Genomic DNA, 57,671 nt, shown 5'->3' with positions numbered 1-57,671 from the left:
ACAGGATTAATTGTAAGTGCCACTTCTCCATATTTATTTTTCAAACTTGCATATGCAGTTTCCCAATTTGAATATTTTGTATTGAAGATAGTAGGCCACATTTTTTCAATTGTATATTTTCTGTAGAAAATATTCATTATGACCTTTTGTGGATATTCTGAGGCAGAATACCTTGTCTTCCAAGTGTTGGTTAGTTGTCTAGCATCTTTAAATGTGCTTGTTAAATCAATGTTCATTTTTTCTTTTTTTTAATGGTTAATGAAATTTTATTTCTGTCCTATTTGATTGTCTGTTTGTTGATTCGTTGTCTTTGTAGAATGAGGCATAACGAGTGGATAGACGCCACTCCATCGTTTTCAAACGCTTATAAGTATTTGTTGTCGGTTAGTATGGCTACGCAAAATGATTCAACTTTTGGGGCTAATTTCACTTACGCGCTGCCGTTTGCACCTTTATCAAGTACATTGCATACAATTACCCCCAAAAGTAAAAAACAAGTGCTTAATTACTCATCTAGTTCAACGAATATTTTATTTGGGAAAATCGAAGATGGGTTATGGTGCAAAAAGCTGGGAAATTCCACTGAGTGCAGGTAAGTGGAAAGGTCAACAGAAGAAAAGGCTGGAAGCCTTCTAAGCTAGGGGAGGAGGACAGCTTTATAGGGTGGAAAGCCTACTTTTCAGTCAGTTGGCGTTGTACAGATTTAACAAAGCCCACAGTAACACCAGCAATTTCTGCAATTTGTTCAAGAGTCAAAGACATTTTAGAAAGTAAGTTTCTTACAATTCGTTCTTCGGTTTTTTCTTGTCCAATGAGAAATGCTACATCTCTTTTTTCGTCAATATATTTTGCGATGCTGTCCATTACAATATTCTTTAATTTTTGTTCTAATTTACGCAGTTGAGCTAAGATACGCAACTGTTTGAAATACCTTTTTAACGCCAAATCTCCGCTAGTAGTTTCTTCAAGTCGTAAAATGATGTCTTTCAGGGCATTTTCGGAAGTTTCTTGGCCAAAGTTAGCTAAAACAGATAGAACAATTTCCTCTGGGCGGTTTGATTTTAGGAATATTTTGTAATCTACCGAATTGATAGAAAGCAAATTGTACTCGAAAGTCAAACCCACATCGGTCAAATGTGTCTCCATTTTGGGTTGTCCTTTACCCAGGAAAATCACATACTGATAAATGGGAAGTCGGTACTTTCGTATGAGCATGGCCTTGTAATCAAGCATACGATGTACCATTTCATCATCATTTGCTACTTGAAATTCAATCTGAAGCACAAATGTGTCACCTTGGTTGTCAGTTACTTTTTTGAGTACATCAGGTTTTCGTTCTTTAGTGTGTTGAATGTCATCGGGCAGTTCTTCCACAGAAACAGCCGTAATTTCAAGGATGTTTTGCATGATACTTGAAATCACAGCTTCAAGATTCTCTTTAAAAATCTTATCATATTGTGAAGATTGCTGCCCAATAGGTGGGCGTTTTTTCTTTTTGGCTTCCATGAAGCAAAGTTATAAAGATATTCTCTATTATATCTGTATAGAATTCTTTTTAAGTGAAGTCAAAAGCCGCCATTTAGGCAAAAGAAGAGACAAAAAAAACAGCACGAGCCTATTGCCCGTGCTGCTTGGTTGGTACTTTATAATAATCTACTGTTTGGTCAATGACGCCTTGATTTGGGTATAATAAAGGGTGGTTAGTCCCTCAAAACCCGAATCCGTGCCTACGATGAGCCAAAGCTCGCCTTTGTCGTTGGCCTTGGCCGAGAAAGGCGTTTGGCTATTGGTACGTTTGATGAGTTGGTATTTGACGTCCTCACCTTCAATGCCAATCGTGCCAAGGAGCACGGCATCTTTTCCGCCTTCACTTTGTGCGCCCTTGTCCCAGTTGAGCTTCCACTGTCCCGTGTTGTCTTTGGCGCGTTGAGGCTCAGTTCCCGCGGCTCCCGCTTTCAAATACACGGAGCCACCAGGCGAACCGCCAATGCCAACGCTGTTTTGAGGGTATTTGGAGGCCAATTCTACCTCAAACCCGATTTTATAGGTTTGGTTGGGCGTCAATCCTGTCAACTTACGGGTCAAATACATAAAGGCATCGTCGCTGCGGTTGTGACTCTGAATCATCATTGATTTTTTGAGGGTGTCCGTCGGCAATGCCGCAATCTTAGAACTAAATTCCATGATTCCCTCTTGCTGTTCGTTGTAATCGACCAAACCAGCCGTCCAACTATCCGCTCCTTTGTTGAAGTCGGTGGTGAAAGTTGGGTTCGGGTCAGGCGTTTCGTTTTCGGTGTTACAACTGCTCAATCCCATGGCGAGAACGGTTCCAAAGGCCCAAATAACGTTTTTGACGGGGGCTACTGATGCTACTTTCATTGCTGTTTTTTTTCGTTTTTTAAATGAATAATGGTGAATCCAAGGCCTCGGAAATCAGTGAAATGACGTGGATGGTGAATGGAAGGTTGGAATGGAGGCGAAAAAAAAGCATTGTTTTTTCGGCTTGGGTAGGGCAAGTGGCGGTAGCTCTGAGGGTTGGGAATCGGCTTATTTGTTCTTATTTAGATTTTTTTTAAATATATTTGCGCCCAAAATAGAACATTACTCTGCCGTTTTTTGTTGGAAATTTAGAATAAACGCATATCTATACGCGATGAGCAAAGAAGTTGAATTGTTAGAAGAAATAACCAATTCGGAATACAAATATGGTTTCGTGACGGACATTGAAGCCGAAGAAGCGGAACCAGGACTTTCCGAAGACACAGTTCGTTGGATTTCAGCAAAAAAAGAAGAACCCGAATGGATGACCGAATGGCGTTTGAAGGCGTTCCGCGCGTGGCAAACCATGGTAGAACCCACATGGCCAAACGTTCATTACGCGCCCATCGACTTCCAAGTCATTAAATATTACTCGGCCCCAAAACAGAAAAAAACGGTTAATTCGCTCGACGAAATCGACCCTGAGTTGCGTCGTACTTTTGAGCGTTTGGGCATCTCGCTCAACGAGCAAAAACGTCTGTCGGGAGTGGCTGTCGATGCCGTTATTGACTCAATTTCGGTCACTACAACTTTTAAAGGTGAGCTAAAAAAACAAGGAATTATTTTCTGTTCTATCAGCGAAGCCATCAAAGAGCACCCTGACTTGGTTCGTAAATACCTAGGCTCGGTAGTACCTGCCAAAGATAACTTTTATTCAGCGCTCAACTCAGCCGTTTTCTCGGATGGCTCGTTTTGCTATATCCCCAAAGGCGTACGTTGTCCGATGGAGCTTTCGACCTATTTCCGTATCAACGCGGCGGGAACGGGGCAGTTTGAACGTACGCTTATCATTGCCGACGAAGGTTCGTACGTGAGCTATTTGGAAGGCTGTACGGCACCCATGCGCGACGAAAATCAGTTGCATGCGGCGGTGGTAGAAATCGTTGCACACGAAAAAGCCGAAGTAAAATACAGCACCGTTCAGAACTGGTATCCAGGAGATAAAGACGGCAAAGGAGGGATTTATAACTTCGTAACAAAGCGTGGTCTTTGCGAAGGCGCTAACTCTAAAATCTCTTGGACGCAGGTAGAAACAGGCTCGGCCATTACGTGGAAATACCCTTCGGTTATCTTAAAAGGGGATAACTCGATTGGGGAGTTTTACTCGGTGGCGGTGACCAACAACATGCAAGAAGCTGATACGGGTACCAAAATGATACACATTGGAAAAAATACCAAAAGCCGTATTGTATCAAAAGGTATATCAGCAGGGAAAAGCCAAAACTCCTACCGTGGACTTGTAGAGGTATTTAAACGTGCCGAAAACGCGCGTAACTTCTCACAGTGCGACTCGTTGTTGTTGGGTGATACGTGCGGAGCGCATACCTTCCCGTACATCGAGGTGAAAAACTCAAGTGCGACGGTAGAGCACGAAGCAACTACCTCAAAAATTGGCGAAGACCAGTTGTTTTATTGCAACCAACGCGGTATTCCAACCGAACAAGCCGTGGCGTTGATTGTCAATGGCTATGTGAAAGAGGTCTTAAACCAACTTCCAATGGAATTTGCGGTAGAAGCTCAGAAATTGTTAGAAATCAGCTTGGAAGGTTCGGTAGGATAATTTTCTACAGAATTTACCGCTTTAGATAAAGTAACCAACTACGACGGTATGGCTTTTTAAGGAAAGTCATACCGTTTTTTATTGGCAAAAAGATGAAAAAAACGCCCCATTCCACCGAACTTACCCCCGAAAAACTAACGGGACTTTCGCTCGAAGCACCCAAAGAAGTGGCCGTCGGACTTCCTGCCGTAACAAGCGCAATGCGTCATGTGTTTGGCGCAATGGACGTGGGGCGGGGCGTAAAAGCCTTGTTGAACCTCAATCAAAAAGACGGATTTGATTGCCCAAGTTGCGCTTGGCCCGACCCCGACGATGAGCGTTCGCGGATAGGGGAGTACTGCGAAAATGGCGCAAAAGCCGTTGCGGACGAAGCAACAACCAAACGGTTGACGGCCGATTTTTTTTCCAAACATTCGATTGAAGAACTAGGAACGTGGACCGACTACGAATTAGGTCAACAAGGCCGTTTGGCCGAACCCCTGTTTAAGCCCAAAGGAGCAACCCATTATCAAGCCATTTCGTGGGACGAGCTTTTTTTGAAAATTGGCACGCACCTAAAAAGCCTTGCTTCTCCCGATGATGCTGTTTTTTATACGTCAGGGCGAACGAGCAATGAAGCAGCGTTTTTGTACCAACTTTTTGTAAGGGAATTTGGAACCAACAACTTTCCAGATTGCTCCAACATGTGCCACGAGTCGAGTGGGGTAGCTCTCAACGAAACTTTAGGGATAGGAAAAGGGTCGGTCAAATTAGATGATTTTTACAAAGCAGATTTAATAATCATTGCGGGTCAAAACCCAGGCACAAATCACCCACGGATGCTGTCGGCGCTGGAAAAAGCGAAGAAAAATGGGGCAAAAATTTTGGCGATTAATCCATTGAAAGAAACGGGGTTGGTGGCGTTTAGTAATCCGCAAACGGTAGGAGGCTTATTGGGTGCAAAAACGGCCTTGGCCGACCAGTACCTACAAGTACGCATCAACGGCGATGTACCGTTGTTTAAGGCGCTTTTAAAGTACTTGTACAAAGCCGAAAAAACGACGGGAGGGGTGTTTGATTGGTCATTTATTAAGGAAAAAACGCAGGGCATTGAAGCACTGCTGGAAGACCTTGAACAACATGATTTTGAGCAACTGATACGTGATAGTGGCTTACAGCTAAAGGAGGTGGAAGAGGCGGCGGAATTGATAAAATCGTCTCAAAACATCATTGGCTGCTGGGCAATGGGGCTGACGCAGCATAAAAACGCCGTAGATACCATTCGCGAACTAGTAAATATACTTTTAGTAAAAGGGTCGATTGGAAAGCCTGGCGCAGGAACTTGCCCTGTTCGGGGCCATAGCAATGTGCAGGGCGACCGAACGATGGGGATTTGGGAAGCTCCTCCGCAAGCATTTTTAGATAAAATACAAGCGCAATTTGGGTTTGATCCTCCTCGCAAACACGGCTATAATACCGTGGAGGCTATTAAGGCAATGCACGAAGGTAAAGTTGGGCTGTTTTTTGCCATGGGAGGAAATTTCCTTTCGGCAACCCCCGATACGTCTTTTACCGCTCAAGCCCTCCGAAAGTGTCAGCTAACAGCGCACGTATCGACAAAACTCAATCGAAGCCATTTGGTGACGGGGGAGGAAGCGTTTATTCTGCCCTGTTTGGGACGTACAGACAGCGACGTTCAAGGAGATGAGCCTCAGTTTGTAAGTGTCGAAAATTCGATGGGCGTCGTGCACAAATCCATGGGTAAACTAACGCCCGTCTCGGCACATTTGTTGAGCGAACCCGACATTGTTCGACGGTTGGCAAAGGCTACCTTGGGCAATACATCAAAGGTAAATTGGGATTTTTTGGTACAACACTATGACCATACACGGGAAGCGATTGAGCGAACGATTCCAGGTTTTGAAAATTATAACCAACGCGTGCGGCAATTAGGCGGATTTTACTTGCCGAATGGCCCTCGCCAAGGAGAGTTTAAAACCGTGAGCCAGAAAGCCATTTTTTCAATAAACAGGTATAGCCCAATTATGTTAAGTGATACCGAATATTTGATGATGACCATAAGAAGCCATGATCAATTTAACACGACAGTCTATGGGTTAGATGACCGTTACCGTGGAATTTTCAACGAACGGCGCGTTATCTTAATGAACCAAAACGATATCCAAAAAGCAGGGTTGGTGGCTGGCGAAAGGGTCGATTTATGCAATTATCACGGTGGCGTAACCAGAACAGCTCCTAACTTTGTCGTTGTACCGTACTCATTGCCTGAGCGTTGCGTAGCGACGTACTTTCCCGAGGCAAATACGCTCGTTCCAATCAATAGTTATGCTGACCGAAGTATGACACCTACGTCTAAAGCAGTAATTATTGAAATTATCTGTAAAGAGAAGAAAAATTGAAATAACCTCGTTCGTCAAAAACCATGCCATAAGCAAATTTGTAAATGGTAGGGTGTTAAAGTGGTTTGTATCCCAATATTAATCGGTTTAAAGAGAGGTTATTTATAAAAAAAAGTGCTTAATAGCCCTATAGGGTGCTTTTTTGCACGGTTTTTGATACAGGTATATCAGATTACCCCTTTATCAAAAACATGTCCCAAATGATTATACGTGTAGCAAGAATTTTGTGTGTACTGGCATGGGTGGTTTCTTTAAAAACCAGCGCAAAGATTAATTCTGACCCATTCACTTCACCTCAACCGCACCATTTTGTCGCAGATGACAATCAACGCTATTTGTGCGTTGCTTTATTAAATACCACCGAAGGAGACGAGCATGGCCTCAATGTCATACGCGAAGCCGCCAAACAAGGTTGTAATGCTGCCATGATTACGGTACGCTGGGATGTTGTGTATCCACAGGTGTCAAGTTCCGCCAACTGGGTACAATTCGATAACCAAGTGAAATTGTGCAAAGAGCTAGGGTTGAAGATTTTTTTTCGGATTCACTTGGCACGCTGCTGTAACCGAAACGAGGGTTTTTGGACCGAAAACGAGGCTTCTAAAGACCAACAAGGCCGCGTGTTTAAAGAAATTTTTAGCATGGCGCACCAGTCTTCTGTCACCAAAGCCCTCGGTTTTGTGAAAGAAGTAAGCCAAAGGTATGTTTCGTATTTGCAAGAAGGGCGCGTTTTGTGCGTTGCCGCGACAACCACGACGACCCAAGAAGCGGGCTATCACTACGAAGGGTACATTCCGAATGGCAACATTGGCTACGGAGATCCTTACTTATCGTTGTATGATTATACTCCCACAATGCTTACGGGTTATCAAAGCTGGTTGGCTGCTAAATATGGCTCCCTAAAAGGAATTAATGATGCTTGGAAATCTGACTACAGCGCCATTGGCGATATTCAACCAATTACGACCGATTATAGCCATCCTGAAAATAAACGTTGGTCTGATTGGTACATTTATCGGCACACGCTTCTAAAAAACTTTTTGGACGGGGTAAGCAGCACTGTTAAAGGAGTGAATGCCAATTATAAGGTTATCAATGATTTTGGGTCGGTACACGATGGACTAAGTTTCCGTCGTGGGACATTGGCTTTCAAGGATTTAGCCCGTAACGTTGACGGTACTAAAATCAATGATTCTCAATATTACAATCACTATTTTAGTGCGGACGTGTTGCGCGGAAGCATGGGTGATAAGTGGATTATGAACGAAGCGTTCCGTGAACCCGATTTGTCGCAGTTTGGCATGGAGCAAATGCTAGGCCAACATTTTGAACGTGGATGTAAGTTGGTCAATGTCGTAATCAACAACACGGCGGACTTAAATTGGTTTTCCCCCATGATTAAAAGTGTAGCGACTAACTGGTTATCTAAACCCATGACCCCCATTGTGAATAAACAAAAAATGGTGGTTAAACTGTCAGAACTGGTAAGAACAGGGAGCTACGGTATTCCAGGTTATAACAATCGTTGGGAAGAAAAGCGCGTAAGCGGCCCAGTTGAAATTCAATTGGTAGAGGATTTGCTCGGCGAACCAGAAGTCAATCAGCCCCCTGTGGTAAAAACCGCACTCTCAGATTATACCATTACGGCTGGTTTTGATGCGACCTACACCATACCCGAAGGTTCATTTCAAGACCCCGATGGCAGCATTGAATCGTATGCAGTGAGCGGCCTACCTACTGGTTTTTATTTTGACAAAAACACGATTCGTGGTAATTCGTTGATTGTAGGTACGTATAAAATTACAGTTACTGCAACTGATTTGTATGATGCTTCAACCAGCACTACGTTCAATCTCAAAGTCGTAGCTCAAAAACCTTCTACATTGGCCTTGTTTAAAGCGGGTAATTACCTGAATCGTACATTTTTACGCAATGTAAAAGATAGAGATACCCTTAATTTGAATGACCTCAACTTCCTTACAAATTTTATCGCAACACCCGATGCGTCAGCCAAAGCAGTGATTATGAAACTGACAGGGCCTGTCAATCAGACCCGTACCGAAACGGATGTTCCGTTTGCACTATTTGGGGATGATGGAGGAACAACCCTAAAGTTGGGAAATTATCAATTGGTACTTGAAGCTTATAATTCAACGTCAATTGTACCCGCCAATGGTGTAGGTCGAACGACCATTAATTTTGTCGTGGCAAATCTGCGGGTCAATCAAGCGCCAGTTGTAGTGACAAAAATTACTGATCAACAGGCCACCATCAACCGCAATTTTATCTTTATCATTCCTACCAGCACTTTTCAAGACAAAGACGGACAAATTTCAAGGCTTGTTGTGACTGGTCTCCCAGCGGGAATGGTGGCAAATAGTGGCGTGATTAGTGGCGCTCCGACGGTAGCAGGAAATTTTACGGTGACAGTAGAGGCTTTTGACAATGAAAATGCGTCGGTCAAAACCCAGTTTTTACTAAAAGTATTATCTGTGAACCAAAGCCCGATTGTTGTGACGACCATTCCTGATCAAGTAACGGTAGTGCAACAGGCGTATGAGTACGAAATTACGCCTAACATTTTCCGTGATAATGACGGATATATTGTGCGGGTGTTGGTGCAAAATTTGCCGCAAGGAATTACCTATGCCAACAACAAACTATCGGGGAAAGCTGCAACAGCGGGTGATTATAAAGTGACTGTGCGGGGAATTGACAATGAAAATGCTTCGGTTGAAACGTCCTTTCAGCTATCTGTTAGAAGTATTTCCTCGAATTTGCCACCAGTAGCAACGACAACTTTGCCTACCCAACGGGTCGTGGTGGGTAATCCGTTTTCATATACACTGCCGCAAGGGCTTTTCCGTGACCCTGAGGGTGGAACGGTTCGGTTAGAAGTAAGCAACCTGCCATCTGGATTTGTGTATGCCAATGGGGCAATCATCGGAACATCAAGCGTGGCAGGCGAGTATAAAATTGTGGTGCGAGGCTATGATGGCCTGGGTGCATTTGGAGAAACAACCCTCACGTTGTGGGTAACGTTGAGTAATGGAAATATTCCGCCAGTAATCGTTACTCAAATCCCTGATCAAGAAGCCGTCGTTGGAGAAGCTTTTTCACTGAACATTGACGTGAATGGCTTCCGCGACCCAGATGGTATTTTGTTTGGTGTTTTGGTGAGGAACTTGCCTCCAGGCTTGTCATTCCAAGGTGGGAGTATTGTCGGAACACCAACAACTGTTGGAAATTATACAGTAACAGTTCGTGCCATAGATAACCAAGGAGCGATTGTTGACGAGTTTTTTGTCATTAAAGTAAGTGAAAGTACGCCAATGACTGCCAATCTTGTTTTTAGTTTGTTCAAAGCAGGGGGTTCGTCATCAAGAAGGTTTATTCGCACCCTGCGTGATGGGGACAGGATTTCACTTTCGTCGGTTCAAACCATTGCAACTTTTGTGAACATTTTTGCGGAATCAAGTCAGGCAGTGGATCGAATCGAATTTAGTATGACTGGGACAAAAGTGCAGTCTTTTTCAGACGCAGCTGCTCCTTATGGGTTATTTGATGACAATGGCGGTTTTAGTGCTGAGCTAGGAACTTATAAACTAACAGCCAAAGCCATTAGGGCTAACAAAGTAATAGGAGAGTCAACAATTACATTTACGCTGATAGCTGGTAATGCCAGAATAGGTGAGGAGGAAGCTGAGGTAGTGGAAGTATGGAGTGCGTATCCGAATCCGTTTGTGTCGGTTTTAAAAATGACCCTTCCCGATACCTACAAGCCAGAATCCACGACATTTTCAATTGTAACGCTTGCGGGCTTTATGATGCCAGTGCCGCAGGTTCGTTGGCAGGGACGTGAGGCCGAATTGGAACTGGCACCGTTGCAGTTGACAAAAGGTACGTACCTACTCCAAACGTCGCATCCAGACATGCCGACTAAAGTGATTAAGGTACTGAAACAAGAATAAAAGCACAACGTCAATTACCCTACAATGAAATTCCCCGTCAACCAAGCAATTTGCAAAGGTGACGGGGAAAATTATTTTAGGACAAAACCTGATTAAACGGTGATGGTTTTACCAGGAACTGCGACAGGATAGAATCCATCGGCAAGTGGTAAAATTTTTGGTTTAGCATCCCACGCAATTTGATCAGGGAAAAGGCTAATGTTTGAATTGAGGGCTTCTTCCCATTTTATTAACTTACCAGAATACGTAGCCATACGTCCCATGATAGAAGTGAGGGTACTTTTTGCTCCGTTTTCGGCATCAGCAAATTTGTATTCACCTTTCGCAATGGCTGCAAAAAGCTCATCGTGCTCTACTTGATATGGGTTACGGTCGCCTTTTCCTTCGTGGGCATAAATGACTTTTCCGCCTTGGTATGACTTCAAAACGGTGTTGTTGCCATTGAAGCTGTCGATGCGGCCTGTGGTGCCCAAAAACTGCTCATCTACTTTACTAAATGTTCCTTCATAGTGGCGGCATTGGCTGTTGATAAGCGTACCGTCGGCGTAAGTGAAGTCCACGATATGGTGGTCGAAAATTTCACCAAACTCTTTTCCGTTACGGATTTGTCGCCCACCCGTGCCCTGTGCCGAAACAGGATAGCCTTGCTTTGCCCAGTTCGCTACGTCGATGTTGTGCACGTGCTGTTCGGTAATGTGGTCACCGCACAACCAGTTGAAATAGTACCAGTTACGCATTTGGTATTCCATTTCAGTTTGATTCGGTTTGCGAGGGTTATTCCATACGCCACCCGAAACCCAATACACACTTCCACCAACGATATCGCCAATTTTTCCGTCGTGAATGCGGTTCATTGCTTCACGGTAGTTGCGTTGATAGTGACGTTGAAGCCCAACTACTACGTTCAATTTTTTGCGTTTTGCTTCTTCGGCCGTTGCAAGCACTTTACGAATACCTGGCGCGTCGGTTGCTACAGGTTTTTCCATAAATACGTGCTTATTTTGGCGAATAGCTTCTTCAAAGTGCATTGGGCGGAAACCAGGAGGCGTAGCTAAAATAACAACATCTGCCAAGGCAATAGCCTGTTTGTAACCGTCAAAGCCCACAAACATCCGATCTTTTGGTACATCAATTTTTGATTTAACATCAATCTCTACACCAGCATCATCTTTGTATTTGCGTTTGGTCAAGGCGGTGTATGCGTCGTCCAAGCGATCTTGGAACGCATCTGCCATGGCTACGATTTTTACATTTTGTTTGGTGCTAAGGGCTTGGGCAGCTGCACCCGTTCCGCGACCACCACAGCCAACAAGGGCGATTTTGATGGTATCATCATTTGACGAATGAAATCCGTATGAAGCAAAAGGTAGGCTACTTAGCAAAGCACCTCCTGTTAATAAACTAGACGATTTGAGAAACTCTCGGCGATTAGTTTCCATTTTTAGAAAAGAGTTTAAGTTGGAAATTGTGGATGTCGTTGATTTAGCGACCTAAAATCAATGTGTTTGTCAGCCTATAAAAGTGCCCAAAAAACAAAAACTACCCGTAAAGAATGAATCTACGGGTAATTTTTATGTTGAAGGCCAAATACTTATTAATAATCCTCAATTAGAGGCGGGTTATAGTAAGCGGCGATTTCTTCTTTGGAAGGAGTTTTAACTGGGCGAACGATGCGAAAACCAACAAACGAAGCGCTGGTCATCCACCACTCACTTTTGGGACTCTGAGGGTCAATAATTTTCCAGTCAGGAACTGAAGGGATACGGGTAGCACTGCGGCATACACTTGCATCGTCGTCCCAAGAACCACCCCGAACGGATGTTGGATACAACTCAGTTACTTTCAAAAACGCTTCCTTGGCTTGGCCACCCGCTTTTTTGGTATAATAATCTTTGGCGTATTGGTCGAGTGTCCACTCCATCACGTTTCCGTGCATGTCGTGCAATCCCCAAGGATTGGGCTTTTTTGTGCCCGTTTTTTTGTAACCACCGCCACTGTTGGCTTTGTACCAAGCGTATTCATCTAATAGTTTTGGGTCATCTCCAAACGAATACGCAGTAGTGGTACCCGCACGGCAGGCATATTCCCATTCGGCTTCGGTAGGAAGGCGGTAAAATACGCCTGTTTTTTCATAAAGCCACTTGCAAAAATAAATGGCGGCATATTGAGTCATGTTGACAGCTGGATAACCGCCACCGCGTCCCATTCCAAATGACATATCAACGTAGGCAGCACTTGGGCGCGTACTTCCATCGGTTTTGGATAGGCTGTTTTCGGTATCTGGAAAACGCTTTGCCATTTCAATTTCGATATTTTTGGTGGTAAAAAGATCATAGAAATCCCAAGGAATTTCGTACTTACCCATCCAAAAAGGCTCAATTTTTACTTTGTGTTGAGGACCTTCGTCTTCTTTACGGTCTTTTTCTTTGGCAGGACTACCCATCATAAAATCGCCACCTTTGATGGCAACCATATCGTATTTAATGTTACTTCCCGAAATGGCTTGCGCGTAGTTCTCGAATTTCTGCTGGGCAAAGGCCGTTCCGCAGAAAGCACAAAGAAGGAGTGTTTTTTTTACGAACTGCATTGATGTTTTGATAATAGAAATGAGCTAAAAAAGATTAGAGCCCGAAAGATACCGCAATCCAATGATTTTCACGAATAGAGTGCCAAAGATTTCTATAAGTCAAAGCTCTCCCAAGTCAGTTTGTCGAATTGTTTGTACAAAACATAAGCGATAAAGGTGGCAAAAACACAGGCAACTGGCACGCCAAATGGGATGAACGTCAGTCCCCAATGTCCAAAACCACAAATGGGAAGCAAAAGCATAAAAATGACAAACTGAGAAGTTTGCCCTGCTTCTTTCATCGTAGCTAGGCTTTTGGAAAATGGAAGACGATTTTGGGAACCAATCTTGCTCTCAATCATGGATAAACACACCGATGCCACAAAGGCTAAGTACAAATCATCGAGTGCTTTGATGCCCCAAATGGTCAAAACGAAGGCACTAAGTAGCAGATAAAACGGGGTGTAAAATTTAAGAAGAATGGCTTTGATATTGCCTACCACTACGTCGCGGGGGGAATCAGTGGGCGTGGCAAAATAAACCCATGCAGCCTTAAAATCTTCACTAAAATGACTTTGAGATTGAAACGTACCTGCAATAATATGTGCCATATAAAGCAACATTAAATAAAGGTAGCCTTGTGCCATCTCTGACCATTTTTGGGGGTCAAAAAGCTCCTTTCCAAAAACAAATACCAACGGAATTAACGACCCAAAAGTGGGGTAAGTACGCATCTTAAACTTGCGATCGCGGGCAGTAATTTTCCACGAAAGTTCAAAAATGGCTTTTTCAAGGTGGCTTCTGGTCATTAAGGAAGCTAATCGGCTAACAAAACCACCGCGTTTTTGTGTAATGACTTTTTCGGAACCTCCCCCGTCGCCCACACCCATTTGAGCGATTTTTTGGGTGAATTGTGGAGCCAAATATCGTATCAAAATCCACATGGCAAGAAGAGGAATACCAAAAGATAGCAAGGATAAAATCCAAAAACTGGGGGCTCCTTTAATCACAAATTGCATCCAACCACTGAACCAGAGCGGAGGAAGGGCGTAATGCCACCCACGAATGGCAACTGCCGTGGTATCGAGGTCGAGCCAAGTGAAAATACGCCCTACCATTTGATAACCAGCCGTTACCAAAAGTGTGAATACAATTTGGAAGTAGCTGATGATGTCTTTTAATCGTTCTTCGCTGGTAAATTGCATTAAAAGCATGTAGAGGAGCGAGGTAAAGAAAACCGACAACATAGCCAAAACAAAAACAGCCAATGCAAAGGCCAAAAACGCTAAAATGCCGTACTTAAAAAGAGTAAAAATAAGCGGCAAAAGGGCAATTCCGTAGGAAAGAATAAGGACATAGGAGGCAATATGAACCAATCGGGCCAATAAAATGGTACGTCCCGTGACTGGCCGTGGAAGAAGCACCACATTGTCGGTGGTATCGAGCAGCAAGGACGAAAAGTCGGTGACTAACGTAAGCACCGACATAATCATGATATACCCAAAAGGTAAGGCATAAGCGTAATAGGGTTTGTCGATGAAGAAAATACTAATGCCCATCAATCCGCCAAAAATTGAAAGTATCCCCACCATCATCCAAAAGGAATTGTTGGTGTCTTGGTCGTTGTTATAAGATTTGTATTGCGAAAACGACGCCATTGGCCGACGGTTTTGCATTTTGAATTTCACTTCAACGATTGTTCGTAAAATGTCGTAATCGGCACCTAACCACCGAAATACGCCTTGCATCAGGTCGAGAATTCGTAAAACTGCGTTGCTCATTGGGAGACTCGTTAAGTGGTTTGGACTTTACTTCAATGCTTGTAAAAAATCTTCGGCGCGGTGGCTATTCTCGTTGTCGCCCGTCAGTCCTTGGAAAATAAGTTCCAGCGAACCCGACTGCGCCTGGGCTTTGAGTTCTTCAAAAGTACCGTTGGCGATAATGGTTCCTTGGTTAATAATCACAATTCGGTCGGAGATTTTTTCTACCACGTCCATGATGTGGGAGCTGTAAAAAATGGTTTTACCAGCGGCTTTCAATTTGGCCAACACTTCTTTTACCAAAATCACGGCATTGGCATCCAGTCCCGAAAGAGGTTCGTCCAAAAAGATGACGTCTGGGTTGTGAATAAGTCCCGAAATCAACAACACCTTTTGCCGCATTCCTTTGGAAAAAGTATTCATTCTCACGTCTGCGTGGGTTTTTAGACCAAAAATTTCGAGTAATTCCAACGCCCGACGTTCGGTGAGTTCGTCCTCCATTTTGTGTAGTCTGCCTATAAACAACAAGTACTCCATGGGTGTCAGAACTTCGTATAACATGGCATTTTCGGGCACATAACCGATGCGTTTCTTGACTTCAAGGGCATCTTCTCGAATGTCGTACCCGAGCACCTTGGCCTCCCCTACAAAATCGGGAAGCATCCCAATCAGTATTTTGAGGGTTGTACTTTTGCCCGCACCATTGGGGCCAATGTACCCAATGATTTCACCCGCATACACGTCCAAATCAATTCCTTTGAGGATTAAATCGCGGCCATACGATTTTTTTAGGCCGCGTAAACTTACGACTGGCTGTTTTTCCATGTTAAATTCGTTTAGGTTTTGTGAAGAAATAGCAAGGCGGTTGTGCCCCCATGCCATTGAGACGTTAAATAACGAATAAGTTCACATTTCTAAACTAAAATATAGATGAACGGTTTAAAATGTCTTTTTGTGTAATTTTTGAAAAGATAGCATTTGAAATTAGCTCAGAACGCCTAATTTAGCAGCAGACTTTCCAAGTTTGATGAACAACTTGGAAAGTCTATCAATTATTAAAAAGACAAATGTTAGAAATCAGCAACGTAACTACGGCAGAACTGCCCGAAATTCAGCGCATCGCTTATCAGACCTGGCCCATGACTTTTGGGGATATTTTGTCGCCCAAACAAATTGATTACATGCTTGACTGGATGTACAGCATTCCGTCGTTAACAGCGCAAATTGAGGAAAAAGGGCACGTTTTTCTGTTGATAAAAGAGAACGAAGAGTGGTTGGGGTACGTCTCGTACGAACTCAATTACAAAAATGAACCCAACACGAAGATTCATAAAATTTACTTGTTACCTGCTAGTCAGGGCAAAGGGGCGGGAGCAGCTTTGATTCGTAAAGTAGCCGAAATTGCTACGGAGAATAACAATTCGGCGCTACTACTCAACGTCAACCGTTATAATAAAGCGGTTGGGTTTTACGAAAAAATGGGCTTTAGCATCGTAGGAAGTGAAGATATTGACATTGGAGATGGATTTCTAATGCAAGATTACATCATGGCAAAACCGCTTTAGGAAACCAACGACGACGAGTAGGGAGCTAAAGTTGGTTGACATCATCAACAGATAGCCCAGTCATTTCGGCAATGGTTTCAGTTGCAAAGCTATTTGCTTTCATTTTGATAGCCATTGCCAAACGTGCTTGTTGTTCACCTTCAATGAGACCTTCAGCTTTTCCTTCAGCTTTTCCCTCAATGCGAGCGGTAGCGATTATACCTCGTTCTGAAAGGAACATTTTTTCGTGCCTTTCGTAGGCCAGTTGCTCTTGTTCAGAAAGCCCATCAAATTGTAATTGTGCTTTTACTTCGGCCAAACCGCGTGCGTTGAACTCGTCCTTTACTTCGTTGTTCTTAAAGTAATAAATCCATTGATCGAGGTTGTCGCGGGCTATGTCGTCGAAATTGTTGATTTTGATGACATAGTATTCGGGATAAATTTCAAAAAGGGCTTCTTTGTGAAAAAGCTCTTTTTGTTTTTCTGAAAGGTCTAAAATGTCGTTTTGATGGATGCCCCTAAACTCAGTTTTACCATGATAAACATAGTCAGTGCCATGTCCTAAATCAAAGTAAATCAAGTTGATGGAGAATATTTTTTTGATTTCTTGGTAGGGTTTGCCTTTTTGAAGGGTTTCAGTTAAGTGTTTTGAAGTAGCAAAAAGCATTCTTTGAAAGAAGTCAAATTCTTTGCTGTATTGGAGTTCAATAATGAGTCGTTCTTTTTGCTCGTTTTCAACCAACAAATCCACGCGATTTATTTTTTGTTCATCGTCGTTCACGTTAGATTCGCTTTCTAGGAGGTTGATAATGACGATGTCTCGTTTGAGTAAGACACTCAAGAAACCTTCAAGAATAGCAAAGTTGGCCTTCTGTCTGAGGAGCCTTTTTAGCGCCCAATCGAAGCTGATAAGAGTACGGGTCATTTTGAAAAGTTTATAACAAAGCTACGAATAACTTTTTAACACTTCTAGCATAACTTCCGCTAGAAGTGTTGAACCGACAGACTAGACTTGTATGGCCGTAAACCCTGCTTTCTCGATTGTTTCTAGAATAAGTTCGCTTGATAATTCTTCACCGTTGATGGTCAAAATTTTATCGGGGTTGGCAGTATCAACGCGCCAATCTTCAATCTCTTCAACTTGATTTAAGAACGGCGTTACTTTGGCAATGCAGCCTCCGCAGTTGATGTTGGTTTTGAATTGTAATGTCTCCATTTTTATGACGTTTTGTGTTTAAAATCATGTATTTGGGTCGGTTTTGAGAAACCGACTGCACCAGTTTTGAGAAACCGACCGCACCAGTTTTGAGAAACTGACCGCACCGATAAGCGCTAAACCCCTTTCCATTTCAGCCTGAGGCTATTTGCTACGACTGATACTGAGCTGAGTGCCATCGCCGCCCCCGCAATCATGGGGTTAAGTAAAAAGCCATTTATGGGATACAACACTCCCGCCGCCAGCGGAATTCCAATGAGGTTGTAAATAAATGCCCAAAAAAGGTTTTGGTGGATGGCCGCCACCGTCCATTTTGAAAGTCGGATGGCTTGAGGGATTTTTTGTAAATCGCTGGAAATAAGCGTCATCTTCGCAACATCCATGGCAATGTCGGAGCCTTTTCCCATGGCAATACTTACGTCGGCTTGTGCCAAGGCATGAGAATCATTGATACCGTCGCCGACCATCGCCACGATTTTCCCTGCGTGCTGAAGTTGTTCAACAAAAGCAGCTTTGTCTGCTGGAAGTACGTGTCCTTTAAAGTGACTAATTCCAACCTCTTGGGCTACTTTTTGGGCCGTAAATGCGTTGTCGCCCGTCAACATATATACTTCTACTCCTTCACGTTGAAGGTCAGCAATGGCCTGCGCTGAGGTGGGTTTGATAGGGTCAGTGATGGCCCACGCCGCCAGCACGTTTGTACTATTGGCAAATACGACCACTGTTTTGGCCGATTCTTGCCAAGTATTAATCGGTAAATTGGTAAAAGACAACCCACGTTCTGCTATCCAAGATACGCTTCCAATCACGTACTCATTCCCTTCAAATAAAGCCTTGACGCCTTTCCCCGCCACATTTTCAAATTGTAATATCGGAACACTTTTGATGCCATCGGCTTTGAGCGTTTGCACAATGGACGCGGCCAAAGGGTGCGACGATTGACTTTCGAGTGCCAAGGCAATGGATTTGAACGTAGGTTCGTCGGAAGCCCAGTACGTATCAGTTACTGTTGGTTTCCCTTCGGTGATTGTGCCTGTTTTATCTAGTACAACCGCATCGATTCGGTGTGCCAACTCAAGGCTTTGGGCATCTTTGATTAAAATGCCGTTTTCTGCCCCTTTCCCGACTCCTACCATAATAGCGGTGGGCGTAGCCAAACCCAGCGCACAGGGACAAGCAATCACTAGGACGGTGACGGCGGCTACTAAACCTTGGGTGAGGGCGTTTTCTCCACCAAAACTTGACCAGACAACAAACGTAAGTACTGAAATGGCCATGACGATGGGCACAAATACCGCTGCAATCTTGTCGGCCAGTTGCTGAATGGGGGCTTTGCTGCCTTGGGCTTGCTGAACCATCCGAATGATTTGGGCCAAGAGCGTAGCTTCTCCCACTTTTTCGGCCAAAAAACGAAAACTCCCTTGCTGATTGACCGTGCCTGCAAATACTTTACTGCCTTTGTTTTTTTCAACGGGGACAGGTTCTCCCGAAATCATACTTTCATCGACGTAAGAAGTACCCGAAAGCACTTTCCCATCAACCGCAATTTTATCCCCAGGTTTTACCAACATTCGGTCGCCTACCCGTACGGCTGAAATGTCAATTTCTTTTTCTTCCCCGTTTTCAATAACCCACACCGTTCGTGGTTGTAATCCCATCAGTTTTTGGATGGCGGTTGAGGTGTTGGCTTTGGCTTTTTCTTCCAACCATTTGCCTACCATAATAAACACAATAACCACTGCAGATGCTTCAAAATATACGTGCGGATGAAGTCCACGGTGGTGCCAAAATTCGGGATAGACGGTATTAAAAAGGCTGAATATAAAAGCGATTCCTGTACTCAGTGCCACTAGCGTATCCATATTGGCTTGACCGTATTTGGCCTGTTTCCACGCATGAATAAAAAAATCACGACCAAAAATAGCCAATACGGGCGTCGTCAGTGCCAACATAATCCAGTTGACGAAAGGGAGTTCCATAAAAAACATGCCCAACACCACCACGGGTAACGTCAGAATGGTCGCCCAAAGTAAACGTTTTTGTAGCGTAAGTAGCTGATTCGCTTTTTGTTCAGCTTGTTGTGCTTGGGCTTTTTCAGGATGGAGCAATAAATCGTATCCTACCGCTTGAAGTGCGTGTTTTAGGGCTTCAGGATTGGTTTGGGTCGTGTCAAAAGAAATGCTGGCTGATTCATTGGCAAAATTGACGGCACATGCTAGCACTCCTTCCTGTTTTTTGAGTATATTTTCAACACTCACGGCACAAGCCGCACAGGTCATCCCCGTGACGGGCACCAAAAGTTGTTGATTATCAGTTTTAATCTCGGTTTCCATTGCACTATTCATTTGTCGTTACAAAAGTAGTGGCTTAAATCGGGAAGCTAGTTACACGATTTTCAAAAAGGATTACAGGATTTTCGTCAGTCTGGAAACTTTTGTATTATCGTTGGTCTTTACCATTTAAAAGAACATTTTATGCCAAACCGCCTCATCGAAGAAACATCGCCTTATTTGCTTCAACACGCTCACAACCCAGTGGAATGGTATCCTTGGGGAGAAGAAGCCCTGACCAAAGCCCGTACCGAAGACAAGCCCATCATTGTAAGTATTGGATATTCGGCTTGCCATTGGTGTCACGTAATGGAAAGAGAAAGTTTTGAAAATGAGCAAGTTGCGGCGGTTATGAACGCAGGCTATGTGTGTATAAAAGTAGATCGTGAAGAACGCCCCGACGTCGATTCAATCTACATGGATGCGCTTCATGCCATGGGTGGGAGAGGTGGCTGGCCGTTGAACGTATTTTTAACGCCCGAAGCCAAGCCTTTTTACGGGATGACTTACATGCCGCCACGGAATTGGGTGAACCTCCTCAATAGCGTACAAAATGCCTTTGTGAATCATCGGGATGAATTGGAAAAATCGGCAGCAGGTTTTGTTGAAAATATGCTCATGAAAGAGTCCAATAAATACCATTTGGACGGTTCAACGACGGAATTTCGTCAGGAGGATTTGGATGAAATGTTTGAGCATATCAAACAAAGTTTTGACTTGGAAAAAGGAGGGATGGAGCGTGCCCCCAAATTCCCGATGCCTTCAATTTATAAGTTTTTATTGCGCTATTATGCCCTTTCGCAAAACCCCGAAGCTCTGCGCCAAATCGAGCTGAGTTTGAATCGGATTGCGCTGGGAGGAATCTACGACCACGTAGGTGGTGGATGGGCGCGGTATTCGGTGGATGAAGACTGGTTTATTCCGCACTTTGAAAAAATGCTCTACGACAATGGACAACTTTTGAGTATGTATTCGGAAGCTTATACGTTGACCAAAAATGAGCTGTACAAACGTCGGGTGTATGAAACGGTTGACTGGCTGCGTCGGGAAATGCTAAGTCCAGACGGCGGGTTTTATTCGGCCTTAGATGCGGATAGTGAGGGAGTAGAAGGGAAGTTTTATACGTGGACACAAGCCGAATTGCAATCAATTTTAGGCGACGATTTTGACTGGTTTTCCAAATTGTATTCCATCCGTACCGCAGGAAACTGGGAACACGGCTATAATCATTTGCACTTGACTCCTCAGGCAGATTGGAACCTTGTTTTTACTGAAAAATACCGCGCGGCGCTGGACAAACTTTTTGAAGTGAGAGAGAAACGGGTGCGTCCTGGATTGGATGATAAAATTTTGGCTTCGTGGAATGGGTTGACATTGAAGGGATTGACGGATGCGTATCGTGCTTTTGGGGATGAACAATTTAGAGAATTGGCGTTGCAAAATGCGACCTTCCTCAAAACCAAAATGACCAACGAAAATCACCGCCTTTGGCACAGTTATAAAGCAGGAAAAGCCACGATTGTTGGATTTTTGGAAGATTATGCCTCGGTGATTGATGCGTACCTTGGGGTGTATCAAATTACGTTTGAGGAAGAATGGCTCGACGAAGCCCTCAAATTGACTGCTTATACGATTGAGCATTTGTACGATGAAGAAGATGAACTTTTTTACTTTACAGATAGCTCATCTGACGACTTGATTGCCCGTAAAAAGGAAATTTTTGACAACGTTATTCCTGCCTCTAACTCGTTAATGGCGCATAACCTATATACTTTAGGGATGCTCGTGAGCTACGATGAGTATATTGAATTGGCCGATTGGATGGTGTCAAAATTGAAACGTTCGATGATGACCGATGTACAATGGGTGACAAACTGGGCGGCACTGTACGTGATGCGCGTACAACCTACCGCCGAAGTAGTACTGGTTGGCCCAGAAATAGACGCTTTTAGAAAAGAATTAGAGACAACTTTTTGGCCAAATAAAATTGTTGTTGGGGCCAAAACTACCTCAGAATTACCGCTTTTGGAAGGAAGGTTGTCTTCGACGGATACCACAACGGTATATGTTTGTTTTAACAAAACGTGCCAATTACCCGTTTACTCTGTAGAAGAAGCCCTGCACCAACTAGCCGTCAGTGTAAGTTGAAATGATCACAAAAAGGTAAATTGGCGGCGGGCAAATAAGCCATAACCAACAAACTCACAAAACTCACAAACTGTAAACCCAAAATTCGTTCTTGACATGCCCACTTCAAACACGTTCGAGCAGAAGAAACAGTTTTTATTCCTGTTTTTATGCGGATTATTTTTAACCAATGCACTCATTGCCGAGATTATTGGAGTAAAGATTTTTTCGGTAGAGACATTGTTGGGGGCGAACCCCGCTCAACTTGATATTTTTGGCACAAAACTCGATTTCAATATGTCGGCAGGGGTCGTGAACTGGCCCATCGTTTTTATTACGTCTGACATTATTAATGAGTATTTTGGAAAAAAAGGGGTGAGACGTATATCGTACCTTACGGCAGGATTTATTGCTTATATGTACATTGTGATTTATGCAACTACATCGCTTCCACCTGCTCAGTTTTGGTTAGAAGTAAATAGCCAAGATAGCCACGGAAACGCCATGAATATTGATGGCGCCTTTAATCAAATTTTCCGCCAAGGCTTAGGCATTATGTTGGGTTCTATCGTTGCGTTTCTTATCGGACAGGTGCTCGATGTTACGGTATTTTCGTGGTTACGGCGTCGTACGGGAGGAAAATACATTTGGCTACGGGCTACGGGTTCGACGCTTTTCTCGCAGCTGGTTGACAGCTTCGTCGTGATTTTTATTGCCTTCTACCTTTTTGGGAATTGGTCCGTGACCCAAATTCTTCAAGTAGGGACAATCAATTATATTTACAAAGGTTGTATAGCCCTCTTAACAACCCCCGTATTGTACGGTGCCCATTACTTAATTGACCAATATTTAGGCAAAGAAAATGCCCATCAACTGGCCAACGAAGCTGCTGCATCGAGTTTTACACCCATGTAAAATAGATTTAGTCAGTGAATAAAATGAAGGAATATATAGCGAAAAAGTGGTAACTTGGCCGAAAATCCCTATTTTATTCATAAGACAAAACTCTACATGGAATCCACAGTTACGTTCATTAACGACATTATTTGGAGTAATGCCCTCATCTTACTTTGTTTAGGTGCGGGCATTTATTTTTCGGTTACAACCCGTTTTTTGCAAGTTCGATACGTTCGAGAAATGGTAAAACTACTGTTTGGAGGAAAAACCTCTGACAAGGGAGTGAGTTCGTTTCAAGCCTTTGCGATCGCCATTTCAGGCAGAGTCGGGACTGGGAATATCGCAGGGGTGGCCACTGCCATCGCCATGGGAGGGCCAGGGGCAGTATTTTGGATGTGGGCCATCGCGTTTTTGGGCGCGTCTTCGGCGTTTATTGAAGCAACCTTGGGGCAAATTTACAAGCAGGTACAAGATGGGCAATACCGTGGAGGCCCTGCTTTTTACATCGAAAAAGGGCTCGGAATCCGTTGGTATGCCTTGCTGTTTGCGGGGGCTACGATTTTGAGTACAGCGTTGTTTTTGCCTGGTGTTCAGAGCAATAGCATTGCACTTAGTGCCAAAGCTGCTTTTGACATTCCTGTAGAAATAACGGGAGCGGCGGTGACAGCCCTGTTGGCACTGATTATTTTTGGGGGCGTAAAACGCATTGGCCAAGTGGCAGAAGTAGTGGTGCCATTTATGGCGGGTGCTTATATTCTGATGGCCTTGGTGGTTATTGCCCTTAACATCACCCAAGTACCAGCCGTACTTGGCTTAATCATTCGTTCGGCTTTCGACATCGAGCCAGCCTTTGCAGGAATTTTTGGCATGGCCGTTTCGTGGGGGGTAAAACGTGGTATTTACTCCAATGAAGCAGGCCAAGGAACGGCTCCGCACGCTGCTGCTGCTGCCGAAACCAGCCACCCAGTAAAACAAGGATTGGTGCAGGCTTTTTCAGTATATGTTGATACGTTGTTTGTCTGTACGGCTACTGCCTTGATGATTCTTTTTACGGGACAGTACAACGTCGTCAATCCAGCAGGAGGGTTTATTGTCGAAAATGTACCTGGCCTTGCCATTGGTTCAGAGTTTACCCAAGCGGCTATCAACACGCATTTTCCGTCGTTAGGTAGTGGTTTTGTGGCCATTGCGCTGCTCTTTTTTGCCTTTACGACCATCATGGCGTATTACTACATTGCTGAAACAAACCTGAGCTATCTTTTATCAAATAGTAACAACAAGTGGTTAGTACAAGCGCTACGGGTGATGATCATGGCCGCTACTTTTTACGGTTCTATCAAAACGGCGGCGTTAGCTTGGACAATCGGAGATATTGGGGTAGGAATGATGGCTTGGTTGAATATTATCGCCATTTTCTTGCTACGAAAACCAGCATTTAAGGCATTTAAAGATTACGAAGAACAACGTAAAGCAGGGCTTGATCCTGTATTCCACCCTAAGAAGTTGGGCATCGAAAATACCGACGAATGGGAAGGATAGAAAGGTACTGATGAAAAGGTGGTTGTGGATTGATTCCAAACCACCTTTTTTTAGGCTTCTAACAGAGCTAAAGCAGCCGTACAGTCGTCGTCGATGGCTTTTTTGAGTGCTTCAAGACCATCAAACTTTAACTCAGGACGAATAAACGCAACGTTTTCAACGGTCATTTTTTCTCCGTAAATATTCTCCTGAAAATCAAAAATATATACTTCTTGGGTTCGGCCGATACCGTTGACTGTAGGGCGAAAACCTATACTCATGACGCCCTTGAGCCATTGCCCACGCACATGCACACGAACGGCATAAACGCCATCAGCGGGAATGAGTTTGTAGGATTCAAGCACCTGTACATTGGCTGTTGGATAACCAATGGTTCGCCCCAGTTGGCGACCTTTGACAATCACGCCCGTAAAAGTATAGATGCGCCCGAGCAGTTCATTGGCTACTGAAGTTTTTCCTTCAACCAATGATTGCCGAATTTTGGTGGAACTTACCGTCAAATGGTCAATTTCTTGGCGTGGAATTTCTTCAATTTCAAAGCCAAATCGGTGGGCATTTTTTTGTAAATACTCGAAACTCCCTTCTCGATTTTTTCCAAAATGATGGTCATAGCCAATGACCAATTTTTTGGTGCCGATGGTATCAATCAAAATTTGTTGAATAAACTCATCGGACGTTAGCTCGCTAAATTCGCGGGTGAAAGGAACGACTACGAGGTGCTGAACGCCATTTTGACGAAGCAATTCAATCTTTTCGTCAATTGTGGAAAGCAACCGAAGATTTTGGCTGTCGTTAGAAACCACCATGCGAGGATGGGGCCAAAAGGTAATCACCACCGTTTCGCCACCCGAGGCTTGGGCAGCTTCACGAAGGCGACTCAGGATTTTTTGGTGCCCCAAATGAACACCGTCAAACGTCCCGCTGGTCACAACGGCGTTACTCAACGGACGAAAATCTGCTATATCGTGGTAAACTTGCATTAACTACGTCTTAACTGAACTGTTATGATGAAAGACCTAATTCGGCTCTTTTTCGAGCAACGTATCCTTCAATCTCTTCTGCATCTTTTAACCAAAATTTGCCGATTCGGGTTCGGCATAATTCGCTCATGTAGGCGCCCGATTCGACCAATATCCCCACATCCCGCACCAAACTGCGGATGTACGTGCCTTTAGAACACACAACTCGGAAGTATATCTCAGGAAAATGAGAGTCATCAATCTCAAAAAGTGACACAGTAACCGTACGGGGTTTTATTTCCACGGCTTCGCCTCGGCGTGCTTTTTTGTAGAGGCGTTCGCCCCCAATTTTTACGGCCGAATAAATGGGCGGAAACTGCTCAATGGTACCTGTAAGCTGCTGAACCGCTTTCATTAAGGCTTCATGCGTAATATGGTCAGTGGGGTATTCGGCATCAAAAGCCGTTTCAAGGTCAATCGAGGGGGTAGTTTTTCCAAGTACCATTTTACCCGTGTACTCTTTTTCCGCTCCTTGGTACGAGTCGATTTCCTTGGTTTTTTTGCCCGTACAAAGAATCAACAAACCTGTGGCGAGGGGGTCGAGGGTACCTGCATGGCCAATTTTTTTGACCTGACACGATTTTTTGATTTTGTTGACGGCATCGAATGATGTCCACGTCAGGGGCTTATTTAATAAGATTACCTCTCCTTCTTCGGGAGAGGTTGGCGTAATGTCTGTCATGTACGAAATAAAAGGTGCAAATCGCAACCTGTGTTTAAACTATTTGTAAGTTATATCCTGCCAAAAGCAACGCAAGGATAATGCCGCCTACAATAATGCGGTACCAACCAAACAAACGGAAGCCGTATTTGGTCAGAAAATCAATAAAGAATTTGATGGCCAACATGGCGACAATAAACGCCACTACGTTTCCGATGGCCAAAAGTTTGATTTGTTCTTCATTGAGGACGAAGCCCAATTTATAATAATCGTACGCCTTTTTGGCGGTTGCGGCAAACATGGTAGGAACGGCCAAAAAAAACGAAAATTCGGCGGCGGCTTTGCGAGAGAGGCGTTGCGACATCCCACCTACAATGGTTGCTCCCGAACGAGAAACGCCAGGAACCATGGCGATACATTGGAAAAATCCAATTTTAAGTGCTGTGAGGTAGTCAACTTCGTCGGTATCAACAATATAAGCTTTGGTAAACCATTTGTCAACAAACAAAAGAATGATACCGCCAACAAGTAGCGAAATGGCTACTCCGAGCGGACTTTCGAGCAGGGCGTCGATGGCATCGCTGAATAAAACACCAAAAATGGCACTTGGAATGAAGGCAATGAACAGTTTGATGTAGAAGTCAATGCTTTTAAAAAAACGCTTGAAATACAAAACTACAACCGACAAAATAGCACCTAGTTGAATAGCCACTGTGAAAAATTTCACAAAAGGATCCGAAGCAATCCCCATAAAAGAGGAGCCTAAAATCATGTGGCCAGTGGATGAAATAGGTAAATATTCGGTGATGCCCTCAATGATGGCTAAAATAAGTACGTGAAGAAGGTTCATCTACTAAATTGTAATTGGGACAAGATAAAAGCCGATTAGGGCTTACGTAAAATGGCAAAAAACTCAACAATAAAACCAGACACGACCACGAGTGGGCCTACGGTAAGTCCAAGTGTTCCAAAACCAAATTCGGCAGAGTCCATACTCATCAGGACAAAACCACCGAGTACAAGGACGATGCCCACGATCATGAGCGTAAGGTTATTTTTTCCAAAAGGTAATGCGTTCTTTTTCATGTTATGTTATTTAAAATCAAATGTGGTAGTTTAGTATAAATCATCTAAAGCCATGCGCAAATAACGGGCCAAGGCTTGAAAAGTACTTGCAATTCCAATCAGCGCTCCCAAAATGATAACTCCAGCGAGCAAAAAGCTAAGTTTGTCATATTCTTGAAGAAGATGAAGTCCTTCGATTTGGTGAAGGGCAAGTTGCTGAAGTGCTACGATTAAACCTGCGGCAATCAACCCGCTGATGAGTCCTTGAACAGCCCCATTTTTCAAAAACGGACGCTGAATAAAGCCGTTTGTAGCACCGACCAATTGCATACTCCGTATCAAAAATCGCTGCGAATAGAGCGCCAAGCGAATGGTGTTATTCATGAGCAAGATGATGATAACGAGCATGATAACGGCAAACGTGGCCAGAATCAAATAAATTTTGGTGAGGTTTTTGTTGATTTGGTCTGCCAAATTTTCTTGGTAAACGACCTCAAAAACGCCATCATTTTTTTCAAGTTCGGCCTTGATTTGTTTGAGCTTGGTATCTTCAAAATAATCTTCTTGCAAACGTACACGGTAACTGTCGTGCAGCGGATTGTCGCCTAGCAACGTAGAAAAATCTTCTTTGGTGTCGGCGATAAATTCCTTGGCAGCCTCGTCTTTGGAGAAAAAAGTAACTTGTGGTTTGCCGTCTATCGAAAGCACAAATGGACGAGCAACGATACCTTTATATACCTTCGTTACTTGATTTGAATCCAAACCTTTGTCGAGCATTACCCTTACTTCGATGTTTTGTTTGATAATGGAAATGAGCTTTTTGGACTGCATTACCAATAACCCGCAAAAACCAATCAAAAACAACGCCGCCGTCAAACTGGCGATGATCATTGCGTTTGGATAGCTACCGACTTTTTTCTTTTTTAAAGGCATACGTAATGACAGTACGGTTTGTGTTTATTGAACGGAACGTCGCAAAAATAGCTATTTATTTCGATAACGAACCAAGGAAGAAAGCGAGTGAGGCTTTTTTAAAGAATTTTAACCAAATTTTGGTTTAATTTGACAAAACCATTTTGAACCTAGATGTTACCTTCACTTCAATTCAACTTACCGTCCGACGTTCACTTCATCAACTGCGCCACTCGTGGGCCTTTTTCTAAAGCGGTAGAACAAGCAGGCATCAACGCTATTTCCACTTTTACGCCATCCATTCATCAAATTCGACCTGATGATTTTTTTGAAGGTGTGTGGGGAGTTAGAGCACTTTTTTCCCAACTTGTTAATGCCCAAGATCGCGAACGGATTGCCATCATTCCGTCGGTTTCGTATGGCATGGGAATCGTCGCCCGAAACCTACATCGGAAGAAAGGGCTGCGGGCTGGTCAACACATTTTACTTGTGGGAGACGAATTTCCGAGCGATGTCTATCCTTGGCAACGCGTCTGCGAGGAGTTGGGACTGGTCATCAAAACAATTCCAATGCCCGATGCTGAGAAGGTGGGGCAAGTTTGGAACGAACAAATTTTGGCAACAATTTCTGAACAAACAGCCTTGGTCATTGTGCCACACGTGCATTGGCAGTACGGAATAAAGTTTGATTTGGTCTCCATTTCCCAAAAAGCAAAATCGTTTGGGGCACTTTTGGCGATTGACGCCACGCAATCGTTGGGTGCGTTGGCTTTTGATGTGCAAGCCGTCAAACCAGATGCCCTGATTGCGGTAGCTTACAAATGGCTGATGGGGCCTTATTCGATGGGATTGGCGTATTTTGGTGAATTTTTTGACGATGGTGTGCCTCTGGAAGAAACGTGGATGGCCCGAAAGCAGAGCAATTTATTCAACCAACTGACGGATTACCAAGACGAGTATCGACCCAAGGCGTTTCGTTATAATGTGGGAGAACATTCTCACTTCATCCAGATGCCGATGCTGGAAGTGGCCCTTCGAGAAAAATTGGAATGGACAACTGAGCGCATTCAAGCGCACTGCCAATCACTTTGGAAGGGGGCATCGCCTGCGTTGGAGGAATTGGGGGTATTGTTTGAACCCGAAGCCGAGCGAGCGCACCATTTAATGGGACTGCGATTGCCTGCGGGAATTGACGTAATGAAAGTGCAACAGGCATTAGCTTCCCGAAAAGTGATTGTAGCCGCCCGTGGACAAGGTATTCGGGTTTCGCCTCATTTGTATAATACGGAGGAAGACATGGCTGCGTTGGTATCGGCGCTTCGCAGTGCTTTGAGATAGTATCGTACCTTCCCGAAAGTTTCAGACTTTCGGGAAGGTGAAAGAATAATAAAAAGACCCTCCAAGTTTTTAAAACAAAAGACCTTCCAAGTTTTAAAAACTTGGAAGGTCTAGCAAGTGGTTGGCAACTAGATAATATTTGCCGTTTGCTCCTTGATTTTTTCTAATTCATCTTTCATCTGAACCACCACGTGCTGAATGGAAGAATCGTTGGCTTTGGAACCAATCGTATTGATTTCACGACCAATTTCTTGGGCAATGAAGTTTAATTTCTTGCCGTTGCTTTCGCGGCTTTCCATGGTTTCGATGAAGTAGGAAAGGTGGTTTTTGAGGCGTACTTTCTCTTCCGAAATGTCGAATTTTTCGATAAAATAGACCAATTCCTGCTCAAAACGGTTTTCGTCAAATGCTTCGTCTTGAATCAAATCACGGACATTTTTACGTAACCTTTCCCGAACCGAAGGAATGCGCGTTTTGTCAAGCTCTTCTACTTCTAAAAGCGAGTCAGCGATTTTTTGAATGGAAGTCCGAAACACTTTTGCCAAGGCACGTCCTTCCTGTTGGCGAAATTCGTTGCATTTTTTAAGTGCTTCGAGCGCTGCTTGTTGAATTTGAATACTTTCAGCGGCTTGCTGGTCTTCGGTAGGGGCGTCCGCCAAATAGACATTGGGCATTTGAAGCGCCATCCGCAATACCTCCGTAGGCGTGGGGGCAAAGCCAAGTTCTTCGGCCGTTTGGTGCAAATCTTTAAAATAAGCTTTTACCAATGCTCGGTTGACAACTGTTCCCGCGCTGTTGTCGCCAATGGGAGTAACTGTCATGGTGAACTCCACCTTACCGCGTTCCAACGACTGCGTAATGAGGTTGCGGATTTCAATTTCACGCTCCGAATAATTTCTTGGAATACGGCAAAATATATCCAAAAACTTAGAATTCAATGATTTGACTTCGGCAGTGACCGAAAGCGTATCAGATTCGATGGTGGCTTTCCCAAAGCCCGTCATTGATTTGAGCATCTTACAATTATTTAAAAATTTGGCAATGTGCTAATTTAAAAACAGCGCACTATTTCTCCTCCTGCGAAGTCATCTTCTCCACAACGGGGTTTTTCTTCAACGCGTTTTTTTCTAGTTCGGCCTGTTCTTTGCGTTGACGGACGACATCAATCGCCGTAAAAATCGCCTGCCGCATGGATGTTTCGTCGGCTATGTTTTTACCCGCAATATCGTAAGCCGTACCGTGGTCGGGCGAGGTACGAACGATGGGCAAACCTGCCGTAAAATTGACCCCATCATTGAACGCAATCGTTTTGAAAGGCGTCAAACCTTGGTCGTGATACATGGCCAACACGGCATCATACTTGCGATACGACTGAGCCGCAAAAAAGCCATCGGCAGGATAGGGGCCGTAAACCAACTGGCCTTTGGCGCGCATTTCTTTGATGAGCGGCTCGATAATTTCGTTTTCTTCGCTTCCAAGCAAGCCGCCCTCGCCAGCGTGGGGATTGAGCCCAAGCACTGCAATGCGTGGTTTGCGGATGCCAAAATCGACCCGCAGCGACTTTAACATGGCCTGCAATCGCACCATGATTTTTTCTTTGGTAATATTCTCGGCGATTTTGCCCAGGGGAATGTGGCCAGTAACAACGCCCACCCGCAAAATATCACTCACCATAAACATCAACGGCTCTTTTACGCCAAACGCTTCGGCAAGGTACTCGGTATGCCCAGGGAAGTTAAATTCGTCGTTTTGGATGTTATTTTTGTTGATAGGTGCCGTAACAATCGCGTCAAGGTGGCCTTCTTTCAGGTCTTCAACGGCGCGTTTTAGCGATTCATAGGCCCCTTTGCCCGCTTCGGGAGTTACTTTTCCAGGCTGAATATCCTCTTGTGGGTCTTGCCAACACGTAATTACGTTGGTCATTTTGGGGTTAATCACGTCGATTTTTTGCGCCCCAAATAGGTTCCAATCCTTCATTTCGAGTTGGTTACGATAACGATTCAAGATGCGCATCGAACCATATACGACAGGCGTACAAATACGATTAAGTTGGTTGCCATGTAATACTTTAAGAATGACTTCGGGGCCAATACCATTGTAGTCTCCTAACGTAATTCCAATGACTGGTTTATCAGAAAGTAATTCACTCATGATTCAAAATAATAAATGAGATTTGTGCAATGTGCCGCAATTTACGAATAAAGCGCACTATTTTTGTAACCAGACTCACGCTGACATTTTGATATGACGATTTTAATTGCCGACGACATTCATCCTTCCCTCTTCGATATGCTCACTACGCTTGGCGTATCCTATTGTTATGAACCTACTTTCAAACGTGCCGACATTCTCGAAAACCTTGCCAAATACGAAGGGTTAGTCATTAGAAGTAAAACATACATCGACGAAGAAATTTTAGAAAAAGCACCAAAATTGCGTTTTATCGCAAGGGCAGGGGCGGGGCTTGACCTGATTGATTTGGAGGCCGCCGCACGGCGGAATATTCAGGTGTTTGCGGCCAACGAAGGCAATCGCGATGCCGTGGCCGAACACGCATTGGGCATGTTATTGGGGTTGTTTGCCAACATTGCCAAAGCTGACCGCGAGGTGCGACAGGGAACATGGGACCGAGAAGGAAACCGTGGGATTGAACTGATGGGCAAGACCGTAGGTTTGATTGGTTTTGGGTTTAACGGCAGTGCTACTGCCCAGCGATTAAGCGGCTTTGGCTGCCGTGTGTTGGCCTACGATAAGTATTTGACCAACTACGGAAATGCTCATGCGGAAGAAGCAACCCTCAATGAGATTAAGAACCAAGCCGACGTAATTAGCTTTCACGTACCGCTGACGGAAGAAACCAGGCATTGGGTAAACGACGCGTTTGTGGCAGAAGTAGCTCGTCCATTCTTTTTGATGAATGTGGCACGGGGCGAAATCGTGGATACTGAGGCCGTTGTAAGAGGTTTGGAGAGCGGAAAAATTCGCGGAGTTTGTTTGGACGTGCTAGAAAATGAAAAATTAAAAACACTTACGCCAGCACAACAAGCAGTTTTTGATTATTTACGGGCTTCCAATCGTGTCATTCTTACGCCGCACGTGGCAGGTTGGACACAAGAAAGTTACGTAAAAATCAATGAAGCTTTGATGAAGCAAATTCGGAGTCTGGTTAAGGCTTGATTAACAAAGCCGAATTAAATGAGGCTAACAATTAACTTGCCTGTTTAGCGTGACCAAAGTACCAGCCCAAGGGCGATAAGTGCGGGTAAACCTTGCACAAACCATATTTTTTTGCTGGCACTGAAGGCACCATAGGCTCCTGCTACAATGACGCACGAGAGGAAGAAAATAGCGATTTTGCTACTCCATTCGGGTTCTGAAACGGTCAAACTCCATAAAAGTCCTGCGGCTAAAAAGCCATTGTAAAGCCCCTGATTGGCCGCCAGTGTTTTGGTAGGTTTAAACAGTTCGTCTGGCAATGAACCTTTGAACGTCTTTTTGCCGAGGGTTTCCCACGCAAACATTTCAAGATACAAGATGTAAAGGTGCTCTACTGCAACGAGGACGATGGCGATTGTGGCAAGAATTTGCATGAATGAATTGTTTTTGCTTCTCACAAAGCAAAGTATTTAGGGCGTTTTTGATTTAATTCGTTGATTTTGACCTGATAACGGCTAACGGTGCCTAAGCACTTAATTGTAAAGTTGCTGGGTGTGTTCGATTTGTTTGATAATTAATTCTTCCAACACATCCAGATTGACTTCGCTGAGCCTTTTGATATAAATGCAGCCTTTTTCGGTTTTATACTTACCAAGCTGAGATAAAAGCTCTTCTCGTTGGTCAAATGACGTAGATAAATAAACGGTAAGCGCCGCCGCTCGTGGAGAAAAAGCCACCAAAGGTGCTTCCCCTTCTCGCCCACTTTCGTATTTGTAATGGTAACTACCAAAACCAACAATGCTTGGCCCCCAAAGTTTGGCGGGTGAGCCCGTAATTGACTCGAACAGTTCGACCAACTTGAAGCTATCAGCGCGTTTGGTCTCGTCTTTGACGGCGTTTAAAAAGTCGCTGACACTGGCGTTGGTTTCGGTAGTTTTATTTTTTGACATGATGCTGAATGGTAAAAAGCATTACTCAATTTTAAATCGGGTACTTGGTTTGGTATCTTCGGTGATGGTTGCAATAAGCTTGCCACTTTTGGTAACAATCGTCACCCCAGGTTTTACATATACACTACTAATGAATTTGCTTCCAATTCGTTGTAGCGAATTACTCATTCCTTTAACGGTGAAATAAACATCTTCCGAAGTTAAGTTTTGTAATTCAATTTTAAACGTTTTTTCGGTAGTTTTTGCTGGTTTTTCTTTATTTGTGCTCGTGCTGGTATTGCTTCCGCCGTTGTTACTGGTGCGCGGCGTGCTTGCACCCTCCAGCTCTCTTAAAGCTTCTTTTTGACCATCAATCTGTAAATCGTATCGTTTTTGAAACGCCTTTTGATGGGTAACGAGTAGGTCATACAATTGCTCATCGGTCAGGCTTTTGGCTTTACTTTCTTTGTCTTTGGTATATAAGACTGCCACGGGGTCAAGTTTCTCTCGGGCAACGTCGTCGGGAGTTCGTCCACCTTTGGGAATGTAATAGAGTCCACTGCCATTGGTCATCAGCAAAATGCCAGGCTCAATAAGTACAATGTGCATGACCGAGCAATCGCGGAGTGTCTCTTTGGTGTCTTTGACAACTTTACCGTCTTCTACCTGCGTGTGTTTGGCATAAAATCCATAATAGGCTCCTTTACTGAGTGTTGCGTCAAAACGAGGTTGTTTAATGGCCGCACTGACTTTCAAATTTAAGTCGGCAGGGAAGTCATCTCTCCCTAATACTAGACTTGAAACGCCCTCCGCCTCGTAACTTGGCGTGAGTTTTAACTTTACGGCGTTGGTTTGTTTTTCAAAACTTACCAAAAACTTTCCGATAGCTTTGTCGAGGTTGTTGGTTTCACTGCCACACACAAACAATTCCCGTGTATAATAAATACCGCCAAGTCCGTAAGAATCTTTGGCAATGGTTTTTTCTTCTAGTATAGTTTTAGCGGCATCAGCTTGTTGTTTTTCGTATAATGCCTTGGTTGGACGGGACGACGAGCTGCCATTTAGTCCTTCGGTAGCGGCTTGCGCTTTTTCTTTGATTTTCTGCAAAAACTTTTGCGCAAAAAGGGCTTGGCTGGTAAGTAGTCCTGCTGCAAATACAACCGAGGTAATGAGGGGGGATTTTTTCATTGGCGTACGTTTTTTGAACAAAACTACACGCCTTTGATGCGAAGGTTTGCCTAACTCTACCAATGGTTAAGCAAAGGTTTTGAAATGTCGTTTTGGGTTTATGAACCGTGTGAATGTTAGGTTTTGCGTTTTTTCTTTTTTGCCGACGGAAACAAAACATTATTAAGAATGAGCCGATATCCAGGCGAATGCGGGTGGAGGTTGAGGTCGGTCGGCATTCGATGAAAACCGCGTTGTCCTTCGGGGTCATGGCCACCGTAAAAAGTCCACTGCCCGCGTCCTAACTCACCATAAATATAACGATCCGACGATTTGCTTTGACCCATGACCAAAGCACTAGATTTGACTGTTTTTTTGTTGAAAGCAGTGGTTTGCCCAAAAAACTCACGGATAAGGTTTTCGTGATTTTGAACCAACATAGAAGGAATAACATCCCATTTGGCCGAAAAGTCAAACAACGAAAAATAGTTAGTGGTTTCGTCGCCCCAGCCTTGTCCTGAAGAAGAGTTGATGCTCGAAAACGACATTCCACCACCTCGGTAATCGTCGTCATTGTTGAGTTCGAGGACAAAATTTTCAAAGGCTATCGTTTTGCCAAAATCAAGCTTGGATTGGGCTTTAGGATCTACGCCGTCTCCGTCAAAAATAGAAGGAACAATATCAATCCCTTCGGCTGCGAGGGCGACATCCAATGACTCTGCTCCTGAACACATGGCAAACAAATACCCACCGCCCGCGCAAAAACCTTTGATGCTTCGGGCGACGTCGAGCTTGAGCTGTGACACTTTTTTGTAACCGTATTTTTTGGCAATATTTTCTTGGGCTTGCACATCGGCAACGGTCATACGGCGGCGGTTTCGGCCAAATTGCCCCGTAAAATCTTCATGGTGAAGGTGCAGCCAGTCGTATTTGGCCAAGTCGCCTTTTAAGATTTCTTCGTCATAGACGATTTCAAACGGAATTTCTGCGTACTTCAACACCAGTAAAACGGCATCCGTATCTTCAAAGGATGAAGTGCTGACTTTGATGGGGCTATACACCACAATTCGGGCAGCCTTGTGAAGTTTAACAGCATCCATGTTGACATCAGGGTGAGCAATTTGGGCTAAAATAGCTTTTACATTGGCATCTGAAATGACCTCATACGACACCCCACGCAGCCGACACTCACGCTCAAGGGCGCTTGAATAGTTCATCATAAAACTTCCGCCACGGTAGTTGAGCAACCAATCCACTTCGCGGTCGGCTTTCAGTTCCCAATATGCCACCCCGTAGGCTTTGAGGTGATTGGTTTGCTTATCGTCCATGGTAATTAGGATAGAATTCGCCAAGGACGTTGTGCAACTGACAATAAAAAACAACACAATTCTGAAAAGATGCGCTTTGGTAAGAACAGCATTCATAAGTTGAAAAGTCAAAGAGTGGGTGGAATCAGTAAGCAAAACAAAATTAGCAGAAAGTTTCAGATTGTCAAGGAGTTGTCCGTATTTGTTGGGAGGCTTTTTTAGCGTTTTGGTCAAATATGCAAATTGCGCCAATATCTTGCGTAATTTTGTCGCTCACTTTTTACATGTATCTATGAAAGCTTTATTTCGTTTGGTTGGATTCTTGGCGGTTTTTGCCTTGGTAGTAAGTTGTAACCGAGAAGATTTATCGGGAACTGAAGAGCAACAAATTGAGAATTACATCAAAAATAACAACTTGGTAGTCACGGAAAAGACGGCTACGGGACTGCGCTATATTTTAACCAAGGCCAATGCTACGGGGGCAAGTATTAAATCAGGGCAATCGGTAACTGTCAAATACACGGGAAAACTACTCACCGACCGTACGTTTGATGCGGGCACGTTTAGCTTTTATTTAGGAGCTGGTCAGGTGATTGAGGGTTTTGATGAAGGCATTGCGAAAATGAAAGTTGGTGAAAAAGCAACGCTTATTTTTCCTTCTTCGTTGGGATATGGCTCAAGAGGAGCGGGGGCAGATATTCCTGGAAATTCTCCACTTTTGTTTGAAATCGAAGTAGTTTCTGCCAAATAAACCTGAAAAGTGGAGGCAAATAGCCTTACTTATGAGGGCTTGCCTCCACTTTTTTGACGCGGACCAGCCCTGTAATCGCCTTGAGCCGAACCAAGAGACTTTCAAGTCGTTCGAGCTGGTCTAGTTTAATTTTGAGAAATCCTTGCGAGCGCACGCCGTCAGCTTCAAATCGTACGCTAACAATGTGACCATAGGCGGAGACAAATCTCGTCACCTCTTCTACAAAACCGACACGGTCAAATCCTAATATTTCAAGTTGAGTAAGGGTAAAATTGGGTGTAATAGCTGGTTTCATGTCGTTGAAAATAATTTAGAATAATATCTATTGATTAACTATGCAAATATAAGCCCTTATTTTCTTTCAAGCCAAACTTTCAGGGGACTAATTTTGGCAAAAGCCTTAAATTTTACGGATATAAGCGCCTTTTTGATACGTAAAATACCAAGAATGAAGGCTGGAAGGTGACTTTTGGGCAAGAGATTTGAGGTAATAAGAGGAAACTGAACTGTCGAAAATGAGGGGAACTTGGTCAAAGTAAGCATTTTTCTGAATGCTTTTGATGGCTCCCTTTCGTACGATGATTGAAGAGGTAAAATGAGCGGGCAGTGTAGAAATTGGCCGTTCGGCAATGATTAATTCCTGACCTTTCCACACAATAAGTTTTCCAAAAGGAAGGGGGCGGACCATTCCTGAATTGGTGGCTTTGTCCAACGAAATGTTGGTGATTTCGCGTATCCCGTGGAGGTCATAGAAGTTTTTAAGATAAAATGAAAAAGGCTGTTGATTGGAAGCAAAAAACGATGAATCAGCCACGAGAATAGCACGTGTGCCTTCAATGAAGCTGACGACCGTTTGTTTGGGTATGTCGTGTACAATAAAGAGCTTTTGGGTGTTGTTTTTGTACAAATGAATGCCTTGTAGCACAAAGAGAATGGCACTCATTGCCAAGGCCACCTTTACCAAAAAAACTTCTTTTTGATACCAACAATAAGCAAGTATCCCAATGATAGCATAGACAATCGCTACTTCCAATTTACCAAAAGTAATACCAGTGAGGGTCGCGCTTGGAAGCTGTTCAATCCAAACCACGGATTGGTTGAGCAACCACGTAATTCCTGTTAAAACCCAACCGATTACGGATCCAACAAAGGGTACAGCGGAGAGCGCCAACGCAACCAACGCAACGGGAATCATGGCGGTAGAGAGCGCTACAACGAGGGGATTCGCCACCAAAAAATAGGTGGGAAATTGATGAAAATAATAAACTGACAGGGGAAAGGTGGCCAACTGAGCGGCAAGTGCGACTGCGGTGATTGCCCAAAGTTTGTCTAAAAAACAATCCTTGGCTGCCACCCATTGATAAATCGTTGGCTGCCAAAAAATAATTCCCGCAAGCGCAGCATAAGATAGTTGAAAACTGACCGAAAGGAGAAGGAAAGGGTCGTAGGCCAGTAAAATCAAGGCAGAACCGTAAAGCGCATTTTCCCCGTTTGGTTTTTTACCGAGTGGCTCGGCCAAAAGAAACAAACTGAACATTAATGCCGAACGAACAACAGGTGCTGAGAGTCCAGTAAGGATGGCATAGAACCAAAGAATCCCAAAAGTTAGCGCCACATACAGCCAACGTCCTCGGCGGTGGGCTTTGAGTTTTTGGAGTAAAAAGGCAATAATCGCCACAAATACACCAATATGAAAGCCAGATACCGAAAGCACATGAACGGCGCCCGCCGCCGAATAGGCTTGTACAAGTTCGGAGTCCATATCGTCGCGCAGTCCCAAAATCATGGCTTTCGCTACGGCATATTCACGCTCGATAGGGACGAGTTTTTTCAGGGCGTCGTCGCTCCATTGACTTAACTGATAAGGCCAACGGGTGTACCATTGTGCAAAATTGTTACCAGTTGTCGCAAAATCGGTGCGGCGTAAATAATGTTGGAAGTGAATCTGTTTATGCGCCAAAAATTGCTTAAAATCAAATTGATTTGGATTTAAAGGAGGTGCTACTTGCTGCGGTGCGCCAAGCACAACTAACTCCGCACCGTAAGCAGGGCGTGGGGTTGACTTATCAATATATACCTGAATTTTTCCTGTCGCTGCTCGCCAATGATGGTTTAATTTAACGTGGGTTATCTCCAAAACGGCGCGGTGCGTTTTTCCTCGCGTTTCGGGAAACGTGATTACTTGTCCGCGATAAGCTTGGATACTATCCAGACGAAAATGTACAAGGTGGGTAGGGGCGAGGGATTCGTTTTTTAAGGTGGTTGCCAGCACGCCCAAATAGACAAATACCCCAAAAGTGGTAGCGCCGAGTAGGTAACGATTGTGTGACCGAGCCAAGCCAATAAACCAAAGAATGCCTAATGATGTCCCCAAAGCCCATAGCATAGGCGTTGGCAGTGGCCAGTGTTGTGGAACTAATATACCGATAACAAAAGCAATGGTGACGCGCAAAAGTGGATTCATGGTTGTTGGCGTTGGGTTTTAAAACAAAAATGTCAGGTTGGGAGCAACCTGACATTTTTTTATCATCGAATTACAACAAGGCGTTGGGTGACGGTCTCATCTTTGGTTTTGACCCGTATTAAATAAGTTCCTGGTGGTATATCTACCGTGGAAATGGGGACATCCCAGCTCGGATAGTTTTCAAATGCTTTTTGGTGCAAGAGCTGGCCACTTAGCGTGAACAACTCAACCGTAAACGTACTAAACTCCTTTAAAGTAACCCTCACATACGTAACGTCAACGTTTTGGGCAGGATTAGGGGCAATCTCAATGGCGAGGTTGTTGCCAAAGGGGAGTTGCGAGCACCAATACTTGACCAAACTGTTTCGTCGGGTTGATTTTTCAATCACGGCCATCATTCGTTCGGTCTGATTTTTGGTGAAAACATTCATGCAAGAATCAGGTGAATAGTCCATGTAGTTTTCGGTCATGTTTTGGGTACGAACACCCGAACAAAAAGAAAACACGGGGCCGCAATTGGTAGATTGATTGCCGCTTTCACAACGAGGGGTGTCGTCACAATAATCATTGCCACAATTGTCGTCCCCCCACGTATGAATTAATCCCAGCCAGTGACCTACTTCGTGGGTGGTAGTACGTCCCAAATTATACAGACGACTGGTGACAGTTGCGCCAATGCCAAAAACGCGGTAATCAATAAAGACTCCGTCGGTACGAACTTGTAGTTCTGTACTGTTATCGAGGCCATTGACGCCCGTAACAGACGGGAATTGGGCAATTCCGAGGTAATTATTGGCAAACCGAGTCACCCAAATGTTTAAATAGCGATCAGTGGGCCATTCTTTTTGTTGGGTGGTGATGTCGGCCAAAAGTTGGTCATCATTAAAAACGTCAAAATTTGTTTTTTGAGCATAATAATGACGCGTTATTCCGTTGGTTGATTTGCCATCGGGGTCGATATTGGCCAAATAAAATTCGATGCCTGTATCTGCTCCAACGGCATTGGTGTTAAAGCCCCGCGTACCAGCTTTGCGGCGGTAGTCTTCGTTGAGTATTCTGATTTGTTCTTTGATTTGCTCGTCCGAAATATTGCCATTTCCTGCGCCCCCAATCGCCCCTGTAGCCGTTGAATGCACAACATGCACTACCACAGGAATCCGAATGGTTGAACAAATGGCTCCTAAACGGGCCGCCCGCTTTGGCAATCGCAAAAAAGTCTGAACAGAATCTTCGAGCATTTGGCGTTTTAGTTTCCAATAAGGATACCGTTTGGCCAGTACCGAATCGTACTGAACTGCTGAGCAACGTTGCGCACTTGCCTCAAAAATACCTAAACTAAACCACAAAAAGGCGCAACAGGCAACCCACCGTACACTTTGAATCATAGTTGTCAATGCAAACGAGAAAACAATTATTTTTCTTTCTTTTCGTACGCATCCAAAATGTCTTTCACCAAACGGTGGCGAATGACATCGCGTCCGTCCAACTCTACAAAAGCAATATCTTTGACGTGGCGGAGGGTTTCAAGGGCATCCCGTAAACCAGATTGTTGGTTTTTAGGAAGGTCCACTTGCGTTTTATCCCCCGTAATGATGACTTTTGAGCTAGGGCCCATCCGTGTCAAAAACATTTTCATTTGCGAAGGAGTCGTATTTTGGGCTTCATCCAAAAGAATGAAGGCATTATTGAGCGTACGCCCCCGCATGTAGGCTAACGGGGCAATCTCAATGATATTGTTTTCCAAATAGAACTTCAGCTTCTCGCTTTGAATCATGTCTTCCAAGGCATCATAAATAGGCCGCAAATAAGGGTCTATTTTTTCTTTGAGGTCACCTGGGAGAAACCCAAGATTTTCTCCAGCTTCTACCGCAGGACGAGTAATGATGAGTTTTTTGACTTTTTTTTCTTTCAGGGCCTGAACAGCAAGGGCCACGGCGGTATAGGTTTTTCCTGTACCTGCTGGGCCAACGGCAAACATCAAATCGTGTTGGGCTGCTTTTTCCACCATCAGTTGCTGGTTGGCAGTTTTGGCCCGTACCACAATCCCACGCGTTCCATACACAATCACATCTTTCTCGTCTTGAAGAACGTGGGGGGGGGCAATGGAGCCACCATTAGCAGTAAGATAATGACGTACGTTTTCGTGGGTAATTTTGCCGTACTTTTGGTAGTGCTGAATCAATGACTCAAGAATATCACTAATGCGAAGGATTTCGGGGGGAGTGCCCATCACCCTAATTTCGTTGCCGCGCGAAATGATTTTACTCATCGGAAAGGCGGCGGCTACTTCTCTAATGTGGTTGTTTTCAACGCCCAAAAAGTCTAAGAGCGACACATTTTCTAAGGAAATTACTTTTTCGACCAAATGCTTTAAAGAGTTTAAGTTTGTGGAAAAATAGCGCTATTCTTTTAAAATTACAAAAAACAAACATTAAAAGCCCGTGGGATGGTTCTCGACGAGGGAAAATAACTGATGGAAATCAATTTTTTGATGGTGTGGTTTTTTACATTTGCATTTTCTTAGGATATTTTTTACTTCAATTGTTTTTCAAATTTGAAACTTATGCTGAAAAAGAAACTTCTTTTTGTGTTGGTCGCTGGTATTTCTTTTTGGATGGTTTCGTGCAAGCCCAAAGCTAAACCAGAAGAGTATAATGCCAAAGCAGCTGATCCTGAATTATACCATAAATCGGTGGAATTGTTGACTGAGGTAATTATCCATGACATCTTCAAACCACCCGTTGCAAGTCGAATTTATGCGTATTCAAACTTGGCAGGCTATGAGGCCATGGTACCAGGCTTCCCTGCCTACGAATCGTTGGGTGGTAAATTAAACGGCTTTAAGACGCCCCTACAGCCAGAAGCAGGCAAAGAATATTGCTTTCCTTTGGCCAGCACCCGTGCTTTTTTGAAAGTAGCGAGAACCCTGACTTTTTCGGCTAGTTTTTTTGATGAGTACGAAAAAACGTTCTACAAAAAATACGAAGATATGGGCGTCCCATCAGACGTAATTGAGCGTTCGATGGCTTACGGCGACAGTGTGGCTGCGCACGTGATCAAGTACTCAACGGGTGACAAGTACAAACAGACCCGTGGGGTTCGTTTTACGGTAACAAATGAGCCAGGCACTTGGGTGCCAACTCCACCAGCTTATGCCGATGCGTGTGAACCAGAATGGCACAAAATCCGCTCATTGTCATTGGATTCGGCACGCCAATTTTCGCCTCCGCCGCCTCCCATGTGGACTAAAAACAAGAACTCTAAGTTTTGGGACGAAACGCGTGAGGTGTATGAAGTAGGCAAAAACTTGACGGAAGAACAAAAGCGTACGGCTTGGTTTTGGGATGACAACCCGTTTGTGATGAATGTAGTTGGGCACGTGATGTTTGCCAATAAAAAAATGACGCCTGGTGGGCATTGGTTGGCCATTCATTCAACGGTGAGCCGTAACCAAAAAGCCCCGTTTGATCGAAGTGTTGAAGGATATACCCTGACGTCTATCGCATTATTAGACGGATTTATCGGTTGTTGGGAAGAAAAATACCGTAGCCGTAAAGTACGTCCAGAAACGGTGATCAACTCAGACATTGATCCAAAATGGCAACCGTTTTTGCAAACCCCACCTTTCCCCGAATATACCAGTGGACACAGTACAATTTCGGCCGCTTCTGCGGAAGTATTGACGTTTGTACACGGTGATAATATCGCATTTACAGATTCGACTGAACACAAACATGGACACGGCGTAATGTCCTTTAAGTCGTTTAGAGAAGCAGCACTAAGTGTGAATGTCAGTCGCCTGTATGGAGGTATTCACTACCGTTCGGGTTGTGATGAAGGCAATAAAGCAGGAACTAAAATTGGCCAACACGTATTAAGCATTGCTAAAACAAGAAAATAAGTTGTAAAGAAGGTATGCTTCAAATTACCAATCTACACAAATCTTACGGAGGGCATCTGGTACTTCAGGTGCCCTCTCTCTTTTTAAAAGAAGGAATCCATTGGTTTAAAGGGGCGAATGGGTCGGGGAAAACGACATTTTTTAGGACGTTGGCGGGTATGTTGCCTTTTGAGGGTGAAATTAAAATGGGTACGTGGGATATTCGTAAAAATCCCATTGACTACCGATTGCACATCAATTATGGCGAAGCAGAACCTGATTATCCTGAGTTTTTGACCGCCAATGATTTGATTCAATTTGTGGCAAAGGCTAAAAAAGCGTCCCAAAAACAAGTGGATGAATTGATTGAGCTGCTTGGGATTGAGCCATTTTTGTACCAACCATCAGGAACGTATTCAAGCGGAATGCTTAAAAAGACATCGTTGGCAGTTGCGTTTTTGGGGCAACCCAAAGTGATTATTTTGGATGAACCATTGATTACGATTGATGATGCAACCGTCCAAAAGGTGTATGAACTTGTGCAAAGGTACCATGCCCAAGGTGTGACTTTTTTACTTTCTTCGCACCAAGATTTTCGATTTGAAGCCCTTCCTATCAAGCAATTGTTTGAAGTAAAAGACAAAAAAATCACGGAACTGCCGCCTCCTCGGGGCGAAAATGACCGCCACTGATGTTATCCGTACTCCACATTCTCCGCAAAACCCTCGTTACCGAATATTACCGACTCAATACTGGCTTTCTCTTCTTAGTTGCCATGTTTGCTTTCGGTATATTACGCCCCGAAGACCACATCGCTCTTGCCTCTTATGTGTTTGCATCCCCATTTTTGCTGGCGTTAATGGGCGTTGTATTTGCCTTGTATCACTTCAAAACAGTCTTTTTTGTACGACAAAGGCTCTTGTGGGATTCCCACAGTTTTCTTTATAACTTATTGTTGATTGCCAAGCCTTACCGTTGGGCGGCTTGGTTGTACGTACAATGGATGCTTTGGTTGCCTGTGGCGCTGTACGTGATTTTTGTGGGGTATTATGGCTGGTGGACTGGGCAACGATTGTCAGTTATTGCAACGATGATTTACCTCCTATTGGTGCCTGTAACGGGGGTTGCTGCCTACGAATATCGCCTACAACGGCCTAACCCTGATACCCGTTTGAGTATAGTTACTACGTACTTAAACCGACGATTTAACAAGCCTCAGTGGTCGTATTTTATTCTGTATTTGTTTTCCGAAAACCCCGTTTTATTGTTTCTGACGAAAGGCTTTTCCTGTTTTGTTGTCGTGGGAATTTGCAAAATTTACCCCACCGACAGCTACGATGAGCGCTTGTTCTCGTTGGGAGCGCTGACGATTGGGATGGTTCATTCGGTGCTGATGTTACACCTCTACGAATTTGAACATTTACAGTTGCCTTTGTTGCGAAATATGCCAATGAAAATGGGACAACGCCTACAGCAATACGGACTGCTTTTTGTCCTCATGATGTTGCCAGAAATTGTTTTTCTCGTTCGCTACATGCCAGTTGGACTGAATTGGGGGTATATTTGGGAATGGTCGCTGCTAGTGATTGGGATGCTGTTTTTGCTTTTTGGGCGATTTTTACAAAAGCATTATGTGATGGATACGTTGCTTCGCCAAGGGTTCTACGCCTTTTTTATAGGATTTTTCTTGATAATGTTCAAAGTCCCGACCTTGATACTGGCTTTGGGAAGTTGGGGGATAGGGCTTTGGCTATGCCACCGATTTTATTACACCTCCGAATATATTATTCATCAAGAAGGGCTTAAAATCCGACCCGAAGAGTAGGATAATTTTTTGTATAAATTGGTAGTTTTGCAACCTATATAAAACCTCGCGCTCACATGAAACGTACGTTTGGAAGTATTTTAACGGGAATTGGCGTTATTTTTATTCTTTTTGCCTGCATCGCCTTTATGTCAGACAAGGCGGTGATAGGCTTCACCCTTACAAAATGGGAAACTATTGTTCCTTTTTTGGTTGGTGTGCTCTTTTTATTAGTTGGGGTAAATTTATTGGGCAAAGTTGCTGATTAATTGCTTCTCTACAACAGGTAAAACTTTCACACAGATGCGCACAGATTAAACAACCCACAGATGTCGCAGAAATTATTCCTCTGTCATCTGTGTGCATTTAATCCGTGCCGTTCTGTGTGGAAAAACACTAAATGGTAATCTTCTTCCCACCATTTGCCACCGACTTATAGACGGCTTCAACGATGCGAATATCCCGTAGCCCTTCTTCACCTGGCGCTATTAGTGGAATACCTTTGATAAGTGCGTCTGTATCATCGTCCAATTGCTTGGCTTGTTGACTTTGTAAAGGGAAATCAATTGGCCCTTGAGGACTGCTTCCTTTGTTGCCCGTGTAGCTCGAAAACGGTTCCATTTTAAACCAGCCCTTTTCGCAGTTCGCTTGCAAGTAGTTCATATTGATACCAAAACTGGTATGGCAAGCGGCTAAGGCGCCACTCGGAAACTCCAATTGAAACGTTGCAGTTTCCTCAACTTCTTTGTAAATGTCTGGGCGGGTTGTGTGGAATTGAGCCGAAACCGACGTTGGTTCTTCACCTATGGCCAAGCGTGCACCTTGAATGGCATACACACCCATGTCGCCCATTACGCCACCACCAAGGGCTTTGTTTTGTTTCCAGTGGGTCGTACGGGCGTCGAAATATCCTGCGCCACACGTCACCATTCGTACTTTACCAAACGTTTTTTCTTTGGCAAATTTCATGTAAGCTTGGGTATTTGGATCGTGTTGACAGCGGTATCCGATGGCGAGTTTTACTTTGTTATCGGCACAGGCTTTAATCATCGCTTCACAATCGGCTACACTAGGTGCCATGGGTTTTTCACAAAATACCTGTTTTCCTGCCTTGGCAGCCCGAACGACAAATTCGCGGTGCATACTTGGAGGAAGTACGACATACACTACGTCAATATCAGGATTGTTGGCGATTTGGTCAAAGTTCTGATAATTGTAGATGTTTTTGTCCTTGAGGTTAAATTTCTTTTGCCACGTTTCTGCTTTGGAAGGAGTCCCTGTGACAATGCCCATCAGCTCACAGTTTTTGGTAAGTTGAAGGGCAGGTGCGAGCAAATCAGTGCTGTAATAACCGAGACCCACCAAGGCGATTCCTAATTTATCTTTTTTGGGGCGAGTCGCCGCCAAAAGTGGATTTATCGAAATCAAAGAAGAAGCCCCACCGATGGCAGTGCTTTTTAGAAAATCACGACGCGTGAACATAAGATGTGAAGGTTTGGGTTTTGAAGTGATACTGTTTCCTAATATATGACTTTCGGGTGACAATATACTCTAAAGTCGAACGTAAAAGTAAAATTCATTTCCCAACCTTTCATTAAAATGGAGGCTATGGTTTGGCGATTAATACGATTTGTGCTTTATCAAATTTGGCAATTTTTCTTCGAAACTCCACCCAGTTTGAGTATTCAGTGGGCGGGAATCGTTGTTTAAAAGCACTCATTTTGCGGTGGTAAACGATTTGATTTCCTGTCGCTTTGAATGTAGCTGTATAATTCCCGAATTTTGACGACACTTGTGCTTCTGTGGGTAAAAATTCGATGGTGTAATTCGATGGAATTTCAATCACAATACTGTCGCTATCGGCGTAGTTCATGGCTGTTTCAAAGTCATAAATTCGCTCGGAGGTGGCAATAAAGGTATTGCTACTTTTATTAAGTAAATTGGGGGTTACAAACATTCGGCTGCCACTTTTTGTACAAAGGTTTCGCACGAGAAGTGTCACTTTTTCTTCCACTTTGGGAACCACAGCCTTCTGTTCCTTAAACTCAAAATGACTAATTTCTGAACTTGGGAACGACAAATTCTTTTGCAACCACCTTTTTTGGTCATCAGCTGTTAGCGAATGAACCACATACTGGGGATATTCTTGTTGCAATCCAGTATAAGTAGTCGTGATGTGTACTTCTCCTTCTGCGTTATCTTTTAACTTGACAAAAGCGTGGCGAATAAGCTGGTTTTGCTGTTCGGAGTAAGTCGGAGTTTTAATGAGCACCCCTCCCGATTCCGTGACCAAAAGAGCGTGGCGTGCTTCGGTAAAACTTCCTAAGTAGCCAAAAGGGTTTGTCTGACTCGTACATTCAAGCCAAAGGGTGTCTTTTTGGTTGGGAACACACAGAAAAACGTGGTTAAATTGGAAGGAGGGGAATTGAGTGAGAATGTCGGCCTCGTCGTCGCCCGCTTTTACTAAAACAGGGTACGACGTCACACCCACTTCTTTGAGCATGGCTTTCATGTAGGTGGTAAGGGCTTTGCAATCCCCGAAACCTCTGGTGGCCACATCGGCTGCTTTCATCGACTGCCAACCTCCAATCCCCAAACTGATGTTCATATAGCGGGTGTGGGATTGAAGGTATTCGTAAATTGCCTTTACTTTTTGGGAGGTGTTAGTTATGTCTTTTGCCTTTTCTTTGACAGCTTGTATCGTTTGAGGTGTGAGCTGATAACGGTCTTTGTTGAGCTCGGCATAAAATTTCCCAAGGTCGGACCAAGAAGTTAATTGGCCTTGGTAATTTTCTACTTCAAAGGCATTTGGAGCGGTATATACCATGGGTAAATAATTGTCCAAATCAGGCGCAAAAGGTTCTTTTTCGACGGCAGGTAGGTTGGATACAGTCCACGTATAGACATCTTTATCTTCCGAATGGGTAATTTGTACTTTAGAAGGCAGGTTTTTCTCCAAATACCGAAACGAGAACCCCTTGGGCGTAGTGATGATAAACTCGCTTTTTTCGACAGACGTTCGTTCTAAGTTATTCAGTATGGCTTCCCACGTGGGGTAAAACATCATATTTTTATTCGTATATTCATACGAAAAGGCCACTGTGTAAGGGTAGGAAGTGTGTTTTAGAAGGGCTACTTTGGCATAACTGTCATCAACAGAGTTGTCGCCCGTGTTGGTACTGTAGTTTTCAATCTCGCTGCGTTTGAGACGTTTTACTTTTTCACCTTTTGAGTCATACAACTGTGCCTCTATGTCGTTGACCTTGGTAAATTTGTTGAAGGGAACAACAATGGAAGCCTGTAAAGCTCCCTTTTCGTTGAGAACTGTGATAGCACCGCTGACTTTGGTGGTGGCGAAGCCAATGTCTTTGATAATAAACTCCGTCCGATGTAATCGGACAACCGCATCTGCTTTGTTTTTGAGGGCCTCGGATACACCTGTAACGGCATACTCTTGCCCCCGTAAACTAACTGCAAAGAGAATACTTATTATCGCTAATAGAGAGGAGGTGCGTGTTAGAAACATACATTAAATAGGGTAAAAATTTCACTGCTGTTAATGATTGATAGGGATTACGATTAATTGCCTTTTTTCAAGACGATTTGCTCGTTATGTTTGGCAATAAGTTGGTCGAAAAATGCTTTTAAAGTCCCATATTCTAATGACATGAAGCTTTTTTTGCGAATATTCAAACGGCTGATAATCGTAATTTTATTGCCCGTTTGTGAAACCGTATAAACAAAACGACCTCCGCCCTCAGGCAAGGCAACTGCCGCAGGTTTGGGAAGCTCAACGACCTGGAAACCAGCAGGCAGGGTATAATTGGCCAAAAAAGTCTCTTCGATAGGAGCCTCAAAATCAACAGGATAGATTCGCTCACTTTCTTTGAAAGGGTTTTGGGTGTGGCCTTCAGAAAGCATCGGCTTTAAATAAATCATTGGCCCTGCAACATTGGCAAACTCCGTCATGCTCAGTTCATAATTAGCCTCCATGACCTGTTCAATGGATTCTGTATTTTTAAACTCAGCTTTTGTGATTGTCCAGGCAGGTTTGCCTTTTTTTATTTCTTCCAAAAATTTGTCTTTCCCAACCTCTTTGAACGCATTTTTAGCACTTGCGCCGCTGTATCCACCGTAGGATTTTGAAAATGCCCCAGTTAGCTCTCCTTCTTCACTAATGGTCAAATCGGCTTTCTCAAATTCTCGATCAGTATCATTGGGTACAATCGAGATAAAACGCGCTTGAGAAGGATGTACAAGCCAGCCATCATCGGTCAGGCAATAAACAGGAAGAATGTGAGGAGGCAGGTATTCATCTGTGGCATCAAGCAATACATCTTTGCCATTGTGTGACAGGTGAACCACAACATAATTGAATTTTTTCAATAGAGCATACGTAGGGTTGATACGACCATGCGTCCTTGTACTTAGGATTAGTGGATGCGCGTCGTAACCCAATTCTCTAAGGATACATAAATACAAAAAGTTGATTTCAGAGGAACTTCCCTCTTTCTTTTCTAGCACTTTTTTGAGATTAGAGGCATATAGTCCGTTCTCCTCATTCCATTTAATGTTTTTGACTAAATAATTTTTAGCCGCTCTCCATTGCTCTAAGGTATCTTTATGATTGGCCTGTATTTGTCGTGCAATGTCCTTGGCAATGGTTGTTTTTTTATAGACTTCCCCAAATTGACTATCACTTAAAAGGGTTTGGGTTAAGTTGTTGTAGTCTAACGAAAAGTCTTTGGTAATAACATCTGGCCAGTTGATACTTGCAAGTTCGAAATCAATTTTTGATAAATAATCTGATGGGGTCGTGATATGTGATTCATTTCTAAAGGCAGGTGCATTTTTTACGACAAATTGGTACGAAACGGCGTTCATGCTTGAGCCCGCAAACATGGTATTGGTATTTTTAAAATCATTGATGTCGAGAGACAAGTACCCCGACATGATCATCCGATAAAACAAAACGTTGGGAATCGTAATGCGGTATTCGCTCCATTTTACGGGGAGGCTACTTTGAAATGTCCACGTTTTAGGACTTGTATTAATTGTCATTGGCGTAGAGATTTCATAACTGTATTCGATGACAGAACCCTCTTTAACTTTAGGTAGGCTGAACTTAAGCTGGTGGTATTCATCGGATAATTTTTCATTAAAAATCATCTCTTTAGCCAGTTTTTCTTTCACTATTTTGCCATCTTCCAGGTTGTGGGTAAAGCCTTTCACTTGGGTGATGTATTCTTCTTGGGCGCCTTTACTTCCCTTGTAAAAAGGGATACTGATTGTGGCACGGTCAAGTGCAGATTTTTTCAATATCTTGATTCTTCCGTGGTATTTTAGGGTAATGTAGAACTTCTGATTTCGGTAGTCAAACGACGTTTCACCAAAATCATACAACACAACTGCCTCCGCTGTTGAATCATCGGGGTAAATTTTGGACGAGATATCTTCAATGGGAACTTCACCAAAAGTAATTTTAGTGTTTTGTGCTACTAAACACAATGAAATGAATAATAACAATGCAGTGGTAAGCAACTTGTTCATAAGTAGAAATGAAGAAATGGTAAAATTGTAAGCTAGTATAGTAAAACCATGGTATAAACGAAAATACACATTAAAAATTTCGTTTAGAAATTTATTTAATGGTTAATTAGCTAGCTATAAAGTCGTGAAGGGAGTTTACTCCTTAAAAATCAACATCCAAACCAAGGAGGCGCTGGAGGTCGAGAAGAGAAGGGTTTTTCTCGGCTAAGGTGTTGAATTTTTCGAGCGGTGTGTAGGGGTTGCGCTTTACTTCGTTGGGCGCAATGCGGTAAGAAATTTGAATTTGCCGATTTTTAAGATGGCGACGCAAATACCCCAGCAATTCGGGTTTCACATCGTTGAGCAGAACCTCTTGGTGAAGGTTGTCTAAAATTAATTCAATCGTGGTTCCCTCAATTTTAAATTCACGATTAAGCATAATTTGCTCGCTGACGGCACCACCATTTTGCTCCCGAAAACGAGAAAAGGCATCCCACGTTTGCTGAAGTTCTTCGGTCGTAAAAGGTTGGTCCTTCCAATTTGTTGGCAAATCTGCCGTAACCGTTGGGTCTTCTTGGGTTTTTGCTACTGGTTTTGTCTCCTCTACTGGCTGGGGTTGCGCAGAAATATTGACCGTCGAACGGAGTTTGCCCAAGGCACCTGGTAAGCCATTTTGAGGGTAAGGAGGAGGTGTTTCGGCCGCAACACTAGGACTTGGAAGGGACGCAATGGGCTTTGGAGTAGCAGTCGTAGGAACTGCTACTTGGCTATTTTCGGTCAGACTAGGCTTTTTTTTTTCGTCGCCCGATAGCGTATTCAAATCCAAAACTTCAGGGATTTTTGCCAGTTTCATCAGGCATATTTCCACGTGCAGTCGCTGCTGTTTGGCCGCTTTGTAATTTATATCACACTGACTTCCAACGCTTAATGCAGAAAGAAGAAACGATACGGAAGCCCGCGCCGATTGGTCTAGGTATTTGTTTTTGGCCGTTTCGGATACTTCGAGCAGCTGAACTGTTGCAGGGTCTTTGGCTACCAGCAAATTACGGAAATGCTCCAGCATCCCTACCACAAACAAGTGGCCGTCGAAACCTTTTTTGATGATTTCATTAAAAATCAACAACGTTTGCGAAACTTCACTTGTAAGTAGGGCATCTGTCAATCGGAAATAATAGTCGTAGTCGAGAATGTGGAGGTTTTCGAGAACATCTTTATACCGAACAGTATCATCTGTCGAAAAAGTGACATTTAAGTCAAACATCGAAAGGGCATCTCGAAGCCCTCCATCCGCTTTTTGGGCAATCAGTTCGAGTGCCTCTCGTTCGGTCGAAATCCCTTCTTTTTGGGCAATGTGCTCAAGATGATCGGCAATGTCGCGTGGCTGAATGCGGTTAAAATCAAAGATTTGGCAACGCGACAAAATCGTTGGAAGGATTTTATGCTTTTCGGTGGTTGCCAAAATAAAAATGGCATAGCTCGGCGGTTCTTCCAACGTTTTTAGAAAAGCATTAAAAGCCGACGACGAAAGCATGTGCACCTCGTCAATGATGTATATTTTGTACTTACCCGTTTGGGGCGGGTAGCGTACTTGATCAATCAAGTTACGAATATCATCCACGGAGTTATTGGAGGCAGCATCCAATTCGTGAACGTTAAATGAAGCATTGTTTTGAAAAGCCACACAACTTTCGCACGCTCCGCAAGGCTCAATCTCGTCAGTAAGGCTCTGACAATTAATGGTTTTGGCCAAAATACGGGCATTGGTTGTTTTTCCTACGCCACGTGGCCCACAAAACAAAAACGCCTGGGCGAGGTGGTTGGTACGAATGGCGTTTTTGAGGGTAGTCGTAATGTGTGACTGCCCAACAACTGAGTCAAAAGTAATGGGGCGATATTTCCGCGCCGAAACTACAAAATTGTCTGCCATGGCCGCAAGTTAGCAAGAGCGACGGTCAAATCAAACAGAAAAATGCCCGCTAATTTCTAAAATAGGGTAAATCAGGAAGTTAACAAACCCACAAAAAACATTGAAATACCATTAAAACCGAGACTGATTGATTTGTCGGTTTGGCCTTCATGCGGCAAATGCGTAATTTTGCAGCTTTTTCGGAGTAACCTATTCATTATCGAATGCCAAAGCCCTACGTTAACGGAGTGTTTGGAAGTTTGAGGCACCATTGTGTGAGGGTGGTCGTTTTTATTTTAACCGCTCTGCCCGCATTTTCTCAAGTAACCGTTAGTTTTCCAACATCTCGCATTGTTTTTCAACGCTCACAAGCCAATAAGGCATCATTTGTCGTCACTGGGACATACAAACAGTCCATTCCTGAAAGAGTTGAAGCGGCTTTGACACCTCTCAATGCGGGTCAAGGTACGGCTACTGGTTGGCAGGTGCTTGAAAATGCGCCAGTAGGTGGTATTTTTTCAGGAGAAATTTCAGCAGAAGGAGGATGGTATAAACTCGAAGTACGTCTGATTCGAAATGGGCAAGTAGCTGAAACGGCCGAAGTTGACCGCGTAGGAATAGGCGAGGTGTTTGTGGTAGCAGGCCAATCCAATGCGCGTGGGATTCAAAACTACGGAGCTTCGGCAGCAATAGATGACCGAGTGAGCTGTTTTAATTACTTAAATTCCAATTTTGAACCGAATGAGCTACCACAACCCACTTTTTCGCACTTAAATGCCGATAGTTACATTGCACCTTATGGATATTCTGCTTGGTCGTGGGGGGTATTGGGGGATTTGTTGGTCAGAAGGCTTAACGTTCCAATTTTGTTTTACAATGCAGCTTTAGAAGGTACTACAAGCCGTGCATGGCGCGAAAGCCTCTACGGAAATGCAAGTAATCCATACGTGGGTGGTTTTTATGGAAACCAATTGCCCTATTCTCAGCTTCGGGTGACACTTCGCGAATTTGCGAGTTTAACGGGAATTAGGGCTATTTTATGGCATCAAGGGGAGTCTGATACGAGCTTTAACATCCCCGAAGATGAAATTGTGAGTAATCTCCAACAAATTATTGGACAAAGTCGCAATGATTTTGGGCATAACTTGACCTGGGTAGTATCACGGGTTTCGTTTAGCGAAAAGGGAAGCAATGCTTCGGTCGTTAATGCTCAAAACCGAGTCATTGGGTCGGTATATAATGTCTTTGCAGGGCCAGTTACTGACAATATTCAAATTCCTCGACCTGACGGCGTTCACATGCAAGGTACTGGATTGAATTTGTTGGGAGAGGCGTGGAACAATTCGCTGACCGATTCGTTTTTCCAAAGTTCACAGCCTCGGAATCCTTTCCCAATACCTACCTTTAAAGTAAGCTGTGCGGGAGAAAATCGGATAAAGTTATCCATTCAAGCCACTAATTATCCAGAAGTAAATTGGAATCAAGTGGGAGGAGGTTCGCGAGAAATTACGGTTGAGAATGGGACGTATCGGGTAAAGGTGAGGGATTTTAATGGAAATTTTGTGTATTCTCCCACTGTTGAAATTAATCAACAGACGTTTGAGGCTTTACCAAAACCAGCGATTCCTATCATTTCGGCGAGTGGAGGTACTTCTTTTTGTGAAGGAGATCAAATTACGCTCTCAGCACCCGAAGCTTCAGCGTATCAGTGGAGTAACGGTGCCAACGGCCGAACCATCGACGTATCGGAGACAAATCAATATACCGTACGAATAAAAGATGCAAACGAGTGTTGGTCTGGGTATTCAGCAGTTACTTCCACAGTGAGAAACCCTCGACCATCTGTCCCAACCATTATTGCCAAAGGGCCGTTGGAATTTTGTAACGATAAAAATGTCGTGCTAGAGATTGAAAATGGAACTACTCTTTCAACGACCAATAGCTTTTTGTGGAATTCAGGGCAAAATGCCACATCTATAACTGTCCGTGAATCAGGACGTTTTTCTGCAAGAACAGTCAATCAATACAATTGCTTCTCTCAGTTTTCGGTTCCAGTGACAGTAACGGTGCATCCAACTCCCGAAACTCCCGTCATTTCGCCAAGTGGTTTGGTTCGTTTCTGCGAGCGTGAAGCCGTGACTTTGTATGCTAATACGTCATCATCTGTACTCTGGAACAATGGTGCAGCCTCATCTAACTTACTGGTTCGGCAATCGGGTAAATACAGTGTTATTGCGACTAATGAGCACGGGTGCGTCTCTGCTCCATCCAAAGAAGTAGAGGTAGAAGTAAGCCCCATTCCTACGCAGCCTAGCATTGAAAAAACGGGTAATTATATTCTAAACGTGAAAGGAGATTATTTGTCCGACATTCAGTTTAGGTGGAATTATGGGGCTGAAGAAACCATTACTGCAGAAAAATACCTCAAAGTTCAAAAATCGGGCCCATATACTGTAACCGCTTTTTATTTCTTAGAACCAGGCAGGGCTTGTTCATCCCTGACTTCTGAGCCTTTTGACTTCGTTTTGGATGTGTCGGGCAATGGAGTGAATGTATATCCTAATCCAAGTTTAGATGGGGTTTTTCTTTTGGAAAGTTTTGAAGATTTGACCGATGTAAAAATGCAAGTAATGGATTTGAATGGGAAATTGATGTTGGAACAAGAAACCCCCTTGTTGTCAAACTCACAACCCCTTCGGCTAACACCGCTGCCCTCGGGCACGTACTTGCTGAAAGTCCGTAGTTTTGGGAAGCCAATAGTTACCAAAAAACTGCTCGTAATCCGCTAAAAACGAGAAAACCTTGGCACGAAAATTGACAAAGAATGAATCAGTGTTGGAATGTACCAGTAAATGATGTTATTTTGCGGGTCAATTTTTGGAAACCCTTTCTTTTCCTTAGAACATTTAATTAAACAATTAACTTTAAACTTAATAACGCGCAAGCAACTATGGCGTTAATCAACAAAATCAGGGAGCGATCAGGTATTGCGGTAGTGGTTATTGCCGCCAGTTTGATTCTATTTATTGTCGGAGGTGACATTTTAGGTTCGCAGGCATTGTTTGGAAACAATCAGAACGTCGGTGAAATCGCAGGTGAAACCATTAGTTACAAGGATTTCCAACTCAAATTAGACCAAGCCCGTCAGGCGTTTGAAGCTCAAAGTGGTCGCGCTGCGACCGAACCAGAACAACAAAGCCTTCGTGAGCAGGTTTGGAATCAGTACATCATCGACTATGCTTACAAAAAAGAATACGATGCGTTGGGACTAAAAGTAAGTAGCGACGAGCTAGTTGATATGGTACAAGGGAACAATGTGAGCCCAGCCGTTCAACAGTCATTTACTAACCCTCAAACGGGTGTTTTTGACAAAACTCAAGTGATAAGCTACCTCAAGAATCTTAAAAACTTGCCAGTAGAGCAACAACAAGCTTGGCAAAATTTTGAGAAGAGCTTGGCCGAAGATCGTCTTCGTCAGAAATACGAAAACTTACTTCGCGTTGGAAGCTACGTAACACGTGCTGAAGCAGAGAAAGAATACCAAGCACAAACGGCTAAAGCTTCACTTCGCTATTTGTACGTACCTTATTATTCAGTGGTTGACACGACGATAAAGGTAACAGATTCGCAATTGCAAGATTATTTGGCCAAGCACAAAGACGAATACAAAGGCTTTGACTCTCGTACCATTCAATACGTAACTTTCCCAATTATTGCTACCAAAGAAGATAGCGTGGAAATGTACAATAAAATTAAAGAATTGGCGCGTGGATTGGCAACCGCAACTAGCGACTCTACTTACGCTCGTGTAAATTCGGATGTACCTACAAAACTTTACTGGTCGTATTCAGACATGCCAGATCAGTTGAAGTCGGCGGTGAAGTCATTTATTCCAGGTAGTGTAAATGGCCCTTATCGCGAAGGAAATACGTATTTTATCTATAAGTACGGCGGTACTAAAATTGACACGGCTTATACAGCTCGTGCCAGCCACATTTTGATTCGTACGCAAGGAACAAGCGATTCTGCCAAAGCAGAAGCACGTACTAAAGCTGCTGATTTGTTGAAGCAATTGCAAGGTGGTGCTAATTTTGAACAATTGGCCACTGCAAACAGCGCTGATCCAGGTTCGGCACAGCGTGGTGGTGACTTAGGCTTCTTCAGTGAAGGTGCCATGGTGAAGCCATTTAACGACGCCGTATTTGCAATGAGTGGTACAGGTTTGATTGGCCGTTTGATTGAGTCAGATTTCGGTTTCCACATTATTAAAGTAACGGAGCCTAAAACGAACGTTCTTTACAAAATTGCGGCAATTGGTAAGACAATGACGCCAAGCCAAGCAACACGTGATGCGATTTATGCGAAAGCGGACCAATTCTCAATTGAGTCTAAATCAAAGGCAGCATTTGATGAGAACGTGAAAAAAGATAAAGGTTTGCTTGTTCAAACGGCCAACCGTATCCCAGAATCGGCGAGCAACGTGAACACGATTCAAAACGCGCGTGAAATTGTTCGTTGGGCATTTAACGATGATACCAAGACTGACCAAGTTTCTCCAGTGTTTGAAACAGATGAGCAATATGTGGTGGCTATTTTGACAGGAAAGTCATCAAAAGACAGCCCATCTATCAACGACTTCCGTGACGAACTTACTTTGAAAGTACGCAATGAAGTTAAAGCAGAGCAAATCACAAAGAAACTGAGCGGTATCCAAGGTGGAACGCTTGAGGCGATTGCCCAAAAATACGGTGCAGGTGCATTGGTAGAAGCTGCAAATGAAATCTCATTGGCGACAGGTTTCTTGACAAGTGCAGGACTAGATCCAATTGCGCTTGGAAAAGGCTTCGGTTTGAAAGCTGGCAAGAAATCAAAAGTATTTACGGGAGAAAACGGTGTGTTTATCATGGAGAAAGTTTCTGATACGCCAGCACCAGCAATTGCCGATTACTCTATGTACAAAGCCAATTTGCAATCAAAGAACCTTCAAGCAAGTTACTTGTTGAATGAGGCAATCCGCGAAAATGCGAAAGTAGTAGATAACCGCGCGAAATTCTTCTAAGAAAGAATCAGCCAAAATCATAAAAAAATCCTCGCTTGAGAAAGCGAGGATTTTTTTATGCGTCTATTTTTAATCATTCGTGTTTGTGGTATTTAATCAAACGTTTTAGCAGCATCCAACGAAGCCTCGGCAGAGGCGCAACATTTGTAGATTAGTCAAACGTTTTAGCAGCATCCAGCGAAGCCTCGGCAGAGGCGCAACATTTGTAGATTAATTAAACGTTTTAGAAGTATCCAAAGAGCCTCGGCAGAGGCGCAACATTTGTAGATTAATTAA

General features: G+C 43.7%; 45 protein-coding genes (1 of these 45 only partly in view). 16 read left to right on the top strand and 29 right to left on the bottom strand.

The window, feature by feature from the left end; genetic code table 11:
• From FHS57_RS19880 to FHS57_RS19870, 3 genes are all read right to left on the bottom strand, one after another.
• Positions 1 to 236, bottom strand: partial view of a hypothetical protein gene (locus FHS57_RS19880; protein ID WP_183976766.1) — the start only. It extends 340 nt beyond the left edge of the window; only the first 236 of its 576 coding nucleotides appear in the window; the start codon lies at positions 234 to 236; its stop codon lies off the left edge, out of view.
• Between the two features lie 436 nt (positions 237 to 672).
• Positions 673 to 1,506, bottom strand: a complete 834-nt coding sequence (locus FHS57_RS19875; RefSeq protein WP_183976764.1) for an RpnC/YadD family protein — start codon at positions 1,504 to 1,506, stop codon at positions 673 to 675.
• 147 nt (positions 1,507 to 1,653) lie between these two features.
• A complete protein-coding gene (locus FHS57_RS19870; protein ID WP_183976762.1) occupies positions 1,654 to 2,379 on the bottom strand; it encodes a hypothetical protein in 726 nt (241 codons plus the stop codon).
• Between the two features lie 274 nt (positions 2,380 to 2,653).
• On the opposite strand from FHS57_RS19870, the gene sufB reads away from it, so the two are divergent.
• The 3 genes from sufB (at position 2,654) to FHS57_RS19855 (ending at position 10,469) form a co-directional block, all read left to right on the top strand.
• Positions 2,654 to 4,099, top strand: coding sequence for a Fe-S cluster assembly protein SufB (gene sufB / locus FHS57_RS19865; RefSeq protein WP_183976760.1), 1,446 nt, complete (start codon positions 2,654 to 2,656; stop codon positions 4,097 to 4,099).
• A gap of 92 nt (positions 4,100 to 4,191) precedes the next feature.
• Positions 4,192 to 6,498, top strand: coding sequence for an FdhF/YdeP family oxidoreductase (locus FHS57_RS19860; RefSeq protein ID WP_183976758.1), 2,307 nt, complete (start codon positions 4,192 to 4,194; stop codon positions 6,496 to 6,498).
• A gap of 200 nt (positions 6,499 to 6,698) precedes the next feature.
• Positions 6,699 to 10,469, top strand: a complete 3,771-nt coding sequence (locus FHS57_RS19855; RefSeq protein ID WP_183976756.1) for a putative Ig domain-containing protein — start codon at positions 6,699 to 6,701, stop codon at positions 10,467 to 10,469.
• Positions 10,470 to 10,561: 92 nt separating this feature from the next.
• Here the strand turns inward: FHS57_RS19855 and FHS57_RS19850 are convergent, their stop codons facing one another.
• The 4 genes from FHS57_RS19850 to FHS57_RS19835 form a co-directional block, all read right to left on the bottom strand.
• Positions 10,562 to 11,908: a Gfo/Idh/MocA family protein gene (locus FHS57_RS19850; protein ID WP_183976755.1), complete on the bottom strand. Its 1,347-nt coding sequence runs from the start codon at positions 11,906 to 11,908 to the stop codon at positions 10,562 to 10,564.
• A 155-nt stretch (positions 11,909 to 12,063) separates the two neighbouring features.
• Positions 12,064 to 13,056, bottom strand: coding sequence for a formylglycine-generating enzyme family protein (locus tag FHS57_RS19845; protein WP_183976753.1), 993 nt, complete (start codon positions 13,054 to 13,056; stop codon positions 12,064 to 12,066).
• 92 nt (positions 13,057 to 13,148) lie between these two features.
• Complete coding sequence (locus FHS57_RS19840) at positions 13,149 to 14,816, bottom strand: hypothetical protein (protein WP_183976751.1); 1,668 nt, start codon at positions 14,814 to 14,816, stop codon at positions 13,149 to 13,151.
• 27 nt (positions 14,817 to 14,843) lie between these two features.
• Positions 14,844 to 15,620 (bottom strand): ABC transporter ATP-binding protein, encoded by a 777-nt coding sequence (locus FHS57_RS19835; RefSeq protein WP_183976749.1) that lies wholly within the window; start codon positions 15,618 to 15,620, stop codon positions 14,844 to 14,846.
• Positions 15,621 to 15,862: 242 nt separating this feature from the next.
• Here FHS57_RS19835 and FHS57_RS19830 point away from each other — a divergent pair, with 242 nt between their 5' ends.
• The gene (locus FHS57_RS19830) at positions 15,863 to 16,360 is read left to right on the top strand and encodes a GNAT family N-acetyltransferase (RefSeq protein ID WP_183976747.1); all 498 of its coding nucleotides are present in this window, start codon (positions 15,863 to 15,865) and stop codon (positions 16,358 to 16,360) included.
• A 25-nt stretch (positions 16,361 to 16,385) separates the two neighbouring features.
• Here the strand turns inward: FHS57_RS19830 and FHS57_RS19825 are convergent, their stop codons facing one another.
• The 3 genes from FHS57_RS19825 to FHS57_RS19815 form a co-directional block, all read right to left on the bottom strand.
• Entirely contained in the window at positions 16,386 to 17,264 is an 879-nt protein-coding gene (locus FHS57_RS19825; protein ID WP_183976745.1) for an Rpn family recombination-promoting nuclease/putative transposase, read from the bottom strand.
• Positions 17,265 to 17,345: 81 nt separating this feature from the next.
• Positions 17,346 to 17,555: a heavy-metal-associated domain-containing protein gene (locus FHS57_RS19820; RefSeq protein WP_122930266.1), complete on the bottom strand. Its 210-nt coding sequence runs from the start codon at positions 17,553 to 17,555 to the stop codon at positions 17,346 to 17,348.
• A 116-nt stretch (positions 17,556 to 17,671) separates the two neighbouring features.
• Complete coding sequence (locus FHS57_RS19815) at positions 17,672 to 19,888, bottom strand: heavy metal translocating P-type ATPase (RefSeq protein ID WP_183976743.1); 2,217 nt, start codon at positions 19,886 to 19,888, stop codon at positions 17,672 to 17,674.
• A 141-nt stretch (positions 19,889 to 20,029) separates the two neighbouring features.
• Here FHS57_RS19815 and FHS57_RS19810 point away from each other — a divergent pair, with 141 nt between their 5' ends.
• The 3 genes from FHS57_RS19810 (at position 20,030) to FHS57_RS19800 (ending at position 24,448) form a co-directional block, all read left to right on the top strand.
• Positions 20,030 to 22,033: a thioredoxin domain-containing protein gene (locus FHS57_RS19810; RefSeq protein ID WP_183976741.1), complete on the top strand. Its 2,004-nt coding sequence runs from the start codon at positions 20,030 to 20,032 to the stop codon at positions 22,031 to 22,033.
• Between the two features lie 96 nt (positions 22,034 to 22,129).
• Positions 22,130 to 22,927: a queuosine precursor transporter gene (locus FHS57_RS19805; protein WP_183976739.1), complete on the top strand. Its 798-nt coding sequence runs from the start codon at positions 22,130 to 22,132 to the stop codon at positions 22,925 to 22,927.
• A 96-nt stretch (positions 22,928 to 23,023) separates the two neighbouring features.
• A complete protein-coding gene (locus FHS57_RS19800; protein ID WP_183976737.1) occupies positions 23,024 to 24,448 on the top strand; it encodes an alanine/glycine:cation symporter family protein in 1,425 nt (474 codons plus the stop codon).
• A gap of 50 nt (positions 24,449 to 24,498) precedes the next feature.
• On the opposite strand, the gene FHS57_RS19795 is transcribed toward FHS57_RS19800, so the two are convergent.
• Genes FHS57_RS19795 through FHS57_RS19775 form a run of 5 tightly spaced genes read right to left on the bottom strand, consistent with a single transcriptional unit; the run spans position 24,499 to position 28,126 of the window.
• Positions 24,499 to 25,428 carry a bifunctional riboflavin kinase/FAD synthetase gene (locus FHS57_RS19795; protein WP_183976735.1) on the bottom strand — a complete coding sequence of 310 codons (930 nt, stop codon included), beginning with the start codon at positions 25,426 to 25,428 and terminating at the stop codon, positions 24,499 to 24,501.
• Positions 25,429 to 25,450: 22 nt separating this feature from the next.
• Positions 25,451 to 26,149 carry a tRNA pseudouridine(55) synthase TruB gene (gene truB, locus FHS57_RS19790; RefSeq protein ID WP_028523005.1) on the bottom strand — a complete coding sequence of 233 codons (699 nt, stop codon included), beginning with the start codon at positions 26,147 to 26,149 and terminating at the stop codon, positions 25,451 to 25,453.
• Positions 26,150 to 26,183: 34 nt separating this feature from the next.
• A complete protein-coding gene (locus tag FHS57_RS19785; protein WP_183976733.1) occupies positions 26,184 to 26,978 on the bottom strand; it encodes an undecaprenyl-diphosphate phosphatase in 795 nt (264 codons plus the stop codon).
• Positions 26,979 to 27,013: 35 nt separating this feature from the next.
• Positions 27,014 to 27,214, bottom strand: a complete 201-nt coding sequence (locus tag FHS57_RS19780; protein ID WP_028523007.1) for a DUF3098 domain-containing protein — start codon at positions 27,212 to 27,214, stop codon at positions 27,014 to 27,016.
• Positions 27,215 to 27,244: 30 nt separating this feature from the next.
• The gene (locus FHS57_RS19775; protein WP_183976732.1) at positions 27,245 to 28,126 is read right to left on the bottom strand and encodes a cell division protein FtsX; all 882 of its coding nucleotides are present in this window, start codon (positions 28,124 to 28,126) and stop codon (positions 27,245 to 27,247) included.
• 153 nt (positions 28,127 to 28,279) lie between these two features.
• On the opposite strand from FHS57_RS19775, the gene FHS57_RS19770 reads away from it, so the two are divergent.
• Positions 28,280 to 29,443 (top strand): aminotransferase class V-fold PLP-dependent enzyme, encoded by a 1,164-nt coding sequence (locus FHS57_RS19770; protein WP_183976730.1) that lies wholly within the window; start codon positions 28,280 to 28,282, stop codon positions 29,441 to 29,443.
• 128 nt (positions 29,444 to 29,571) lie between these two features.
• Here the strand turns inward: FHS57_RS19770 and FHS57_RS19765 are convergent, their stop codons facing one another.
• Both FHS57_RS19765 and pdxA read right to left on the bottom strand, forming a co-directional pair.
• Positions 29,572 to 30,459 (bottom strand): YicC/YloC family endoribonuclease, encoded by an 888-nt coding sequence (locus tag FHS57_RS19765; RefSeq protein ID WP_183976728.1) that lies wholly within the window; start codon positions 30,457 to 30,459, stop codon positions 29,572 to 29,574.
• A gap of 49 nt (positions 30,460 to 30,508) precedes the next feature.
• A complete protein-coding gene (gene pdxA / locus FHS57_RS19760) occupies positions 30,509 to 31,594 on the bottom strand; it encodes a 4-hydroxythreonine-4-phosphate dehydrogenase PdxA (protein WP_183976726.1) in 1,086 nt (361 codons plus the stop codon).
• Between the two features lie 93 nt (positions 31,595 to 31,687).
• On the opposite strand from pdxA, the gene FHS57_RS19755 reads away from it, so the two are divergent.
• Entirely contained in the window at positions 31,688 to 32,620 is a 933-nt protein-coding gene (locus FHS57_RS19755) for a 2-hydroxyacid dehydrogenase (RefSeq protein WP_183976724.1), read from the top strand.
• A 44-nt stretch (positions 32,621 to 32,664) separates the two neighbouring features.
• Here FHS57_RS19755 and FHS57_RS19750 read toward each other — a convergent pair whose 3' ends face one another.
• From FHS57_RS19750 to FHS57_RS19735, 4 genes are all read right to left on the bottom strand, one after another.
• The gene (locus FHS57_RS19750) at positions 32,665 to 33,033 is read right to left on the bottom strand and encodes a DUF1304 domain-containing protein (protein WP_122930279.1); all 369 of its coding nucleotides are present in this window, start codon (positions 33,031 to 33,033) and stop codon (positions 32,665 to 32,667) included.
• Between the two features lie 99 nt (positions 33,034 to 33,132).
• Positions 33,133 to 33,549: a DUF1801 domain-containing protein gene (locus FHS57_RS19745; RefSeq protein WP_183976722.1), complete on the bottom strand. Its 417-nt coding sequence runs from the start codon at positions 33,547 to 33,549 to the stop codon at positions 33,133 to 33,135.
• A 21-nt stretch (positions 33,550 to 33,570) separates the two neighbouring features.
• Positions 33,571 to 34,716: a hypothetical protein gene (locus FHS57_RS19740; protein ID WP_183976720.1), complete on the bottom strand. Its 1,146-nt coding sequence runs from the start codon at positions 34,714 to 34,716 to the stop codon at positions 33,571 to 33,573.
• A gap of 116 nt (positions 34,717 to 34,832) precedes the next feature.
• The gene (locus FHS57_RS19735) at positions 34,833 to 36,119 is read right to left on the bottom strand and encodes an asparagine synthetase B (protein WP_374758002.1); all 1,287 of its coding nucleotides are present in this window, start codon (positions 36,117 to 36,119) and stop codon (positions 34,833 to 34,835) included.
• A 175-nt stretch (positions 36,120 to 36,294) separates the two neighbouring features.
• Here FHS57_RS19735 and FHS57_RS19730 point away from each other — a divergent pair, with 175 nt between their 5' ends.
• Positions 36,295 to 36,753, top strand: a complete 459-nt coding sequence (locus FHS57_RS19730) for an FKBP-type peptidyl-prolyl cis-trans isomerase (protein ID WP_183976718.1) — start codon at positions 36,295 to 36,297, stop codon at positions 36,751 to 36,753.
• A 25-nt stretch (positions 36,754 to 36,778) separates the two neighbouring features.
• On the opposite strand, the gene FHS57_RS19725 is transcribed toward FHS57_RS19730, so the two are convergent.
• From FHS57_RS19725 to FHS57_RS19710, 4 genes are all read right to left on the bottom strand, one after another.
• Positions 36,779 to 37,048 carry an ACT domain-containing protein gene (locus FHS57_RS19725; protein WP_183976716.1) on the bottom strand — a complete coding sequence of 90 codons (270 nt, stop codon included), beginning with the start codon at positions 37,046 to 37,048 and terminating at the stop codon, positions 36,779 to 36,781.
• Positions 37,049 to 37,153: 105 nt separating this feature from the next.
• Positions 37,154 to 39,217: a ComEC/Rec2 family competence protein gene (locus FHS57_RS19720; RefSeq protein ID WP_183976714.1), complete on the bottom strand. Its 2,064-nt coding sequence runs from the start codon at positions 39,215 to 39,217 to the stop codon at positions 37,154 to 37,156.
• 62 nt (positions 39,218 to 39,279) lie between these two features.
• Positions 39,280 to 40,602 carry a M43 family zinc metalloprotease gene (locus FHS57_RS19715; RefSeq protein ID WP_183976712.1) on the bottom strand — a complete coding sequence of 441 codons (1,323 nt, stop codon included), beginning with the start codon at positions 40,600 to 40,602 and terminating at the stop codon, positions 39,280 to 39,282.
• Between the two features lie 26 nt (positions 40,603 to 40,628).
• Positions 40,629 to 41,582 (bottom strand): PhoH family protein, encoded by a 954-nt coding sequence (locus FHS57_RS19710; RefSeq protein ID WP_028526951.1) that lies wholly within the window; start codon positions 41,580 to 41,582, stop codon positions 40,629 to 40,631.
• A 198-nt stretch (positions 41,583 to 41,780) separates the two neighbouring features.
• Here FHS57_RS19710 and FHS57_RS19705 point away from each other — a divergent pair, with 198 nt between their 5' ends.
• The 4 genes from FHS57_RS19705 to FHS57_RS19690 are packed head-to-tail and all read left to right on the top strand — an operon-like array spanning position 41,781 to position 45,170.
• The gene (locus FHS57_RS19705; protein WP_183976710.1) at positions 41,781 to 43,118 is read left to right on the top strand and encodes a vanadium-dependent haloperoxidase; all 1,338 of its coding nucleotides are present in this window, start codon (positions 41,781 to 41,783) and stop codon (positions 43,116 to 43,118) included.
• A 14-nt stretch (positions 43,119 to 43,132) separates the two neighbouring features.
• The gene (locus tag FHS57_RS19700) at positions 43,133 to 43,789 is read left to right on the top strand and encodes an ABC transporter ATP-binding protein (RefSeq protein ID WP_183976708.1); all 657 of its coding nucleotides are present in this window, start codon (positions 43,133 to 43,135) and stop codon (positions 43,787 to 43,789) included.
• Positions 43,789 to 44,922: a hypothetical protein gene (locus FHS57_RS19695; protein ID WP_183976707.1), complete on the top strand. Its 1,134-nt coding sequence runs from the start codon at positions 43,789 to 43,791 to the stop codon at positions 44,920 to 44,922. Before FHS57_RS19700 ends, FHS57_RS19695 begins: the two co-directional genes overlap by 1 nt.
• A gap of 56 nt (positions 44,923 to 44,978) precedes the next feature.
• Positions 44,979 to 45,170 carry a hypothetical protein gene (locus FHS57_RS19690; protein ID WP_028526947.1) on the top strand — a complete coding sequence of 64 codons (192 nt, stop codon included), beginning with the start codon at positions 44,979 to 44,981 and terminating at the stop codon, positions 45,168 to 45,170.
• A gap of 127 nt (positions 45,171 to 45,297) precedes the next feature.
• Here FHS57_RS19690 and FHS57_RS19685 read toward each other — a convergent pair whose 3' ends face one another.
• The 4 genes from FHS57_RS19685 to FHS57_RS19670 form a co-directional block, all read right to left on the bottom strand.
• Entirely contained in the window at positions 45,298 to 46,383 is a 1,086-nt protein-coding gene (locus tag FHS57_RS19685) for a Gfo/Idh/MocA family protein (RefSeq protein WP_183976706.1), read from the bottom strand.
• Positions 46,384 to 46,507: 124 nt separating this feature from the next.
• Positions 46,508 to 48,427 carry a DUF3858 domain-containing protein gene (locus FHS57_RS19680; protein ID WP_183976705.1) on the bottom strand — a complete coding sequence of 640 codons (1,920 nt, stop codon included), beginning with the start codon at positions 48,425 to 48,427 and terminating at the stop codon, positions 46,508 to 46,510.
• 53 nt (positions 48,428 to 48,480) lie between these two features.
• Positions 48,481 to 50,451 carry a DUF3857 domain-containing protein gene (locus FHS57_RS19675; RefSeq protein ID WP_183976704.1) on the bottom strand — a complete coding sequence of 657 codons (1,971 nt, stop codon included), beginning with the start codon at positions 50,449 to 50,451 and terminating at the stop codon, positions 48,481 to 48,483.
• 142 nt (positions 50,452 to 50,593) lie between these two features.
• Positions 50,594 to 52,357: a DNA polymerase III subunit gamma/tau gene (locus tag FHS57_RS19670; RefSeq protein WP_183976703.1), complete on the bottom strand. Its 1,764-nt coding sequence runs from the start codon at positions 52,355 to 52,357 to the stop codon at positions 50,594 to 50,596.
• Positions 52,358 to 52,560: 203 nt separating this feature from the next.
• On the opposite strand from FHS57_RS19670, the gene FHS57_RS19665 reads away from it, so the two are divergent.
• Positions 52,561 to 55,125: a T9SS type A sorting domain-containing protein gene (locus FHS57_RS19665; protein WP_183976702.1), complete on the top strand. Its 2,565-nt coding sequence runs from the start codon at positions 52,561 to 52,563 to the stop codon at positions 55,123 to 55,125.
• A gap of 161 nt (positions 55,126 to 55,286) precedes the next feature.
• Complete coding sequence (locus FHS57_RS19660) at positions 55,287 to 57,395, top strand: peptidylprolyl isomerase (protein WP_183976700.1); 2,109 nt, start codon at positions 55,287 to 55,289, stop codon at positions 57,393 to 57,395.
• Positions 57,396 to 57,671 lie beyond the last annotated feature (276 nt).

This window comes from Runella defluvii (assembly GCF_014195535.1).
In the GTDB taxonomy this organism is placed as follows: domain Bacteria; phylum Bacteroidota; class Bacteroidia; order Cytophagales; family Spirosomataceae; genus Runella; species Runella defluvii.
This window is presented reverse-complemented; position numbering and strand designations above follow the sequence as displayed.

Bases quoted from the DNA above. Each gene is read 5' to 3' on its own strand.
- FHS57_RS19735 (WP_374758002.1), bottom strand. From the start codon at position 36,119: ATGAATGCTGTTCTTACCAAAGCGCATCTTTTCAGAATTGTGTTGTTT.
- FHS57_RS19850 (WP_183976755.1), bottom strand. From the start codon at position 11,908: ATGGAAACTAATCGCCGAGAGTTTCTCAAATCGTCTAGTTTATTAACA.
- FHS57_RS19825 (WP_183976745.1), bottom strand. From the start codon at position 17,264: ATGACCCGTACTCTTATCAGCTTCGATTGGGCGCTAAAAAGGCTCCTC.
- FHS57_RS19695 (WP_183976707.1), top strand. From the start codon at position 43,789: ATGTTATCCGTACTCCACATTCTCCGCAAAACCCTCGTTACCGAATAT.
- FHS57_RS19835 (WP_183976749.1), bottom strand. From the start codon at position 15,620: ATGGAAAAACAGCCAGTCGTAAGTTTACGCGGCCTAAAAAAATCGTAT.
- FHS57_RS19840 (WP_183976751.1), bottom strand. From the start codon at position 14,816: ATGAGCAACGCAGTTTTACGAATTCTCGACCTGATGCAAGGCGTATTT.
- FHS57_RS19745 (WP_183976722.1), bottom strand. From the start codon at position 33,549: ATGTCAAAAAATAAAACTACCGAAACCAACGCCAGTGTCAGCGACTTT.
- FHS57_RS19705 (WP_183976710.1), top strand. From the start codon at position 41,781: ATGCTGAAAAAGAAACTTCTTTTTGTGTTGGTCGCTGGTATTTCTTTT.
- FHS57_RS19805 (WP_183976739.1), top strand. From the start codon at position 22,130: ATGCCCACTTCAAACACGTTCGAGCAGAAGAAACAGTTTTTATTCCTG.
- FHS57_RS19765 (WP_183976728.1), bottom strand. From the start codon at position 30,459: ATGCTCAAATCAATGACGGGCTTTGGGAAAGCCACCATCGAATCTGAT.
- FHS57_RS19855 (WP_183976756.1), top strand. From the start codon at position 6,699: ATGATTATACGTGTAGCAAGAATTTTGTGTGTACTGGCATGGGTGGTT.
- FHS57_RS19755 (WP_183976724.1), top strand. From the start codon at position 31,688: ATGACGATTTTAATTGCCGACGACATTCATCCTTCCCTCTTCGATATG.
- FHS57_RS19680 (WP_183976705.1), bottom strand. From the start codon at position 48,427: ATGTTTCTAACACGCACCTCCTCTCTATTAGCGATAATAAGTATTCTC.
- FHS57_RS19870 (WP_183976762.1), bottom strand. From the start codon at position 2,379: ATGAAAGTAGCATCAGTAGCCCCCGTCAAAAACGTTATTTGGGCCTTT.
- FHS57_RS19780 (WP_028523007.1), bottom strand. From the start codon at position 27,214: ATGAAAAAGAACGCATTACCTTTTGGAAAAAATAACCTTACGCTCATG.
- FHS57_RS19670 (WP_183976703.1), bottom strand. From the start codon at position 52,357: ATGGCAGACAATTTTGTAGTTTCGGCGCGGAAATATCGCCCCATTACT.
- FHS57_RS19795 (WP_183976735.1), bottom strand. From the start codon at position 25,428: ATGCAAGTTTACCACGATATAGCAGATTTTCGTCCGTTGAGTAACGCC.
- FHS57_RS19830 (WP_183976747.1), top strand. From the start codon at position 15,863: ATGTTAGAAATCAGCAACGTAACTACGGCAGAACTGCCCGAAATTCAG.
- FHS57_RS19800 (WP_183976737.1), top strand. From the start codon at position 23,024: ATGGAATCCACAGTTACGTTCATTAACGACATTATTTGGAGTAATGCC.
- FHS57_RS19665 (WP_183976702.1), top strand. From the start codon at position 52,561: ATGCCAAAGCCCTACGTTAACGGAGTGTTTGGAAGTTTGAGGCACCAT.
- truB (WP_028523005.1), bottom strand. From the start codon at position 26,149: ATGACAGACATTACGCCAACCTCTCCCGAAGAAGGAGAGGTAATCTTA.
- FHS57_RS19750 (WP_122930279.1), bottom strand. From the start codon at position 33,033: ATGCAAATTCTTGCCACAATCGCCATCGTCCTCGTTGCAGTAGAGCAC.
- pdxA (WP_183976726.1), bottom strand. From the start codon at position 31,594: ATGAGTGAATTACTTTCTGATAAACCAGTCATTGGAATTACGTTAGGA.
- FHS57_RS19785 (WP_183976733.1), bottom strand. From the start codon at position 26,978: ATGAACCTTCTTCACGTACTTATTTTAGCCATCATTGAGGGCATCACC.
- FHS57_RS19815 (WP_183976743.1), bottom strand. From the start codon at position 19,888: ATGGAAACCGAGATTAAAACTGATAATCAACAACTTTTGGTGCCCGTC.
- FHS57_RS19690 (WP_028526947.1), top strand. From the start codon at position 44,979: ATGAAACGTACGTTTGGAAGTATTTTAACGGGAATTGGCGTTATTTTT.
- FHS57_RS19675 (WP_183976704.1), bottom strand. From the start codon at position 50,451: ATGAACAAGTTGCTTACCACTGCATTGTTATTATTCATTTCATTGTGT.
- FHS57_RS19875 (WP_183976764.1), bottom strand. From the start codon at position 1,506: ATGGAAGCCAAAAAGAAAAAACGCCCACCTATTGGGCAGCAATCTTCA.
- FHS57_RS19810 (WP_183976741.1), top strand. From the start codon at position 20,030: ATGCCAAACCGCCTCATCGAAGAAACATCGCCTTATTTGCTTCAACAC.
- FHS57_RS19770 (WP_183976730.1), top strand. From the start codon at position 28,280: ATGTTACCTTCACTTCAATTCAACTTACCGTCCGACGTTCACTTCATC.
- FHS57_RS19845 (WP_183976753.1), bottom strand. From the start codon at position 13,056: ATGCAGTTCGTAAAAAAAACACTCCTTCTTTGTGCTTTCTGCGGAACG.
- FHS57_RS19715 (WP_183976712.1), bottom strand. From the start codon at position 40,602: ATGATTCAAAGTGTACGGTGGGTTGCCTGTTGCGCCTTTTTGTGGTTT.
- FHS57_RS19775 (WP_183976732.1), bottom strand. From the start codon at position 28,126: ATGCCTTTAAAAAAGAAAAAAGTCGGTAGCTATCCAAACGCAATGATC.
- FHS57_RS19820 (WP_122930266.1), bottom strand. From the start codon at position 17,555: ATGGAGACATTACAATTCAAAACCAACATCAACTGCGGAGGCTGCATT.
- FHS57_RS19725 (WP_183976716.1), bottom strand. From the start codon at position 37,048: ATGAAACCAGCTATTACACCCAATTTTACCCTTACTCAACTTGAAATA.
- FHS57_RS19730 (WP_183976718.1), top strand. From the start codon at position 36,295: ATGAAAGCTTTATTTCGTTTGGTTGGATTCTTGGCGGTTTTTGCCTTG.
- FHS57_RS19860 (WP_183976758.1), top strand. From the start codon at position 4,192: ATGAAAAAAACGCCCCATTCCACCGAACTTACCCCCGAAAAACTAACG.
- sufB (WP_183976760.1), top strand. From the start codon at position 2,654: ATGAGCAAAGAAGTTGAATTGTTAGAAGAAATAACCAATTCGGAATAC.
- FHS57_RS19660 (WP_183976700.1), top strand. From the start codon at position 55,287: ATGGCGTTAATCAACAAAATCAGGGAGCGATCAGGTATTGCGGTAGTG.
- FHS57_RS19720 (WP_183976714.1), bottom strand. From the start codon at position 39,217: ATGAATCCACTTTTGCGCGTCACCATTGCTTTTGTTATCGGTATATTA.
- FHS57_RS19685 (WP_183976706.1), bottom strand. From the start codon at position 46,383: ATGTTCACGCGTCGTGATTTTCTAAAAAGCACTGCCATCGGTGGGGCT.
- FHS57_RS19740 (WP_183976720.1), bottom strand. From the start codon at position 34,716: ATGAAAAAATCCCCCCTCATTACCTCGGTTGTATTTGCAGCAGGACTA.
- FHS57_RS19700 (WP_183976708.1), top strand. From the start codon at position 43,133: ATGCTTCAAATTACCAATCTACACAAATCTTACGGAGGGCATCTGGTA.